This window comes from Geobacillus zalihae NBRC 101842 (assembly GCF_001544135.1).
Classification (GTDB): Bacteria; Bacillota; Bacilli; order Bacillales; family Anoxybacillaceae; genus Geobacillus; species Geobacillus zalihae.
The window spans coordinates 55,813-112,736 of sequence record NZ_BCPV01000001.1 but is presented as its reverse complement, the minus strand read 5'-3'; the positions used below and the strand labels follow the sequence as shown (position 1 = coordinate 112,736).

At 53.0% G+C, this 56,924-nt stretch carries 55 protein-coding genes and 5 pseudogenes (2 of these 60 only partly in view); 42 read left to right on the top strand and 18 right to left on the bottom strand.

The annotated features are described in order from the left end of the window. The 5 genes from GZ1_RS00585 to spo0A form a co-directional block, all read left to right on the top strand. Positions 1–695, top strand: partial view of a TlyA family RNA methyltransferase gene (locus GZ1_RS00585; RefSeq protein ID WP_020278545.1) — the 3' portion only. It extends 154 nt beyond the left edge of the window; 695 of the gene's 849 nt are visible here — the last part of the coding sequence; the start codon falls outside the window, past its left edge; its stop codon occupies positions 693–695. A 56-nt stretch (positions 696–751) separates the two neighbouring features. Next, a complete protein-coding gene (gene ahrC, locus GZ1_RS00580; protein WP_011231872.1) occupies positions 752–1,201 on the top strand; it encodes a transcriptional regulator AhrC/ArgR in 450 nt (149 codons plus the stop codon). A 126-nt stretch (positions 1,202–1,327) separates the two neighbouring features. After that, positions 1,328–3,049, top strand: a complete 1,722-nt coding sequence (gene recN, locus GZ1_RS00575) for a DNA repair protein RecN (RefSeq protein ID WP_060787682.1) — start codon at positions 1,328–1,330, stop codon at positions 3,047–3,049. 273 nt (positions 3,050–3,322) lie between these two features. After that, entirely contained in the window at positions 3,323–4,618 is a 1,296-nt protein-coding gene (gene spoIVB / locus GZ1_RS00570; protein WP_060787681.1) for a SpoIVB peptidase, read from the top strand. A gap of 384 nt (positions 4,619–5,002) precedes the next feature. Continuing rightward, positions 5,003–5,821, top strand: a complete 819-nt coding sequence (gene spo0A, locus GZ1_RS00565) for a sporulation transcription factor Spo0A (protein WP_025038882.1) — start codon at positions 5,003–5,005, stop codon at positions 5,819–5,821. Positions 5,822–5,972: 151 nt separating this feature from the next. On the opposite strand, the gene GZ1_RS17860 is transcribed toward spo0A, so the two are convergent. After that, positions 5,973–6,125, bottom strand: a complete 153-nt coding sequence (locus tag GZ1_RS17860) for a YycC family protein (protein WP_011231868.1) — start codon at positions 6,123–6,125, stop codon at positions 5,973–5,975. Between the two features lie 108 nt (positions 6,126–6,233). On the opposite strand from GZ1_RS17860, the gene GZ1_RS00560 reads away from it, so the two are divergent. Next, a complete protein-coding gene (locus tag GZ1_RS00560; RefSeq protein ID WP_020754118.1) occupies positions 6,234–6,962 on the top strand; it encodes a glycerophosphodiester phosphodiesterase in 729 nt (242 codons plus the stop codon). Between the two features lie 75 nt (positions 6,963–7,037). On the opposite strand, the gene GZ1_RS00555 is transcribed toward GZ1_RS00560, so the two are convergent. Then, a complete protein-coding gene (locus GZ1_RS00555; RefSeq protein WP_015375366.1) occupies positions 7,038–7,286 on the bottom strand; it encodes a DUF2627 domain-containing protein in 249 nt (82 codons plus the stop codon). A 139-nt stretch (positions 7,287–7,425) separates the two neighbouring features. Here GZ1_RS00555 and GZ1_RS00550 point away from each other — a divergent pair, with 139 nt between their 5' ends. The 12 genes from GZ1_RS00550 (at position 7,426) to GZ1_RS00495 (ending at position 21,542) form a co-directional block, all read left to right on the top strand. After that, complete coding sequence (locus GZ1_RS00550) at positions 7,426–9,489, top strand: sigma-54 interaction domain-containing protein (RefSeq protein ID WP_060787748.1); 2,064 nt, start codon at positions 7,426–7,428, stop codon at positions 9,487–9,489. Between the two features lie 137 nt (positions 9,490–9,626). Further along, entirely contained in the window at positions 9,627–10,529 is a 903-nt protein-coding gene (gene yqiS / locus GZ1_RS00545; protein WP_255211259.1) for a phosphate butyryltransferase, read from the top strand. 24 nt (positions 10,530–10,553) lie between these two features. After that, the gene (locus tag GZ1_RS00540) at positions 10,554–11,657 is read left to right on the top strand and encodes a leucine dehydrogenase (protein ID WP_011231863.1); all 1,104 of its coding nucleotides are present in this window, start codon (positions 10,554–10,556) and stop codon (positions 11,655–11,657) included. A 55-nt stretch (positions 11,658–11,712) separates the two neighbouring features. Continuing rightward, on the top strand, positions 11,713–12,825 hold the full coding sequence (gene buk, locus GZ1_RS00535) for a butyrate kinase (RefSeq protein ID WP_060787680.1): 1,113 nt from the start codon (positions 11,713–11,715) through the stop codon (positions 12,823–12,825). Positions 12,826–12,855: 30 nt separating this feature from the next. After that, the gene (gene lpdA, locus GZ1_RS00530; RefSeq protein WP_060787679.1) at positions 12,856–14,277 is read left to right on the top strand and encodes a dihydrolipoyl dehydrogenase; all 1,422 of its coding nucleotides are present in this window, start codon (positions 12,856–12,858) and stop codon (positions 14,275–14,277) included. 69 nt (positions 14,278–14,346) lie between these two features. Then, positions 14,347–15,342: a thiamine pyrophosphate-dependent dehydrogenase E1 component subunit alpha gene (locus tag GZ1_RS00525; RefSeq protein WP_015375359.1), complete on the top strand. Its 996-nt coding sequence runs from the start codon at positions 14,347–14,349 to the stop codon at positions 15,340–15,342. Positions 15,343–15,355: 13 nt separating this feature from the next. Further along, a complete protein-coding gene (locus tag GZ1_RS00520; protein WP_060787678.1) occupies positions 15,356–16,339 on the top strand; it encodes an alpha-ketoacid dehydrogenase subunit beta in 984 nt (327 codons plus the stop codon). A 37-nt stretch (positions 16,340–16,376) separates the two neighbouring features. Continuing rightward, positions 16,377–17,714, top strand: coding sequence for a dihydrolipoamide acetyltransferase family protein (locus GZ1_RS00515; RefSeq protein ID WP_060787677.1), 1,338 nt, complete (start codon positions 16,377–16,379; stop codon positions 17,712–17,714). A 119-nt stretch (positions 17,715–17,833) separates the two neighbouring features. After that, entirely contained in the window at positions 17,834–18,811 is a 978-nt protein-coding gene (locus GZ1_RS00510) for a YncE family protein (RefSeq protein ID WP_033004865.1), read from the top strand. Next, the gene (locus GZ1_RS00505; protein WP_033004863.1) at positions 18,808–19,482 is read left to right on the top strand and encodes a response regulator transcription factor; all 675 of its coding nucleotides are present in this window, start codon (positions 18,808–18,810) and stop codon (positions 19,480–19,482) included. Before GZ1_RS00510 ends, GZ1_RS00505 begins: the two co-directional genes overlap by 4 nt. 2 nt (positions 19,483–19,484) lie before the next feature. Next, on the top strand, positions 19,485–20,891 hold the full coding sequence (locus tag GZ1_RS00500; RefSeq protein WP_015375355.1) for a sensor histidine kinase: 1,407 nt from the start codon (positions 19,485–19,487) through the stop codon (positions 20,889–20,891). A gap of 66 nt (positions 20,892–20,957) precedes the next feature. Then, positions 20,958–21,542 (top strand): Uma2 family endonuclease, encoded by a 585-nt coding sequence (locus tag GZ1_RS00495; protein ID WP_015375354.1) that lies wholly within the window; start codon positions 20,958–20,960, stop codon positions 21,540–21,542. A 94-nt stretch (positions 21,543–21,636) separates the two neighbouring features. Here the strand turns inward: GZ1_RS00495 and GZ1_RS19480 are convergent. Continuing rightward, positions 21,637–21,771: pseudogene (locus GZ1_RS19480) on the bottom strand (type II toxin-antitoxin system HicB family antitoxin); the annotation flags it as partial. Positions 21,772–21,957: 186 nt separating this feature from the next. Here GZ1_RS19480 and GZ1_RS00485 point away from each other — a divergent pair. From GZ1_RS00485 to GZ1_RS00450, 9 genes and pseudogenes are all read left to right on the top strand, one after another. Continuing rightward, a complete protein-coding gene (locus tag GZ1_RS00485) occupies positions 21,958–24,006 on the top strand; it encodes a methylmalonyl-CoA mutase family protein (RefSeq protein WP_060787676.1) in 2,049 nt (682 codons plus the stop codon). Further along, complete coding sequence (gene scpA / locus GZ1_RS00480; RefSeq protein ID WP_060787675.1) at positions 23,990–26,185, top strand: methylmalonyl-CoA mutase; 2,196 nt, start codon at positions 23,990–23,992, stop codon at positions 26,183–26,185. The genes GZ1_RS00485 and scpA overlap by 17 nt, the downstream gene beginning before the upstream one ends. Then, positions 26,182–27,330, top strand: coding sequence for a methylmalonyl Co-A mutase-associated GTPase MeaB (meaB, locus tag GZ1_RS00475; protein ID WP_060787674.1), 1,149 nt, complete (start codon positions 26,182–26,184; stop codon positions 27,328–27,330). The genes scpA and meaB overlap by 4 nt, the downstream gene beginning before the upstream one ends. 32 nt (positions 27,331–27,362) lie before the next feature. Further along, positions 27,363–27,800 (top strand): BrxA/BrxB family bacilliredoxin, encoded by a 438-nt coding sequence (locus GZ1_RS00470; protein ID WP_020756259.1) that lies wholly within the window; start codon positions 27,363–27,365, stop codon positions 27,798–27,800. 41 nt (positions 27,801–27,841) lie between these two features. Further along, positions 27,842–28,183 carry a hypothetical protein gene (locus tag GZ1_RS19475; protein ID WP_255211258.1) on the top strand — a complete coding sequence of 114 codons (342 nt, stop codon included), beginning with the start codon at positions 27,842–27,844 and terminating at the stop codon, positions 28,181–28,183. Positions 28,184–28,209: 26 nt separating this feature from the next. Continuing rightward, positions 28,210–28,638 carry a HipA domain-containing protein gene (locus GZ1_RS00465; protein ID WP_020756257.1) on the top strand — a complete coding sequence of 143 codons (429 nt, stop codon included), beginning with the start codon at positions 28,210–28,212 and terminating at the stop codon, positions 28,636–28,638. 167 nt (positions 28,639–28,805) lie between these two features. Beyond that, the gene (locus GZ1_RS00460) at positions 28,806–29,102 is read left to right on the top strand and encodes a HipA domain-containing protein (RefSeq protein ID WP_223810927.1); all 297 of its coding nucleotides are present in this window, start codon (positions 28,806–28,808) and stop codon (positions 29,100–29,102) included. Between the two features lie 3 nt (positions 29,103–29,105). Next, entirely contained in the window at positions 29,106–29,852 is a 747-nt protein-coding gene (locus GZ1_RS00455; RefSeq protein WP_020756988.1) for an HIRAN domain-containing protein, read from the top strand. A gap of 107 nt (positions 29,853–29,959) precedes the next feature. Next, a pseudogene (locus tag GZ1_RS00450) lies at positions 29,960–30,256 on the top strand (nucleotidyltransferase family protein). Positions 30,257–30,381: 125 nt separating this feature from the next. On the opposite strand, the gene GZ1_RS00445 reads toward GZ1_RS00450, so the two are convergent. From GZ1_RS00445 to GZ1_RS00405, 10 genes and pseudogenes are all read right to left on the bottom strand, one after another. After that, positions 30,382–31,014, bottom strand: a complete 633-nt coding sequence (locus tag GZ1_RS00445; protein WP_060787673.1) for a hypothetical protein — start codon at positions 31,012–31,014, stop codon at positions 30,382–30,384. Further along, positions 31,007–31,873, bottom strand: a complete 867-nt coding sequence (locus tag GZ1_RS00440; RefSeq protein ID WP_060787672.1) for an ATP-binding cassette domain-containing protein — start codon at positions 31,871–31,873, stop codon at positions 31,007–31,009. Before GZ1_RS00440 ends, GZ1_RS00445 begins: the two co-directional genes overlap by 8 nt. Continuing rightward, positions 31,857–33,879: pseudogene (locus GZ1_RS00435) on the bottom strand (ABC transporter permease). The gene GZ1_RS00440 and the pseudogene GZ1_RS00435 overlap by 17 nt, the downstream one beginning before the upstream one ends. A 109-nt stretch (positions 33,880–33,988) precedes the next feature. Continuing rightward, positions 33,989–34,153, bottom strand: a complete 165-nt coding sequence (locus GZ1_RS19120) for a hypothetical protein (RefSeq protein WP_020756655.1) — start codon at positions 34,151–34,153, stop codon at positions 33,989–33,991. 74 nt (positions 34,154–34,227) lie between these two features. After that, complete coding sequence (locus tag GZ1_RS00430) at positions 34,228–34,887, bottom strand: hypothetical protein (RefSeq protein ID WP_020756656.1); 660 nt, start codon at positions 34,885–34,887, stop codon at positions 34,228–34,230. Further along, positions 34,884–35,753 carry an ABC transporter ATP-binding protein gene (locus GZ1_RS00425; protein ID WP_033006668.1) on the bottom strand — a complete coding sequence of 290 codons (870 nt, stop codon included), beginning with the start codon at positions 35,751–35,753 and terminating at the stop codon, positions 34,884–34,886. Before GZ1_RS00425 ends, GZ1_RS00430 begins: the two co-directional genes overlap by 4 nt. Further along, positions 35,750–37,801 (bottom strand): LTA synthase family protein, encoded by a 2,052-nt coding sequence (locus tag GZ1_RS00420; RefSeq protein WP_020756658.1) that lies wholly within the window; start codon positions 37,799–37,801, stop codon positions 35,750–35,752. The genes GZ1_RS00425 and GZ1_RS00420 overlap by 4 nt, the downstream gene beginning before the upstream one ends. Before the next feature lie 121 nt (positions 37,802–37,922). Then, positions 37,923–38,321, bottom strand: a complete 399-nt coding sequence (locus tag GZ1_RS00415; RefSeq protein WP_020756660.1) for a hypothetical protein — start codon at positions 38,319–38,321, stop codon at positions 37,923–37,925. Next, complete coding sequence (locus tag GZ1_RS00410) at positions 38,308–38,934, bottom strand: P-loop NTPase family protein (RefSeq protein ID WP_020756661.1); 627 nt, start codon at positions 38,932–38,934, stop codon at positions 38,308–38,310. The genes GZ1_RS00415 and GZ1_RS00410 overlap by 14 nt, the downstream gene beginning before the upstream one ends. After that, positions 38,931–40,798: pseudogene (locus GZ1_RS00405) on the bottom strand (hypothetical protein). Before GZ1_RS00405 ends, GZ1_RS00410 begins: the two are co-directional and overlap by 4 nt. 192 nt (positions 40,799–40,990) lie before the next feature. Here GZ1_RS00405 and GZ1_RS00400 point away from each other — a divergent pair. The 8 genes and pseudogenes from GZ1_RS00400 to GZ1_RS00360 all read left to right on the top strand — a co-directional run bounded on the left by GZ1_RS00400 (position 40,991) and on the right by GZ1_RS00360 (position 46,648). Further along, positions 40,991–41,083 (top strand): hypothetical protein, encoded by a 93-nt coding sequence (locus GZ1_RS00400; protein WP_021322083.1) that lies wholly within the window; start codon positions 40,991–40,993, stop codon positions 41,081–41,083. A gap of 218 nt (positions 41,084–41,301) precedes the next feature. After that, a pseudogene (locus GZ1_RS19465) lies at positions 41,302–42,957 on the top strand (IS1634 family transposase). A 470-nt stretch (positions 42,958–43,427) separates the two neighbouring features. Beyond that, positions 43,428–43,835, top strand: coding sequence for an AbrB/MazE/SpoVT family DNA-binding domain-containing protein (locus GZ1_RS00385; RefSeq protein ID WP_020756390.1), 408 nt, complete (start codon positions 43,428–43,430; stop codon positions 43,833–43,835). After that, positions 43,822–44,163: a type II toxin-antitoxin system RelE/ParE family toxin gene (locus tag GZ1_RS00380; RefSeq protein ID WP_050572321.1), complete on the top strand. Its 342-nt coding sequence runs from the start codon at positions 43,822–43,824 to the stop codon at positions 44,161–44,163. The genes GZ1_RS00385 and GZ1_RS00380 overlap by 14 nt, the downstream gene beginning before the upstream one ends. Positions 44,164–44,205: 42 nt before the next feature. Then, positions 44,206–44,661, top strand: a complete 456-nt coding sequence (locus GZ1_RS00375) for an HI0074 family nucleotidyltransferase substrate-binding subunit (RefSeq protein WP_033006466.1) — start codon at positions 44,206–44,208, stop codon at positions 44,659–44,661. Beyond that, positions 44,642–44,929, top strand: a complete 288-nt coding sequence (locus tag GZ1_RS00370; protein WP_081212525.1) for a nucleotidyltransferase family protein — start codon at positions 44,642–44,644, stop codon at positions 44,927–44,929. Before GZ1_RS00375 ends, GZ1_RS00370 begins: the two co-directional genes overlap by 20 nt. A 169-nt stretch (positions 44,930–45,098) precedes the next feature. Further along, on the top strand, positions 45,099–46,073 hold the full coding sequence (locus tag GZ1_RS00365) for an aromatic acid exporter family protein (RefSeq protein ID WP_060787669.1): 975 nt from the start codon (positions 45,099–45,101) through the stop codon (positions 46,071–46,073). Positions 46,074–46,141: 68 nt separating this feature from the next. Continuing rightward, positions 46,142–46,648, top strand: a complete 507-nt coding sequence (locus GZ1_RS00360) for a L,D-transpeptidase (RefSeq protein WP_033005760.1) — start codon at positions 46,142–46,144, stop codon at positions 46,646–46,648. A 47-nt stretch (positions 46,649–46,695) separates the two neighbouring features. On the opposite strand, the gene prli42 is transcribed toward GZ1_RS00360, so the two are convergent. Beyond that, entirely contained in the window at positions 46,696–46,788 is a 93-nt protein-coding gene (prli42, locus tag GZ1_RS18785) for a stressosome-associated protein Prli42 (protein WP_020755294.1), read from the bottom strand. Positions 46,789–46,996: 208 nt separating this feature from the next. Between prli42 and mce the strand changes: the two genes are divergently transcribed. The 7 genes from mce (at position 46,997) to gnd (ending at position 52,794) form a co-directional block, all read left to right on the top strand. Then, positions 46,997–47,419: a methylmalonyl-CoA epimerase gene (gene mce, locus GZ1_RS00355; RefSeq protein ID WP_033005773.1), complete on the top strand. Its 423-nt coding sequence runs from the start codon at positions 46,997–46,999 to the stop codon at positions 47,417–47,419. Continuing rightward, positions 47,416–48,966, top strand: a complete 1,551-nt coding sequence (locus GZ1_RS00350; RefSeq protein WP_011231831.1) for an acyl-CoA carboxylase subunit beta — start codon at positions 47,416–47,418, stop codon at positions 48,964–48,966. The genes mce and GZ1_RS00350 overlap by 4 nt, the downstream gene beginning before the upstream one ends. Before the next feature lie 58 nt (positions 48,967–49,024). Next, entirely contained in the window at positions 49,025–49,195 is a 171-nt protein-coding gene (locus GZ1_RS18780) for a hypothetical protein (RefSeq protein ID WP_157074349.1), read from the top strand. Positions 49,196–49,226: 31 nt separating this feature from the next. Continuing rightward, complete coding sequence (locus tag GZ1_RS00345; protein WP_033005758.1) at positions 49,227–50,351, top strand: tripeptidase T; 1,125 nt, start codon at positions 49,227–49,229, stop codon at positions 50,349–50,351. A gap of 108 nt (positions 50,352–50,459) precedes the next feature. After that, positions 50,460–50,954 (top strand): chemotaxis protein CheW, encoded by a 495-nt coding sequence (locus GZ1_RS00340; protein ID WP_011231828.1) that lies wholly within the window; start codon positions 50,460–50,462, stop codon positions 50,952–50,954. A gap of 82 nt (positions 50,955–51,036) precedes the next feature. Continuing rightward, on the top strand, positions 51,037–51,228 hold the full coding sequence (locus GZ1_RS00335) for a hypothetical protein (RefSeq protein WP_020755290.1): 192 nt from the start codon (positions 51,037–51,039) through the stop codon (positions 51,226–51,228). A 156-nt stretch (positions 51,229–51,384) separates the two neighbouring features. Continuing rightward, positions 51,385–52,794, top strand: coding sequence for an NADP-dependent phosphogluconate dehydrogenase (gene gnd, locus GZ1_RS00330; RefSeq protein ID WP_020755289.1), 1,410 nt, complete (start codon positions 51,385–51,387; stop codon positions 52,792–52,794). A 164-nt stretch (positions 52,795–52,958) separates the two neighbouring features. Here gnd and GZ1_RS00325 read toward each other — a convergent pair whose 3' ends face one another. The 4 genes from GZ1_RS00325 to GZ1_RS00310 form a co-directional block, all read right to left on the bottom strand. Further along, positions 52,959–54,884 carry an FtsX-like permease family protein gene (locus tag GZ1_RS00325; protein WP_020755288.1) on the bottom strand — a complete coding sequence of 642 codons (1,926 nt, stop codon included), beginning with the start codon at positions 54,882–54,884 and terminating at the stop codon, positions 52,959–52,961. Further along, positions 54,881–55,636: an ABC transporter ATP-binding protein gene (locus GZ1_RS00320; RefSeq protein WP_015375338.1), complete on the bottom strand. Its 756-nt coding sequence runs from the start codon at positions 55,634–55,636 to the stop codon at positions 54,881–54,883. The genes GZ1_RS00325 and GZ1_RS00320 overlap by 4 nt, the downstream gene beginning before the upstream one ends. 93 nt (positions 55,637–55,729) lie before the next feature. Next, entirely contained in the window at positions 55,730–56,734 is a 1,005-nt protein-coding gene (locus tag GZ1_RS00315) for a sensor histidine kinase (protein ID WP_060787668.1), read from the bottom strand. Beyond that, on the bottom strand, positions 56,734–56,924 hold the 3' end of the coding sequence (locus tag GZ1_RS00310) for a response regulator transcription factor (protein WP_013144816.1). 496 nt of this gene lie beyond the right edge of the window; only the last 191 of its 687 coding nucleotides appear in the window; its start codon lies beyond the right edge, outside the window; its stop codon occupies positions 56,734–56,736. The genes GZ1_RS00315 and GZ1_RS00310 overlap by 1 nt, the downstream gene beginning before the upstream one ends.

Below are 56,924 nucleotides of genomic sequence, written 5' to 3'. Positions count from 1 at the left end.
CGCTTGAGGTGAAAGGCAACCCGCTTCCGTACGTCAGCCGCGGTGGGTTGAAACTGGAAAAAGCGTTGCGCGAGTTTCATATTCGCGTGGAAAATAAAATTGTTCTTGACATCGGCGCGTCGACCGGCGGTTTCACCGACTGCGCCTTGCAGCATGGGGCGAAGCTGACGTATGCCGTCGATGTCGGCTACAACCAGCTTGCTTGGAAGCTGCGTCAAGACGAGCGCGTCGTTGTAATGGAGCGGACGAACTTCCGCTACGTGACGCCGGATCAGTTTACGAAAGGGCTGCCGGAAGTAGCTGTCATCGATGTCTCGTTTATTTCGCTGCGGCTCATTTTGCCGGTCGTCAAGACGGTCATGGTGCCGGGCGGCGATGTGATTGCGCTCGTCAAGCCGCAGTTTGAAGCCGGCAGGGAAAAGGTCGGCAAAAAGGGGATTGTTCGCGACCCGAACATTCACGAGGAAGTGCTCGAATCGATCATTCAATTCGCCTGTGCGGAAGGGTTCGATGTTCTTCATTTAACGTATTCACCGATTACCGGCGGCGACGGCAATATTGAATTTTTGCTTCATGCTGCCTATCCTGGAGGAAACCGGGAGGGAGAAAACCGACTGCCAGCATCCGTCGCCGACGTGGTGAGCGAGGCGCATGCCCGATTGCGGGCGGGGAGCGTGGAGCCAAGCGGCAAATAGCGTCGGCGGGACGGACAATCTGCTCTGCACTTTGAAAAGCGGGGAGGTGGCGCAATGTGAACAAAGGGCAAAGGCATATTAAAATTCGCGAAATCATTATGAACCATGACATTGAAACGCAAGACGAGCTTGTCGACCGGCTGAGAGAAGCTGGCTTTAACGTCACCCAAGCGACCGTCTCGCGCGACATTAAAGAAATGCAGCTCGTCAAAGTGCCGATGGCCAACGGCCGCTACAAGTACAGCCTTCCGTCCGACCAGCGCTTCAATCCGCTGCAAAAGCTGAAGCGGGCGCTTGTTGATGTGTTTGTGAAGCTTGACGGAACGGGCAACTTGCTTGTGTTGCGGACGCTGCCGGGCAACGCCCATGCCGTCGGCGTCTTGCTCGACAATTTGGATTGGAACGAAATCGTCGGTACGATTTGCGGCGACGATACGTGCCTGATCATCTGCCGTACTCCGAAAGATGCGGAAAAAGTGTCCGACCAGCTGTTGTCCATGCTCTAGGCGAGGACCGGCCCAGCTCCCGTTCTGCGTTCAAGGACGGAACGACAGGGCGGTCCTCGTTTGCAAATCCGAACATACGTGCTATAATCAAAAGTGGAATTAATCGGACAGGCAAGGAGTGGTGAAATGCTCGCCGAGCTGTCGATTAAAAATTTCGCCATTATCGAGTCGCTCTCGTTGTCGTTCGACAAAGGGCTGACGGTGTTAACCGGCGAAACGGGAGCCGGCAAATCGATCATCATCGACGCGATTCATTTGTTGATCGGCGGACGCGGCTCCGCTGAATTTGTCCGCTTTGGGGCGGAAAAGGCGGAAATCGAAGGGCTGTTTTTGCTTGATGATGACCGCCATCCATGCTGGCAAAAATGCGCAGACGTTGGCATCGACGCCAGCGACGGCATGATCGTGTTGCGCCGCGATATTTTCGCCAACGGCAAAAGCGTCTGCCGCATTAACGGCAAGCTCGTCACGACGGCGGTGCTGCGCGACATCGGGGCGACGCTTGTGGATATTCACGGCCAGCATGAACATCAAGAACTGATGGATCCGTCCCGCCATCTGCCGCTTTTAGACGAGTTCGGCGGCCTAGAGGCAGCAGAGGCGCTTGCTCGCTACCGCGCCGTCTACGAGCGGTATGAGGAGCTCGGAAAAAAATTGAAAAAGCTGAGCGAAAATGAACAGCAAATGGCGCACCGGCTTGATTTGCTGACGTTTCAGCTGCGTGAAATCGAGCAGGCGGCGCTTGAGCCGGGCGAGGACGAGCGGCTGATGGAGGAAAAAGTTCGCATCGTCAATTTTCAAAAAATTTATACCGCGCTGCAGAAAAGTTATGAGGCCCTCTCCGGAGAGGGACGCGGACTTGATTCGATCGGGGAGGCGATGCGCCATCTCGATGACGTCGCAGGCATGGATGCAGCGCTCAAAGATGCGCATGAAACGACGTCGAACTGCTACTATTTGCTCGAGGAAGTCATGTACAAGCTGCGCGATCAAATTGAGGAGATGGAATACGACCCAGAGCGGCTCGATGCCATTGAAAGCCGTCTCGCGGAAATCGGGCAGCTCAAACGAAAATACGGGGCGACGATCGCCGATATTTTGCACTATGCCGAGACGATCGCCGAGGAAATCGAGACAATCGAAAATCGCGAAACGCATGTGCATGAGCTTAAGCAGCAGCTCGCTCTGGTGACGGACGAGTTGCTCACGGAGGCGAAAAACGTCACCGCTGTTCGGCAAACATATGCCCGGCGCCTGATTGAGCGCATTCATCAAGAACTGAAAGACTTGTACATGGACAAAACGAAATTTGACATCGTATTTGCCAAGCGCGAAGGATCGCTTGACGCTCCCTTGGTCGACGGCGTGCCGGTTAGGTTCCAAGAAGACGGCATCGATGTCGTCGAGTTTTACATTTCGACGAACGTCGGCGAGCCGTTAAAACCGCTCGTCAAAGTCGCTTCCGGCGGCGAGCTGTCGCGCATTATGCTGGCGTTGAAAACGATTTTTTCCAAACATCAAGGAGTGACGTCGATTGTTTTTGATGAGGTCGACACCGGTGTCAGCGGACGCGTCGCCCAGGCAATGGCGGAAAAAATTTACCGCATCGCCAGCCAGTCGCAAGTGCTTTGCATTTCCCATCTGCCGCAAGTCGCTGCGATGGCGGACACGCACTTGTTGATCGCCAAAGAGACGGATGGGGAACGGACGAAAACAGTCGTGAGGAAGCTCAATGAGGAGGAGAAAGTGAAAGAAATCGGGCGGATGATTTCCGGCGTCGAGATGACGGAATTGACGAAACGGCATGCCAAAGAGCTGTTGGAACTGGCGGCGAAAATGAAACATTGATTCCTGTTTCCCCTGTTCGTCGAGGGGAGGCGCATCCCTCTCAAAGCGGGCCGATTCCGCCTGCCTGTTCTGCCTTGGCGCCCGCTTTCCTTAAGAGAACTACGGTGTTTCATAAAGATAAGCAAAAAGCCGCGCGGCTGTCCGGATGCAAGTCCATCCAATTCCGGGCAGCTTTTTTATCGACAGGGCGATTATATTTTCCCCGGTTCAGGCAAAATTAAAACTGTAACCGTTTTTGCATGGTGTAGGCGGGAGCGAGGAGAGTGGACGACATTGAATAAAGAAACGGCGCGAAAAATCGCAGGAGTGCTTCTCCTTGGTATATTGACGGCCATCGCCTTTTCCAAACCGATGAAGGAATATTGGCAAATTCCGAAGCAGCTTGTCCTGTTTGAAGGCGATGCGGTTGAATTTCCTGCCGCTTCCCTTCCCGTGCAAGCGGCCGTCAATGACCGAAACGCTCCCGAAACGCTCAATATTGAGCGAAAAAACGGTTCTCTGTCTGTAAAGGCGAAACGCCGCGGACATGAAACGATGATGTTGCAGGTTGCCGGAATGCCGATCAAGCAAGTGGATGTCAACGTGCTGCCGACGCTCAAAGTCATTCCCGGCGGACAATCGATCGGCGTCAAGCTCAATACCGTCGGCGTTCTTGTCGTCGGTTACCACCTTGTCGAAACCGAAAACGGGAAAAAATCGCCGGGAGAGGCAGCCGGCATTCAAGTCGGCGACATCATTATCGGCATTAACGGCCAAAAAATCGAAAACATGAGCGACCTCTCCCCTTTCATCGAGGAGGCCGGCAAAACGGGAAAACCGCTTCATCTAAAAATTCTGCGCGATCAGCACTCCATGACGGTGAAGCTCGTTCCGCTGAGAGACAGGCATGACGATGTGTACCGCATCGGCCTGTACATTCGCGATTCGGCCGCCGGCATCGGGACGATGACATTTTACGACCCCAAATCAAAAACATATGGCGCACTTGGCCATGTCATCTCTGACATGGATACGAAAAAGCCGATTGTCGTGCAAAACGGGCAAATTATGCGCTCGACCGTCACATCGATCGAAAAAGGGACGAGCGGCAATCCAGGTGAAAAATTAGCCCGCTTTTCCGACGGCGAAGAAGTGATCGGCACGATCACCACCAACAGCCCGTTTGGCATTTTTGGCAAGCTTACAAAGCCACTGCCGAACGGTCCGTTCACAAAACCGATCCCGGTTGCCTTGGCGAACCAAGTGAAAGAAGGACCGGCAAAAATATTGACAGTGGTGGAAAACGACAAAGTCGAGCAGTTTGACGTGGAAATTGTCAGCACCATTCCGCAGAAATTTCCGGCGACCAAAGGCCTCGTGATTCGCGTCACGGACCCGCGCTTGTTAAAGAAAACAGGGGGCATCGTCCAAGGGATGAGCGGCAGTCCGATCATTCAGGATGGAAAACTTGTCGGCGCAGTGACGCACGTTTTCGTGAACGATCCGACATCCGGCTATGGCGTCCACATTGAGTGGATGCTGCAAGAGGCAGGCATCGATCTATACGGCAAACAAAAGAAAGCGAGCTGACAAAGTCGGCTCGCTTTTTCCCGGCAGCCAACATTCGATTCTTGCGTATATTTGGTGAAATGACGAGTGATGATTTGGTCACCATTCATCTCTTCCTGATCATCCCAAGGCCAATGTTTCGAAATGCTGTGAGCGGCTTGATTGATCCCGCCATATTGGTTAGGCTGCCACTAAAAATTTTTCAAAAAAGGCGGCAAAAATTTTGCCGGTTTGGCATAGATATTTGGTGAAACATCCGTTAAAATGAAATTTGTAAAGATTTTTCGACAAACGCATCGCTGGTGAAAACGGATATTGTCTAATGAGCTCGTTTTTTGTTATAATTTTTATTTTTTGAAAAATAAAAGGATTTTTTGCTGCTGTTGTCGAATGTACGTTAACGGAATGTTACATAGCAAGAAAAAGTGGGGGAGGACGATCGTTTTGAGCATTAAGGTGTGCATTGCCGATGATAACCGCGAATTGGTGACATTGCTTGACGAATATATCTCGAGTCAGCCGGACATGGAAGTGATTGGCACGGCGTATAACGGCCAAGATTGCCTTCATATGCTCGAGGAAAAGCGGCCGGATATTTTGCTTCTGGACATCATTATGCCGCACTTGGATGGGTTGGCTGTGCTTGAGAAAGTCCGCGCAGGTTGTGAGCATCAGCCGAGCGTCATTATGCTGACGGCGTTCGGCCAGGAGGATGTCACGAAAAAGGCAGTGGAACTCGGCGCTTCCTACTTCATTTTAAAACCGTTCGACATGGAGAATTTGGTCCATCACATTCGGCAGATTCATGGCAAAACGGCGCCGATGGTCAGAAAAACCGGCTCTGCCTACCAGGCGCGCGACAACAAACCGAAAAATTTGGATGCGAGCATTACGAGCATCATCCATGAAATCGGCGTCCCGGCGCATATTAAAGGCTATCTGTACTTGCGCGAAGCGATCGCGATGGTGTACCACGACATCGAACTGCTCGGCTCCATCACGAAAGTGCTCTATCCGGACATCGCGAAAAAATACAACACGACCGCCAGCCGCGTCGAGCGCGCCATTCGCCATGCGATCGAAGTCGCTTGGAGCCGCGGCAACCTCGAATCGATTTCCTCGCTGTTTGGCTATACGGTGAGCGTCTCGAAGGCAAAGCCGACAAACTCGGAATTCATCGCCATGGTGGCCGATAAGCTCCGGCTTGAGCATAAGGCATCGTAACGGAAAACGAATGATAGCCAAAGCAGCAAGACGCTCCGCAATCGGGGGCGTCTTTTTTGCCGTTTGGCGGCTTGCTGGAACGAAAAAAGGGGGAACGTGGCTTGCGCCGGTGTGGTGTACAGAGGCGGCTTTACCGCCAAGGGCCAGACGGTTAAGACGGGTCGTTTTCTTTTTCTTTTTTCTCCAATTCCAGCAGCTTGTTCACCAAAATGTGCGGCGGCATATGCATGATCTGCTCGATCGGCACGCCGAGCGCTTTGGCCAGCTTTTGCGCTGTTTCCAGCGAAATTTTCAACGGCTGCATCATCTCACCTCGTTTGTTCATAGTATTACTTTTAGTATAACGAACGACCGCCGGTTTCGGCCAGCTCGTTGGCTGAACGGCGAATAAAGGCGAAAGGAAGAAGGCAGAATGACATTGATTTTTGCCCACCGCGGGGCGGCGGGGACGCACCCGGAAAATACGATGGCGGCGTTTATCGAGGCGGAAAAAGCGGGAGCGGACGGCATTGAATTGGATGTGCAGCTCACAAAAGACGGCGAAGTGGTCGTCATTCATGACGAAACGGTCGACCGGACGACGGACGGCAGCGGCTGGGTGAAAGACATCACGTACCGTGAACTGCGCCGATTGAACGCGGCGGCGAAATGGAGCGGCAAGCACGGCCATTGTCCGATTCCGCATCTTGAGGAAGTGCTTGCTTGGCTGTCATCAACACGGATGGCGGTCAACATCGAGCTGAAAAATAGCCTCATTGCCTACGAAACGCTTGAGCAAAAAACGATCTCCCTCGTGCGCCGCTATGGGCTTGAGAAGCGGACGATTTTGTCGTCATTCAACCATAATAGCATGCGCCTTTGCCGAACGCTTGCACCGGAAATCGAGACGGCGCTTTTGTACATCGAGCCGCTGTATGACCCATGGACGTATGTGCGCGCCATGAACGCCGACGGGGTGCATCCGCACTATCGGACGGTGACGGCGGAATTTGCCGCCGAAGCGCGGCGGCGCGGGGTGGCGGTCCGCCCGTTTACGGTAAATAAGCGAAATGTGATGAAAACGATGTTTGCTTATGGCGTTGACGCTGTCTTCACCGACTACCCCCACCAAGCGAAGCAATGGAAAGAGAAAACGCCTTAACGAGAGACGTTAAGGCATTTTTTGTTTGTCTTGAAATGGATGGTTTCCCAGTGTAATAGGCATCAACGTTCCGGGTCAAGGCGTTTTTCGTTTTCGTTGAAAACGCGCCTGCACTTTGTTGCGCTTCCGGTCGCGGTGCAGCAAAAAACCGCCGAGAAACGCCAGCCCGGCGGCAAACAGCGCGAGCCCGGCGAGAAATTGCAACCATAAGACGGCAAACGGAGGCTGTATGATGCCAAACAACGCATCGCGCATCCATTTGATGCCAAGCGCAGCCGAAAGCCCCGGGATGACTAAAATCAACAGCGCAATCATTCGCCCCATCGCGATCGCGTTCCTTTCCGAAAAGAGTGGCCTTATCGACTATCATAGCGGTTATTGGGCGTTTGTCAAGGAAAGAGCAAATCAAGTATGATAAAAGTGTCTGCAAAAATTGGCATACTATAAAGTGTGGTGGACGGACATGAAAAAAGTGATGCTTATTGGCGCTGACTCGCGTGGGACATCGTTGTTGAAGCTGCTCCATGGGGCATCAGGGTTTGAAGTCGTGGCAGTCGTGGATGTAGATGAACACGCTCCGGGGTTGCAGCTGGCGCGCCGATGGGGGATTGCCGCCGCCAGCGACTGGCGTCCATGGATGGCCAAACCGCTTGATTTGATCATTGAAACGACGGGCAGGGCGGATGTTTTGGAAGAAATCCGCCGACGGGCACCCGAGGGGGCGAATATTGTTCCGAGCGCGGTCGCGCGGATGATGGCCGAGCTCGTTGCAGAAAAAGAAGCGCTCATCGCTGAGCTGAAAAGTGAAGCAGCTCGGCGCGCGCTCATCTTTCATTCGTCCCATGATGGCATGATTGTTGTAGATGAATATGCTTACATTACCGATATGAATCAAAGCGCGGCGGAGCTCCTTGGAGTGGACAAAGACGAAGTGATTGGCAAACCTATTTTGGATGTTTTGCCGTCAAGCGGCTTGCCACGCGTGCTCGAAACGAGGCAGACCGAATTTCATCAGGAAGTGGAACTGGCCAATGGAAAAAAATTGATCACCACCCGCATCCCGATCATCGATGACAATGGCAAACTGTTTGGGGCGCTCGCTGTGTTTAAAGACATTACCGAGCTGGTTGCTTTGGCGGAAGAAATCACCGACTTAAAAGAAGTCCGCATGATGCTTGAAGCGATCATCCACTCGTCGGAAGAGGCAATTTCTGTCGTCGATGAAAATGGGAACGGCATTTTGATCAACCCGGCGTATACACGGCTTACCGGCCTGACAGAGGAAGACGTCATCGGCAAACCGGCGACGGCCGACATCGCGGAAGGGGAAAGCATGCACATGCAAGTATTGAAAACGCGCCGCCCGGTGCGCGGAGCGCGCATGAAAGTCGGCCCGAAAAACCGGGATGTCATCGTCAATGTCGCGCCGATTATTGTTGATGGCGTATTGAAAGGGAGTGTCGGCGTCATTCATGATGTGTCAGAAATTCAGCGGCTGACGACTGAGCTCAATCGGGCGCGGCAAATCATCCGCACGCTCGAGGCGAAATATTCGTTTGCGGATATTGTCGGTGAGTCAGAGGAGATGAAGGTGGCGATCGAGCAGGCGAAGCTGGCGGCGAAAACACCGGCGACGATTTTGCTGCGGGGGGAATCAGGGACGGGCAAGGAGCTGTTCGCCCACGCCATTCACAACGCGAGCGACCGAAAGTATAACAAGTTTATCCGCGTCAATTGCGCGGCCATTCCGGAAACATTATTAGAAAGCGAACTGTTTGGCTATGAGGAAGGAGCGTTTTCCGGTGCGCGGCGCGGCGGCAAGAGAGGGTTGTTTGAAGAAGCAAACAACGGCAGCATTTTTCTTGACGAAATCGGCGAGCTGTCGGCCAGCACGCAGGCGAAGCTGCTCCGCGTTTTGCAGGAGCGGGAAATCGTTCGCGTCGGCGGGACGAAGCCAATCCCGATCAACGTCCGCGTCATCGCCGCCACGAACGTCAACCTTGAAAAAGCGATTGCCGAAGGTGCATTTCGCGAAGACTTATACTATCGGCTCAATCGGATGCCGATTTATATTCCGCCGCTGCGCGCTCGCAAGGAAGATATTCCAGCGCTTTGCCGGCATTTGATCCAAAAACTGAACCAAGATTATGGGCGCAACGTCGAAGGTGTCACGGATGAAGCGATGGCGAAGCTTCTTGCCTATGATTGGCCGGGAAATGTCCGCGAGCTCGAAAACGTGCTCGGGCGGGCGATGATTTTTATGAAATTTCATGAGGTGATGATCGATGCCACGCATTTGCCGCCGCTCGCTTCGCCTTCGTCAGTGCCGGCTCATCGAGTGGAAACGGAAGAGGAGATTCGGCCGCTTGAGGAAATGGTGAGCCGATACGAAGCGAGCTTGATTGAGCAGGCGCTTCGCCGCCATCGCGGCAATAAAACAGCGGCGGCCCGGGCGCTTGGCATTTCGGTGCGCAATTTATATTACAAGCTGGAGAAATACGGGCTTGACAAAAATATCATGCAATAATTTGCGCGGAGTGAAGAATATTGCACATATCTGTTTGCGAAGGTAGTGTGTTTTAAAGCGCTTTCAGTCATTTTTGGTTGGCACAGTTTTTGCATAAAAAGACTGTGCCGCACGATTTGCAGAAAAGGTTGGTGCAGATGATGAAGCTTGAATCGTTAGTGCAAGAAGCAAGACAATGCCAGGACCGGACGGTGGCCGTGGCGGCGGCGGAAGATGAAGAAGTGATTGAAGCGGTGGCGATGGCGCTCGAACACCGTCTCGGACGCTTTGTGCTTTATGGCGATCGGGAGCGGCTCGGACGGCTGTTGAAGGAAAAAGGATGCGCCCGCTTTTCCGACGTCGATGTCGTTCATGCGAATTCGATCGGGCAAGCCGCAGAGCTTGCCGTGCGCGCCGTTCATTTGAATGAAGCAGATGCCTTAATGAAAGGGCACGTACCGACGGCAACCTTGCTGAAAGCCGTCTTGAACAAAGAATACGGGCTGCGCACAGGAAAGGTGTTGTCCCATGTCGCTGTTTTTGAGGTGCCGGAGTTTGACCGATTTGTCATCGTCACCGACGCGGCGATGAACATCGCTCCGGATTTGGAGCAAAAGGTGCAAATTGTCAACAACGCCGTCAGCATCGCGCGTTCCATCGGCATCGAGCGCCCAAAAGTCGCGGCGCTGGCGGCGGTGGAGACGGTCAATCCGGCTATGCCGGCGACCGTCGATGCAGCGGCGCTCGCGATGATGCAAAAGCGGGGGCAAATCGAACATTGCCTGCTTGACGGACCGCTTGCGTTGGACAACGCGGTGTCGCTGGCGGCGGCGAAGCATAAGCGGATTGAAAGCGAAGTGGCTGGACAGGCTGATATTTTGCTTGTGCCGGACATTGAATCCGGCAACATGCTGTATAAGTCGCTCGTCTATTTTGCGAACGCACGCGTCGGCGCCGTCATCGCTGGGGCGAAGGCGCCGATCGTCTTGACGTCGCGCGCCGACTCGGCGGAAAGCAAACTGTATTCGTTGGCGCTTGCTATTTGTTCGGCAGCAAAATGAAATAGATGAAGGAGGCCATCAGTGATGGAACTGTTTCAATATATGGAAAAATATGATTATGAGCAAGTGTTGTTTTGCCAAGACAAAGAATCCGGATTGAAGGCGATCATTGTCATTCATGACACGACGCTCGGCCCGGCGCTCGGCGGGACGCGCATGTGGATGTACAATTCGGAAGAAGAGGCGCTTGAAGACGCCCTGCGCCTCGCCCGCGGCATGACGTACAAAAACGCGGCCGCCGGCCTTAATTTAGGCGGGGGCAAGACGGTCATCATCGGCGATCCGCGCAAAGATAAAAACGAGGCGATGTTCCGCGCGTTCGGCCGGTTCATTCAAGGGCTGAACGGCCGCTACATCACGGCGGAAGACGTCGGCACGACCGTTGCCGATATGGACATCATCTATCAGGAAACGGACTATGTCACCGGGATTTCGCCGGAATTCGGCTCATCCGGCAACCCGTCGCCGGCCACGGCTTACGGCGTATATCGCGGGATGAAAGCGGCGGCGAAGGAAGCGTTTGGAAGCGATTCGCTTGAAGGAAAAGTTGTCGCCGTCCAAGGGGTTGGCAATGTCGCCTACCATTTATGCCGCCATTTGCACGAAGAAGGAGCGAAACTCATCGTTACCGACATCAACAAGGAAGCGGTGGCGCGCGCGGTCGAGGAATTTGGGGCGAAAGCGGTCGACCCGAACGACATTTACGGCGTGGAGTGCGACATTTTTGCTCCATGCGCGCTCGGCGGAATCATCAACGACCAAACGATTCCGCAGCTGAAAGCGAAAGTGATCGCCGGCTCGGCGAACAACCAGCTGAAAGAGCCGCGCCATGGCGACATGATCCATGAAATGGGCATCGTCTATGCACCAGATTATGTGATCAACGCCGGCGGCGTCATCAACGTCGCCGATGAGCTGTACGGCTACAACCGTGAACGGGCGATGAAAAAAATCGAGCAAATTTATGACAACATCGAAAAAGTGTTTGCCATCGCCAAGCGTGACAACATTCCAACGTATGTGGCCGCTGACCGGATGGCCGAAGAACGAATTGAAACGATGCGCAAAGCGCGAAGCCAATTTTTGCAAAACGGCCATCATATTTTAAGCCGCCGCCGCGCCCGCTAATAGCGGCGCGGGGCGGCCTTCCGCCCCGCCGGCGGATGATGGAGGGACAGCAACGATGGAAGAGCAGAAGTTTCGCATTTTAACGATCAATCCAGGCTCGACTTCAACGAAGATCGGCGTCTTTGAAAACGAACGGCCATTGCTCGAAAAAACGATCCGCCACGAGGCGGACGTGCTTCGGCAATATAAAACGATCGTGGACCAGTATGAGTTTCGCAAGCAAACGATTTTGCAAGCACTGGATGAAGAAGGGATCAATTTATCGAAGTTGAGCGCCGTCTGCGGCCGCGGCGGGCTTCTCCGTCCAATCGAAGGCGGCACGTATCGCGTCAATGAGGCGATGCTTGAAGATTTGCGGCGCGGATATTCCGGCCAGCACGCGTCCAACCTCGGCGGTATTTTGGCGCATGAGATCGCCTCGGCCTTAAACATCCCGGCGTTTATCGTCGACCCGGTCGTCGTCGATGAACTTGATCCAATCGCCCGGATCAGCGGATTTCCGCTCATTGAGCGGCGCAGCATTTTCCACGCCTTAAACCAAAAAGCGGTCGCGCGCCGCGTCGCCAAGCAGCTCGGCAAACGGTATGACGAACTGAACTTGATCGTCGCCCATATGGGCGGCGGCATTACGGTCGGCGCCCACAAGCAAGGAAGGGTCGTCGATGTCAACAACGGGCTTGATGGCGAAGGCCCGTTCAGCCCGGAGCGCGCCGGGACGGTGCCAGCGGGCGATTTGGTTGCTTTATGCTTCTCTGGTGAATATTACCGCGAAGAGATCATGAACATGCTCGTCGGCGGCGGCGGCCTTGTCGGTTATCTTGGCACGAATGATGCGGTGAAAGTCGAGAACATGATCGAAGCCGGCGATGAAAAGGCCAAGCTCGTGTATGAGGCGATGGCGTACCAAGTGGCGAAAGAAATCGGTGCGGCAAGCGCCGTGCTTTCCGGCAAAGTTGACGCCATCATTTTGACCGGCGGACTGGCGTATGGCAAATCGTTTGTCGAACAGATCACTCGCCGCGTGCAATGGATCGCCGATGTCATCGTCCATCCGGGCGAAAACGAACTGCAGGCGCTCGCGGAAGGCGCGCTTCGCGTCCTGCGCGGCGAAGAAGAGGAAAAAGTGTATCCAGGCGAGGCCGTTTCGCCGATTCCAGCCCGGCGCTGATGCGGCAATGGACAGAAAGGAGAAGGCAAGATGGCAAAAGAATACGATGTCGTCATTCTCGGCGGAGGAACGGGTGGCTATGTGGCCGCCATTCGCGCCTCGCAGCTCGGGTTGAAAACGGCCGTTGTGGAAAAAGGGAAGCTCGGCGGCACGTGCCTGCACGCTGGCTGCATTCCGTCCAAAGCGCTGCTTCGCAGTGCCGAAGTGTACGCACAAACGAAAAATGGCGAGGCGTTTGGCGTCATCGCCGACGGCGTGCGCCTTGATTTTGCCAAAGTGCAGGCGCGCAAAGCGGCGATTGTTGAGCAGCTCCATAAAGGAGTGCAGCATTTGATGAAAAAAGGGAAAATCGATGTGTACGCCGGCACCGGCCGCCTGCTCGGCCCGTCGATCTTTTCCCCGCTGCCGGGGACGGTGTCGGTCGAAATGAACGACGGCAGCGAAAACGAAATGCTCGTCCCGAAATTCGTCGTCATCGCCACCGGTTCGCGCCCGCGCACGCTGCCGGGGCTCGAGCCGGACGGCGAATTCGTGATGACGTCCGATGAGGCGCTGCAAATGGAGACGCTCCCCTCGTCCATCTTGATCGTCGGCGGCGGTGTGATCGGCATGGAATGGGCGTCCATGCTTAATGATTTCGGCGTTGACGTGACGGTGCTCGAATATGCCGATCGCATTTTGCCGACAGAAGATGAAGACGTGTCAAAAGAAATGGAAAAACTGCTTCGCCGCCGCGGTGTCAACATCGTCACGGGAGCGCGGGTGCTCGCGGAAACGCTCGAGAAAGGAAACGGCGTCACGATCCAAGCGGAGCATCAAGGCGAGCGGAAAACGTTTACGGCCGACAAGATGCTTGTTTCCGTCGGGCGGCAGGCGAACATTGAAGGGATTGGCCTTGAGAACACCGACATCGTCATTGAAAAGGGATATATTCAAACGAACGAGTTCGGCCAAACGAAAGAATCGCACATTTACGCGATCGGCGATGTCATCGGCGGCCTGCAGCTTGCCCATGTCGCCGCCCATGAAGGGATTGTCGCCATTGAGCATTTGGCCGGGCACAACCCAGCGCCGATTGACTATACGATGGTGCCCCGCTGCATTTACACCCGTCCGGAAGCGGCGGCGGTTGGCTTAACCGAACAAGAGGCGAAAGCGAAAGGCTATGATGTCAAGGTCGGCAAATTTCCGTTTAAAGCCATTGGCAAGGCGCTTGTGTTCGGTGAGGCGGAAGGGTTTGTGAAGCTCATCGCCGACCGGAACACGGACGATCTGCTTGGCGTCCATATGGTCGGGCCGCACGTAACCGATTTGATTTCCGAAGCCGGTCTCGCCCGCGTGCTTGATGCGGCTCCTTGGGAAATCGCCCATGCGATCCACCCGCATCCGACGCTGTCAGAGGCCATGGCGGAAGCGGCGCTGGCGGTCGATGGCAAAGCGATTCATTTTTAACCGATTTCGCCGTATGCGCGCGGCGCGTGATCATTGGTTGACTATGTGAATCTAAGGGAGGTTGTTGCGATGGCGCAAAACCGTCATCAGGCGCTTGGATTAAGCGATGACACGGTGTTGGAAATGTATGAAACAATGCTTCTCGCCCGCAAGCTCGATGAACGGATGTGGCTGCTAAACCGCGCGGGGAAAATTCCGTTCGTCATCTCATGCCAAGGGCAGGAGGCGGCGCAAGTCGGCGCGGCGTTTGCCCTCGACCGGACGAAAGACTATGTCTTGCCGTATTACCGCGATGTGGGCGTTGTCCTGACGTTTGGCATGACGCCGAGAGAATTGATGTTGGCGGCGTTTGCCAAGGCGGAAGACCCGAACTCGGGTGGCCGGCAAATGCCTGGCCATTTCGGGCAAAAGAAAAATCGGATCGTCACCGGTTCATCGCCTGTGACGACGCAAGTGCCGCACGCGGTCGGCTTTGCGCTGGCGGCGAAAATGGAAAAGAAAGATTTCGTCGCCTTCGTCACCTTTGGCGAAGGGTCGTCGAACCAAGGCGATTTCCACGAAGGGGCAAACTTTGCCGGCGTTCATAAACTCCCAGTCATCTTTATGTGCGAAAACAACAAGTACGCCATTTCCGTGCCCATTTCGAAACAACTCGCGTGCGAAAAGGTGTCGGACCGCGCCATCGGCTATGGCATGCCGGGCTATACGGTCGACGGCACCGATCCGCTTGAAGTGTACCGAGTCGTGAAAGAAGCGGCCGACCGCGCCCGCCGCGGCGAAGGGCCGACGCTCATCGAGGCGGTGACATACCGGCTGACGTCGCACTCGTCGGACGACGACCACCGCGTCTACCGGACGGAAGAAGAGCTCGCCGAAGCGCGCGCCAAAGACCCGATCGTGTCGTTTGCCAACTATTTGAAAGAAACCGGCGTTTTGACCGATGAACAAGATGAAGAAATTCAAGCGCGCGTCATGAAAGAAGTGAACGAAGCGACCGACTATGCGGAGAAGGCTCCGTACGCCGAGCCGGAGCATGCGCTTCGCTACGTGTATGCCGAGGAGTAAGGGGGAATCGACGATGCCTGTTATTTCCTATATTGATGCCGTCACGATGGCGATTCGCGAAGAAATGGAACGAGACCCGCGCGTGTTTGTGTTAGGAGAAGACGTCGGCCGAAAAGGCGGAGTGTTCAAAGCGACGCAAGGATTGTACGAGCAGTTCGGCGAAGAGCGCGTCATCGACACGCCGCTTTCCGAGTCGGCGATCGTCGGCGTCGGCATCGGCGCGGCGATGTACGGCCTGCGCCCGATTGCCGAAATTCAGTTTGCCGATTTTATCATGCCGGCGGTCAACCAAATCATTTCGGAAGCGGCGCGCATCCGCTACCGCTCGAACAACGACTGGAACTGCCCGATCGTCATCCGTGCCCCGTACGGCGGCGGCGTTCACGGTGCTCTGTACCATTCTCAATCGGTGGAAGCGATTTTCGCCAACCAGCCTGGGTTAAAAATCGTCATGCCGTCGACGCCATACGATGTGAAAGGGCTGCTGAAAGCGGCGATTCGCGACGAAGACCCAGTGCTCTTTTACGAGCATAAACGCGCCTACCGCCTCATTAAAGGGGAAGTGCCGGAGGACGACTACGTGCTTCCGATCGGCAAGGCGGACGTCAAGCGTGAAGGCGATGACATCACCGTCATCACGTATGGGCTGTGCGTCCATTTTGCCTTGCAGGCGGCCGAGCGCGTCGCCCAAGACGGCATTTCCGTTCACCTGTTGGATTTGCGCACCGTCTATCCGCTTGACAAAGAAGCGATCATCGAAGCGGCGAGCAAAACAGGAAAAGTGCTGCTCATTACGGAAGACAACAAAGAAGGCAGCGTCATGAGCGAAGTCGCCGCCATTATCGCCGAGCATTGTTTGTTTGATCTCGATGCGCCGATTATGCGCCTCGCCGGCCCGGACGTTCCGGCCATGCCGTATGCGCCGACGATGGAAAAATTCTTTATGATCAATCCAGAAAAAGTCGAAAAAGCGATGCGCGAATTAGCGGCGTTTTGAGGCGAAGACATTGCAGCCAAGATAGGAGGGTATCGATGTGGCCATCGAACAATTGACGATGCCTCAGCTTGGGGAAAGCGTCACGGAAGGCACGATCAGCAAATGGCTCGTTTCCCCGGGCGACAAAGTGAACAAATACGACCCGATCGCTGAAGTCATCACCGATAAAGTGAGCGCGGAAATTCCGTCGTCGTTTGCCGGCGTCATTCGCGAGCTGATCGCCAAAGAAGGGGAGACGCTCCCAGTCGGCGCGCCGATTTGCACGATCGAAGTCGAAGGCGCTGCACCGGCTCCGGAAGCGAAGCCGGCGGATGAAGCGCCGAAAGCAGAAGACAACGCGGAACCAGCCGCTCCGAAACAGACCGGCCGGGCAAACAACGGCCGCTATTCGCCGGCCGTGCTCCGCCTTGCCCAAGAACATGGCATTGACCTTGAACAAGTGAAAGGCACCGGCCTTGGCGGGCGGGTGACGCGCAAAGATTTGCTGAAGCTCATTGAGTCTGGACAAATTCCGAAAGCGGGAGCGGCACCGGCGGCGGAACAAGCGGCGCCAAAAGCGGAACCGAGAGCGGAACAGACGGCCCCGGCCGCCGCGGCGGCTCAACCGTCTGCCGCGCCAACTGCGCCGCAAGCAGCGCCGGTCAAACTAGCGGCCCCGAACGTCGAAGCCGGAGCGGGCGACATCGAAATTCCGGTCACCCCGGTGCGCAGAGCGATCGCCGCGAACATGCTCCGCAGCAAACACGAAGCGCCGCACGCGTGGACGATGGTCGAAGTCGACGTCACCGACCTGGTCGCCTACCGCGATGCGATCAAAGACGAGTTCAAGCGGCGTGAAGGCTTCAATTTGACGTATTTCGCCTTCTTCGTCAAGGCGGTCGCCCAAGCGCTGAAAGAATTTCCACAGCTGAACTCGACGTGGGCGGGCGATAAGATCATTCAGCGCAAAGACATCAACATCTCGATCGCCGTCGCGACCGATGACGCCTTGTTCGTGCCCGTCATCAAGCACGCCGATGAGAAAACGATCAAAGGCATCGCCCGCGAAATCGCCGAACTGGCGGCGAAAACGCGCGCCGGCAAACTGCGCCCGGAAGACATGCAGGGCGGCACGTTCACCGTCAACAACACCGGCGCGTTCGGCTCGGTGCAGTCGATGGGCATTATCAACTACCCGCAAGCGGCCATTTTGCAAGTGGAAACGATCGTCAAACGCCCGGTCGTGAAAGACGGCATGATCGCCATCCGCGACATGGTCAACTTATGCTTGTCGCTTGACCACCGCGTCTTGGACGGCCTCATTTGTGGACGCTTCCTCGCCCGCGTCAAAGCGATTTTGGAAAACATGAACAAAGACAACACGCCGATTTATTAACGATTCCCCCATCGCCATCGGTTGGCGGTGGGGGTTTTTGTGTGGCGCGATTTCAAACTTCTTTCACAAATGTGAGGTATAATGAGGGCGGAAACAAACGTGCGAAGGAGAAAAACAAGATGAAACGAGCGAGCGTGTGGATGCTGTTGTGCTGGTTCTTTCTGCTAAGCGGCTGCGTCCATCCGTCGTTTCCCCCGGTGGCCGATTCGCTTTCCGTCGTCATCAGCCTCGATGTCAAAGCGGGAACGGTCACCTTTTTGAACGCGAAAAATGGCAGCAAAATCGCCCGTTGGAACATCAATGAACCGTTTCAAGGCGGGGCGTTGAGCCCAGACGGCCGGACGCTTCTTTTGTACGGACGGGAGCTTGACGGCGTATATCGGTATGATTTGGCGACGGGAAAGCCGCTTTCAGAGTGGAAAACGGGAAGCGGCATCGTCAGCGCGGCCCCGTCCCCGGATGGCCGTACGTGGTTTTTCGGCGACAGCGAACATCACGCGGTGCGCGTTGTGAGCCGGGGCGGAAAAGAGATCGCCCGCCTTTTGGTCGGACGCTCCCCGATGACGCTGCTTGTCAATCGCCAAGGAACGGAGATGTATGCCATCGACTTTCAAGACGGCCGCGCTTTTGTCATTGATCCGAGGCGCCTTCGTGTCATTCGCTCATTTTCGGTGCCGAAGATGGCGTTAGGTGGATTGATGCGCGAGCAGCAAGGGGAATTGTGGGTCGGCGGACATGGAAGCGGAAGCAAGGTGGAGACCAATATCCATGTCTATTCACTTCGAGACGGCCGCTTGTTGCGGACGGTTGCTGCGCCGGTCATGCCGGTCGATTTCGTCGAAACGGGCCGCGGCGTGTTTGTGCTAAGCCACGGTTCGAACACGGTCTATCAATTTTCGCCAAGCGGGAAGCGGCTCGGCTCCATCTCTGTCGGCGCCAATCCATTTGCGATGGAAGCGGCGTTGGGCCGTTTGTATATCGCGAGCTATGACAGCGATGAAATTATCGTGGTCGATGAGGCGACGTTGCGTCCGCTTGTCCGTTGGAAAACAGGGGATGGCCCGCTGCAGCTATTCATTCGGGAGGGACGAACATGAGCGAACGAACCGTTTTAATCGTCGATGATGAAGAAGAAATGCGCCTGCTCGTTGGCATGTATTTGGAAAACGCCGGCTTTCGCTGCCTCGAAGCAGGGGACGGGGAAGAAGCGCTGGTGCTGCTTTCGCAACATCCGGTTGATGCCGTGCTGTTGGACGTCATGATGCCAAAACAGGACGGATTCGCCGTCTGCGCCCGCATCCGCGAGCAGTCGGACGTGCCGATTTTGTTTTTGACCGCGCTTGGCGAAGAATGGGACAAAGTGAAAGGATTGAAGCTGGGAGGCGACGATTACATCGTCAAACCGTTCAGCCCGGGAGAGCTCATCGCCCGCCTTGAGGCGGTGCTGCGCCGGGTGCAGCGCGTCCGCGAGCACGACGGACGGCTGCAATTTGGCGACCTTGCCATCGACGAAAAAGGCCGAACCGTGACCGTTGGCGGCAAACCGGTGAAATTGACGTTGAAAGAGTTTGAGCTGCTGCTGTTTTTGGCGAAGCACCGCGGTCAGGTGTTCAGCCGCGACAACTTGCTCGTCAAAGTGTGGGGATATGATTATACAGGAAACGCCCGCACGGTCGATACGCATGTGAAAACGCTGCGCATGAAGCTGAAAGACGCCGCTCGCCATATCCAAACCGTCTGGGGCATCGGCTACAAGTTTGAGGGATGAACATGAAACGGCTTCGGTTAGGACAAAAACTATGGCTGTCGATCGGCGCCGCGGTCGTGGTGACGCTGGCGTTTTCTTTTGGTCTTCTCAATTATTTTTACCGGACGGTGTACATGAAAGAAGTTGAGCGAACGTTGATCGCGGAAGGGACGAGCCTCGCCCGCGACTATCGCGGCGGGGCGGTGACGGAGGCATATCGCCGTCAAATCGAATGGTATGACGAAAAATCAACGGCCACGATCTTGTTGATTGACAACCCGCGCGAACTGAGCGCCTGCTTTCCGTTTCCGGTCCACTATGACGCGTTAGTCAGCGGCCGCGACCGGGAAACATTGTTAGCCGGGAAGCCTGTTGTCAAAACGGGATACGAAAAGCGGTTCGGCCGCCGCGTGATGGCGGTCGTCGTTCCGCTTTTGGACGGCAAGCGGCTTGAAGGAGCGATTTACTTGTATTTGCCGTTAGCCGACGTTCAGGAAGCAACGAAGCGGGCGGCCGCCGCGTTTTGGCCGTTGGCCGCCATATTCGCCGCCGCGCTTTTGGTTGTCGGCCGACGGATGGTGCGGCAGATGACCGAGCCGCTGCAGGCGATGGAACAAGCGGCAGAACGCATGGCGGAAGGACGCTACGAAGCGGACATCCCCGTGCGGAGCGATGATGAAATCGGCCGCCTGGCGGAGGCGTTCAACCAAATGGCGGACGCCATTGCCAAAGAAGACGAGCGGAAGCGCGAGTTTTTAGCGAACGTCTCGCATGAGCTGCGCACGCCGCTCAGCTATATGAAAGGATACAGCGAAGCGCTCCTTGCTGGCCTCGCGAAAACGAAGGAAGAAGAAAAGGCGTACCTTCGCCTCATCCACCGCGAAACGGAGCGGATGGAGCGGCTGGTGCGCGATCTTCTTGACCTGGCGCGCCTTGAAGGGCAAAGCGTGCCGCTCGAGCGCGAGCCGGTGGCGTTCGCCCAAGTGATCGAAGATGTCATCGCCACGTACGAACCGATCGCCGCGCAAAAGCGGATCGAGCTGGCGTGCGAGTTGGACTATGACATCATCGTCAACGGCGACGCCGACCGGCTCGAACAAGTCGTGCGCAACTTGCTTGACAACGCCATCCGCTACACCCCAGAAGGCGGTGTGGTGACGGTGCGGCTTTCCCGCTTGTCGGAAGCGGAAGGCGAGCTTGTCGTCCAAGATACGGGCAAAGGCATTCCAAAAGACCAGCTCCCGTTTCTCGGCCAGCGCTTTTTCCGCGTCGATCGCGCCCGCACTCGCAAAGAAGGCGGCACCGGCTTGGGGCTTGCCATCGTCAAACAAATCGTCTCTCTTCATGATGGCTCGATTCGGTTCGACAGCGACCTTGGACGCGGGATGACCGTATTCGTCCGCCTGCCGCTCGTTCGGGAAGAGGAATAAACATCGTTCAAGACACAGGAATGGATGGTGTATAATCAATATAAAATTAGGAGGCAGGTGGAGGATATGGGTTCACCAGAAAAGGAACAGGCCCCTATGACGTACAAAGAGTATGCGACATGGCCGGAAGGAAAACGGTGCGAGGTGTTGGATGGGAACATCATCAGCATGGCGCCGTCGCCGACACCGGAACATCAATCCGTTTCGCTCCAACTTTCCATTGAATTCGGGATGCATCTTCGTGGGAAGGATTGCCGCGTGTTGGCCGCCCCGATCGATGTGTATCTTTTCGAAGATCATCGAAAGGGATGGATGGATGAAAACGTCCGAAACTGGGTATGCCCCGATCTTGTCGTCATCTGCGACCAAAACAAAATTCAAAAAAACCGCATTGTCGGGGCTCCGGATTTGGTCGTCGAGATCTTGTCCCCCGCCACGGCCAAAATCGACCGGATGGACAAACGGATCGCGTACGAGCGGGCCGGGGTGAAGGAATATTGGATCGTTGACCCGGCGAATCAAGTGGTGGAAGTGTATTTGCGCGGAAAAACAGGAAGATTGGAACTTCATGGAGTGTACAACCGGGATGACGCCGTTTTGGTTCATGTATTGAAGGATTTCGTGATCGATTTGCGAAACATTTTCCAATGAATAAATGGCAGTTGAGATTTTCGCTAAGCGGCGATTTGGAGGGGGACGAGGGAGCATCGTCCAAGAGAGCATGCAACAACGCCCTCTTCCTTTCATGTTTTTTCAGGGCTTCTTGGAGGATTTGTGAATCGTTGAGATGGTGTTGTTTCGCCAAGTCATCGAGCCATTTCGGGATCGTTCATGTTTTTTTGACCGCTTTGTTTTCCATTTCATGGCGAAATGGTGGCATCAGCAAGTTGTTTGCCTTTTTGTTCATTGCCCAAACGCGGCCGATGTACTACAATAAACATAGAAACCGTTTTTTCCCACACGAGGCGTCATCAGCGCTTCGTTCTGAGCAGACGGGTTCGAGAGGGAAAGGTGCGGCTTGAAAAGAAAGCGGTTTCTTATGTCTGGAAGGCAAAGGGGGATCGGAATGAGCGATGTCGCAAAGATGAAGGAAGCGGCGTTTCCGGCTCCGAGGGTGGAGGAGTGGGAGCGGGAAGCGGAAAAGTCGCTGAAAGGCAAGCCGCTCGAGCGGCTTGTATCGATGACGTACGAAAACATTGCGGTCAAACCGCTCTATACGCGCCGCGATGTGGAGGCGCTCGGCCCGCTTGAGCAGTACCCGGGCTTTGGCCGCTATGTGCGCGGGGCGCGGCCGGAAGGGTATCGGGGCGAGCCGTGGAAGGTGAGCCAGGAGATTTCGGCAGCGAGCCCGTCCGACTGGAACGAGGCAGTGAAGCACGACTTGGAGCGGGGGCAGACGGAAATCCATCTTGCCCTTGGTCGGCTGCCGTTTGCCGTCGAGTCGGTTGATGATGTGGCGGCGATGTTTGATGGCGTGCCGCTCGATCGCTATTCGCTCCGTGTGGACGCCGGGGCGCGGTCGCTTTCGTTTTTGGCGCTGCTTGTCGCTTATTTCAAGGAACGGGGAGTGCCGCTATCGAGCGTACGGGGCGCGATCGGCATGGATCCGCTCGGAGCGTGGGCGGAACAGGGGACGCTCCCGTGTTCGCTTTTGCGGCTGTATGATGAAATGGCGGAAGCAACGAAGTGGACGAAGGAACAGATGCCTGCCGTCCGCACGATTTTGGTGCGCGGCGAGCCGTACCATAACGGCGGGGCGAACGCCGTGCAGGAGCTGGCGTTTGCGCTGGCGGCGGCGGTCGAGTACATCCGCGCCGGGCTGGATCGGGGGCTGACGGTGGATGACATCGCGACACGGATGCAAGCGTCGTTTGCGGTTGGGGCGGACTTTTTTATGGAAATCGCGAAACTGCGGGCGGCGCGGCGCTTGTTTGCTCAAGTGATGGAGGCGTTTGGCGGCGGTGAATCAGCAAGGCGGATCGAGCTGCATGTGCGCACGTCGCCCTTTACGAAAACGGTGTACGACCCGTATGTGAACATGCTCCGAGCGGCGGCGGAAGCGTTTGCGGCCGTTGTCGGTGGCGCCGATGGCGTGCACGTGTCGCCGTTTGACGAGGCGATCGGACTCGCCGATGAGTTTTCTCGGCGCATCGCCCGCAACACGCAGCTCATTTTGCTCGAAGAGGCGCATGTGGCGAACGTCATCGATCCGGCAGGCGGCTCGTATTATGTGGAAACGTTGACCGCCAAGCTCGCCGAAGAAGCGTGGAAGCTGTTCCAGCGTGTGGAGGAAAAAGGCGGCATGGCGAAGGCGCTCGAAGACGGCTTCGTGCAGACGGAAGTGGAAGCGGTCGCCAAGCGGCGGCTGGATCGTGTCAAGACGCGGAAGGAAAGAATCGTTGGCACGAACGTGTACGCCAATTTGGAGGAAACGCCGGTCGAAAAACCGAAGCAAGACGCAGCGAACGTGGCGCCGCCGCTGGATGAAAAGCGGGTGGCCGAGATTCGCAGCGCGCTTGTCGGCGGAAAGTGGATGGAAGCGGCGATTCGTGCGGCCCGCCATCGAGCAACCGCTCGGGAGATCGCAGCGGCGCTTGCTGACGGAAACGCGTCCATCCGCATTGCGCCGATTCACGCATGGCGCTTGGCCGAGCCGTTTGAGCAGCTGCGGAAGGCAGCCGAGGAGTATGCCGAACGCACGGGAAGCCGGCTTTCCGTTCACTTGATCAATATCGGGCCGCTTGTCCGCCATCAGGCGCGCGCCGATTTCATCGCCGGGCTGTTTGCGGCCGGCGGGGTGGCGGCTGAGCGGAGCGATGGCTTTGCCTCGGTCGCGGAAGCGGTCGAATGGGTGCAAAGCACGAGCGGGACGCATTATATCGTGTGCGGCGCCGATGACGATTACCCGGCGTTCGTTCCAGCGTTGGCTCGGGCGTTTAAGCAAGCCAAGCCGAACGCGAAGCTGTATGTCGCCGGAAAGCCGCCGGAAGAGCTTGAGAGAACGTACGCGGACGCGGGCGTGGACGGATCGATTCATCTCGGTTCGAACGCGTACGATGTGATCGTGGCGTTTCTAACGGAAAGAGGGGTGGCGTTGGATGGCGAAGTACGTTGATTTTGCCAACATGACGCTTTCCGCCATAGCGGCCGATGTGGATGAGAAACAGTGGAGAGACGCGGTGGAGCGGCGCGTGCAAGCGTCGATCGATGAGCTGTTGTTTCAGACGAACGAACACATTGCGGTGAAGCCGCTTTATACAAAGGAAGACATCGATGGGCTTGATTTTCTTGATTCTATGCCCGGCTTGCCGCCGTACTTGCGCGGGCCGTACCCGACGATGTACGTCGTGCGGCCGTGGACGATCCGCCAATACGCCGGCTTTTCGACCGCCGAGGAGAGCAACGCCTTTTATCGGCGCAACTTGGCGATGGGGCAAAAAGGGTTGTCGGTCGCCTTTGACCTGGCCACCCATCGCGGCTATGACTCCGACCATCCGCGCGTCGTCGGCGACGTCGGCAAAGCGGGGGTGGCCATCGACTCGGTGCTCGATATGAAAATTTTGTTTGACGGCATCCCGCTCGACCAAATGTCAGTGTCGATGACGATGAACGGGGCGGTGCTCCCGATTATGGCGTTTTACATCGTCACCGCCGAAGAGCAGGGAGTGACGCAAGACAAGCTGTCCGGCACGATCCAAAACGATATTTTGAAAGAATATATGGTGCGCAACACGTACATTTATCCACCGGAGATGTCGATGCGCATCATCGCCGACATTTTCGCCTATACGGCCAAATACATGCCGAAGTTCAACAGCATCAGCATTTCCGGCTACCATATGCAAGAAGCCGGGGCGCCGGCCGATTTGGAGCTGGCGTACACGCTCGCTGACGGGCTTGAGTACGTGCGCACCGGCTTGAAAGCCGGCATTGACATCGACTCGTTCGCGCCGAGGCTGTCGTTTTTCTGGGCGATCGGCATGAACTACTTTATGGAAGTGGCGAAACTGCGGGCGGCGCGCCTCATGTGGGCGAAAATGATGAAAACGTTCAATCCGAAAAATCCGAAATCACTCGCTCTCAGGACGCATTCGCAAACGTCGGGTTGGAGCTTGACTGAGCAAGATCCGTTCAACAACGTCGTGCGCACGCTCATCGAGGCGCACGCGGCGGCGATGGGGCATACGCAGTCGCTCCATACGAACGCCTTGGATGAAGCGATCGCCTTGCCAACCGACTTCTCGGCGCGCATCGCCCGCAATACGCAGCTGTACTTGCAGGAAGAAACGGGCATTTGTCGGACGATCGACCCGTGGGCCGGTTCGTATTACGTCGAGACGTTGACGAACGAGTTGATGAAGCGGGCGTGGGCGCATATCGAAGAAATCGAAAGCTTAGGCGGGATGGCGAAAGCCATTGAAACCGGCATCCCGAAAATGCGCATCGAAGAAGCGGCGGCCCGCCGCCAAGCGCGCATCGATTCAGGAGCGGAAACGATCATCGGCGTCAATAAATACCGCCCGGAAAAAGAAGAGCCGATCGACATTTTGGAAGTCGACAACACCGCCGTGCGCCAGCGGCAAATCGAGCGGCTGAACGAGCTAAAGGCGACGCGCGACAACGAGCAGGTCGAAGCGGCGCTTGACGCCATCACGAAAGCGGCGGAAACGGGCGAGGGGAACTTGCTCGAGCTTGCTGTCCAAGCGGCGCGCGTCCGGGCGACGCTCGGGGAAATTTCGTATGCGATCGAAAAAGTGGCGAGCCGTCATCGCGCCGCCATCCGCTCGATCAGCGGCGTTTACAGCTCGGAATACAAAAACGAAGCGCAGCTGGAACGGGTGAAGCGACGGGTTGAGCAGTTCGCCGAACTCGAAGGACGCCGCCCGCGCATCTTGATCGCGAAAATGGGGCAGGACGGCCATGACCGCGGGGCGAAAGTCATCGCCACGGCGTTTGCCGATTTAGGATTTGACGTCGACATCGGCCCGCTCTTCCAGACGCCGGAAGAAACGGCGCGCCAGGCGGTCGAAAACGACGTGCACGCTGTCGGCATCAGCTCGCTCGCCGGCGGGCATAAAACGCTCGTGCCGCAGCTTGTGGCGGAGCTTGAAAAACTCGGCCGCGGCGACATTCTCGTTTTTGTCGGCGGCGTCATCCCGCCGCAAGACTACGCGTTTTTGTATGAGCACGGCGCCGCCGCCATCTTCGGGCCGGGAACCGTGATTCCGGAGTCAGCGGAAAAGGTGTTGGAGGAAATTTACGCCCGGCTTGGCTATGAGGAAGTGAACCCATGAGCGGGGAAGAGAAACGGCGGGAACAGGAAAGCGGCCAGAGCGCAGCTTCGGACGGGCAGCCGCGGCGCCCGGAATGGGCGGACGACAATGGCTTGTCGTCGTACGTGCAAGCCGAGCGCCCGCCGGCGCCAAAGCGGGTCGTGAGACGGAAAGAGCGGTCGGTCGAAGAGTACGTCCAAGGGGTGCTCGCCGGCGACCGCACCATTTTGGCGCAGGCGATTACGCTTGTCGAAAGCAATGCGTCTAGGCATATGGATCTTGCCCAGCAAGTGCTCAATGAACTGCTTCCGCACGTCGGCCGCTCGATTCGCATCGGCGTCACCGGCGTGCCGGGGGCGGGAAAAAGCACGTTCATTGAAGCGTTTGGCACGTTTTTATGCGAGCAAGGGCACCGTGTCGCGGTGTTAGCCGTCGACCCGACAAGCTCATTGACCGGCGGCAGCATCCTTGGCGACAAAACGCGGATGGAGGCGCTTGCCCGCCATCCGCACGCCTTCATCCGTCCATCTCCATCCGGTGGGGCGCTTGGCGGCGTGCATCGGAAAACGCGCGAGACGATGATGCTGTGCGAAGCGGCCGGCTATGACATCATCCTCGTCGAGACGGTCGGCGTCGGGCAAAGCGAGTTTGTCGTCCGCGGGATGGTTGACTTTTTCCTGCTGCTCGCCTTAACCGGCGCCGGCGATGAGCTGCAAGGCATGAAGCGCGGCATCATGGAGCTGGTCGACGCCATCGTCATCAACAAGGCGGACGGCGATAATAAAGAAAAAGCGCGGATGGCGCAAAACGAATACAACCAGTTTCTCCATTACCTCCGCCCGGCCACGCCCGGCTGGGAGACGAAAGCATACACATGCTCGGCGCTGTTGGGCGAAGGGATCGCCGACATGTGGCGCGTCATTCAAACGTTTGTCGAAACGACAAAGCGATCCGGCGTCTTTTTTGACCGCCGCCGCCAGCAGCAAAAAGACTGGATGCACGCCATGATCAAAGAATATATCGAAACGCGCTTTTTCGCCGACCCGATCGTGAAAGAAAAGCTCCCGATGCTCGAGAACAGCGTCATTTCCGGCGCCAAGCCGGTCACCGCCGCCGTCCGCGAGCTGATTGAAGCATACGAACGGAGCCTCGGCGGCGAAGTATGATATGATAAAGGCAAACCGAAGGAGGTGTTGAGATGTTCCAATTTCAATTTCCGCTCTATCACGACATCGTCGAACAAGCGCGGCGTGAAGCGGTCGAAGCCGGATTTGAAGAGCTGCGCACGCCGGAAGACGTCGATGCGGCATTCCGCCGTCCGGGCACCACGCTTGTCCTCATCAACTCCGTATGCGGCTGCGCCGGCGGCATCGCCCGTCCCGCAGCGGCCCATGCCGTTCACTACGACAAGCGCCCGGACCATTTGGTGACCGTCTTTGCCGGCCAAGACAAAGAAGCAACCGCCCGCGCGCGCGAATATTTTGTCGGCGAGCCGCCATCCTCGCCGTCGTTCGCCTTGTTAAAAGACGGGAAATTGTGCGCCATGCTGCACCGACACGACATCGAAGGGCACGAACCGGTCGCTGTCGTGCAAAAGCTGCAGGCGCTGTTCGATGAATATTGTGAGGAAGTGTGAAAGGAGAACCCGAAGTTCGAAAAGGGACTTCGGGTTTTTGCATGACCATTATTGTTTGTGATAATATAAAAAGAGATCGGAGACAGGCAAACAGCAGTGCATATGATCATCATTTTAGCAGGCTTCTCTTGCGATCAACTTTTTCTCTTGTTTCTATCAAAAACCAAAAACTAAAAAAAGGATCATCTTTTATGGAGTTATATGATGTTAGTCATTGGAAAAAAGATGAGGAGCGGCAAGCTTCTGGGACAAGAGAGAAGTTTTGGTTAATTAATCCAGATAATAAACGTCGGTATCTATTTAAAGGCTCTTCACCACAACATGTACTTGACAAGCAATACGGTTTCCTGCCCAAAGATGTGCAAAAATCACTGATTTGTTGATTTTCCCTCACAAGCGTAAATAGAGTATGTTCAGAAAAAATCAAGTACAACTTTTGGTGAAGAGCCTATTTAAAATTCCTAAGGAAAATACTGGGGAAGCGTGGGCAGAGGTTGTTGCATCCAAAATCGGCCAACATATAGGGTTAGATATGATGAAGGCCGATTTAGCTGTTTACGATGGAACAATAGGTATTTTATCTGAAAATTTCGTCTTATATAATGAGGAATTTTATGAAGGTGGCGATTTGTTCTTTACAATTGAAGAGAGTTTTGATCGCCGCAATTTAAAACATTATCATTTTCTGAATGTAATAAAAGTGTTGTCTGGATTTCATCTTGAAAAAGAATTTGTCCAAATCCCTGTATTTGACGCGCTAATCGCCAATCAAGATCGTCACTGTGATAACTGGGGGATTATTGTTCACCACACTAGCTGCAAGCTTGCACCTATATAAGTTGAAACTTTGTTTTACATCCAGTAGAGCGCCCGCCGCATTCTACCAAACTGACTTGTATGAAGGAAAACAGAATCGAGCAATCGGAAAATCTTTATTACAACTTATATATATATGATAACGGGGCGTCGCTAAGATACCAATTGAAGGAAGAACGTATTCTAAAAATGTTTCAAGATCAGAGAATGTTCGAAGCTTTTACAAATCGGAGTTTTTCTTTAATCGGACTTCCTCATAAGAAGAAGCCTAAATATAAAGAATTACTAAGTTTCATTTATGAATTGTATCCAAAAGAAATGAAGAAGGAAATTGATCGTATCAGTCAAATAAATGAGCAACAAGTCACAACTGTTTTAGATGGTGTTTCAGAAAATGTCATGAGTAAAATTTACAAAGAATGGGTATTAAAATTATTACAGTATCGAAAAGAATGGCTCGTAAATTGGTATATGGAGGTGAAATAAGCGATGCGCCCTTTTGTGCTTTGGTTAATTTGGCAAAATGAATGTACTCGGCAGCGATATCATATTGGAAACTTATTACACGATGGGGATAAGTATGTATTTTATTATGAACGCAGCAGGAAGAGAAGAGGACTGTTCGAAGCACTAGAAAACGGTTATCAACCTCATTTGTCGTTTCCGGATATAGGAAAAAAATACGTTTCTAACAGATTGTTCGGGCCTTTTGAGCGGCGTTTGCCTGACCGGCGCCGTCCGGATTTTTTAGAAATTTTGCGGACATACGGCTTGCCGCGCGATTGTACAGATATGGATATGTTGCGAGCGACTGGTGGTAAACTTGCGACAGATTCTTATGAATTTGTAGCGCCAATTTATGTATGGGGAAATCATTTCGATTTTGATTTTTATGTCGCCGGTTGGAGGTATTATGAGGGAGATCAAGTGGTTCAACATCTTAAAGTGGGAGATGAGGTGCATTTTCGGTTAGAGCCGGAGAATAGGCAAGATTCTAAAGCAGTAGAAGTGTTAACAGATGAAGGGTGTAAGCTAGGGTATATTCCTGCTTTCTATAGCGAGTTTATGTTTAACCTTATTCAAAACAACGGGCGTTATATGGCGAGAATTGAATCAATTCATGTTGAGGCTTTTCCTCAGCGCAAAGTAAATATAAGTGTCTACGGCGAGTTCCTTCCGTCTTATCAGACGCAAGATCTCGATATGTTGCATCAAATATCGTTAGAAGTGATTTAGTCTGTTCACTGTTTTCTGAAGTGAGCATGTTTGATTTCAGATGAATGAATATGTCCACGAAATCGAAGCGCTGCTGCAAAACATCAAAGAAGAAGTGATCGACCGTGATGTATGGAATGAGCCCGACCGTGTTTGAACGGCTGATGGCGTATTTCGCGGGCGAAGAAGATATACAAAAAGTCGTTTTGTTCGGCTCGCGGGCGCGCGGCATGGCCCGCTACAACTCGGACATTGACTTGTGCATTGACTAGACCGGAAAACAGAAGTGGAAAATCAAAGAGGATCTTGACGAGATTGTCGGCATTTACTCATGTGATGTGCTCTTTTTCGACGCGCTGAACGAAGCGATCCGGCGCGAAATCGAGCGCGACGGGAAGACGATTGATGACAAAGCCCGCTCATAAACTATTTTTGTTTAGGATGGTCTGTCCCGTATCGGGGAGATGAGGTGGGGGCTGTACGGGTGTGTCCAACGAACGGAGACCACACCAGCAAGCCCCCACATTCCTCTGTTGGGTTCCGCCCTCGTTTACCAAAACTCCCGTCCAATCAAAACGGCGGCGATCACAATGCCCGCCCCCAGCCACATCATGGGGAGAAGGAGGGACAGCGAATCGGCCGGCGCTTGAAACAAAAACAGATGCGGCCACGGCATGAACGTCCCTTGCGTCGCGACTTCCATAAAGGTATAGACCGCGATGACGGACAAGGCGACATCCAGGCTGCCAAAGACGCCTAACAAGGCAAGCCCAATCAACTGGTAAAACAAAAACAACAGAAACAGGTGCCCCAACACGGGAGCGGTGAGAAACATCGTTCCTTGAATCCCTATGACCGCCGCGACAAGAAGAGCGATGCATCCCCCATGCAAAACGGCATAGCGGACCAAGTCGAAGACGACCGCTTTCCGGTAATGCCATACCAACGCGTCTTTCGCCCCTTCGTCGTACAAATGGCGGTACAAAAAGACGAGATGCCATCCGGCGATCGGCACGGCAATGCCTTGGATGACGGTGTACGGCAAAAACGGTTCGTCGGAGCGGGCGGACAAGACCGCCATCAACCCGACGCACAGCCCATACACGAGAAACGGAAACCAGTACAATCGGCCGAGCAAGCGGCGGTCAAAAGAAAAATGATGGGCGATCGTTTTTTTATCCATGCGCTTCCGCTTCTTTCAACAACGCCAAATATCCGTCCATCAGCCGCGGGGCGACAGGCCGGCCGATGGGTTGTTCGGACAAGACGCGCACGACGACGTGGGAAGGCTCTTCGCTCATTTGAACGACTTCGTTGGCGGCCATAACCGAGTCAAGCTCCTCCAATGGCACGTCCAACTCATACGTATAAGGGGCGGCTTTTTGCTTGAGCTCATCGGGACTGCCTTCAAACAGCACCACGCCGCGGTCCAACACCCCGATTTTCGTGCACAAAAATTCAATGTCCTCGACAAGGTGCGAAGAGATGACGATCGTATGATCGTGCCCCAGCCGCTTCAACAAATTGCGAAACTGCACGCGCTCGCGGATGTCAAGCCCGGCCGTCGGCTCATCAAACAGGAGGATGGACGGCTCCCGAAGCAGCAGCATGGCAATGCCCACCCGCCGCCGCATGCCGCCGGACAGCTCGCGCATTTTTTTGTTGAGGTGCGAAGACAAGTTGACTTGTTCGATGACCTTCTCGATTTTGGAGCGGCAGGCGGCGGGATGTTCCCCTTGCAAGACGGCGAGATGCTCAAGCACTTCATACATCGTCAGCTCCGGATACATCATAAACTCTTGCGGCAAATAGCCGATCTCGTTCACCCGCTTCACCCTCGTGCCCGTGCTGATCGGCTCGTCTCCGAGCGACACCCGTCCGGCATTGAACTCCAACAGCCCGGCCACAATGCGCATCAACGTCGTCTTGCCGGCCCCGTTTGGCCCCAGCAAGCCGTACACGCCGGAGAGGGTGAGGGAGACATCGGATAAAATCGGCTTCTTTTTCACGATTTTCGTCAATCCTTCAATGACGACCGTCAACGCCGTTCACCTCCTGCATCATCGCAAAGACGCGGTCCCATGTCAGGGCGTCGTCCATGTTCTTATACCACGTCCGCAAAAATTGCTGTTTTTGGTCGACATCCAGCGGCTGAAACGCCTCATAAATCGATTCAATCTGTTTCTGCACGGATCTCGGCTGCGACTCGAACCACTCGCTTTTGGAGCTCCAGTCGATCACCGAAAGGCCTTGTTTTTGCATCAGCCAGCGGGTGGCCAGCGAAATCCACTCGTTGTACATGATCCGCGATCCTTTCGGCGGTACGGAAAGACGGAGCATTTTTTCATAATAATCTCGTTCCATATGATAGGTGCCAATCGAAAAAAAAATTCGTGTTATAGACAAGATGGTCATGGGCCATAAACGAGGATAGCCCCGAGCTGGAGAACACAATCCTGTTTGGCAGCGATGAGACCGCCGTGGATGCGATTTGTTGGACATGATGAAACGTTTTTTCCAACTGGCGGATGACCGTCGGCGCCCGTTCCGCCATGTGCGGCCAGTCAGCCGGGTAGGTGATCTCATATCCTTGATCGACGAGTTGATGCCCTTGCCCTTTGATCAAGGTGACCGCCTGCGCTTTCCCTCGGTAAACCGTCCCCCGCTTTGGCACATTGCAAAACAGCACATCGCCGTCCACGTTCAAGGTAAAGGTGTACGTTTCATTCGGAACGAATTGATCGGTGAACGCCCCATCCCAAGCTCTCGTTCCCGCCACCCGATATTCATAAGCCTGATACATGTGCGAAGCTCTCCTTTTCGGATACCACGCCCGGTCCGCCAGCAGGACGATGCGGCCGTTCGTGTACGGAATGAGCGCCGTGTCGACGATCTCATAGGAAAAGGTGAGCGTCGAGGCGCGTTTCGGCAGCCGCACGGTCACGAGATCGCCGTTTCTCGTAAACGTGATGGGCTGATGGTCCGCTTCGATCGAGTGGAGCGGATACAAATGGTATAGTTGAAACGTGGGCCGGTTCGTGTCCAACTGGGACAAGGCCACGCGCACGACCGCGCGCGATCCATGCAAGGAAATGTCATACGACTGGATGCGGTAGCGCAAATCGGCCTTGATGGTTTGCGGCATTCGACGGTACTCCTCGAGTTCGGTCGTCTGATCGGCCCGGGTGAACGCCTTGGTGTTCGTTTGCAAGGAGCTGTAGGCGGTCAAGACGATGAGAACGGGAAAGACAAGCAGCGCTTTAAGAATCGTATGCCGCTCCTTTCTCGTCTGCGCAAAGCGGATCGACGACAGCAAGGCCAGGCCGAGAAGGACGAGAAGCCACGTGGCTAGTTTCCATTCCCCGCCGCGGTCGACCTCAAACCCGATGTAGGAATCATACGCTTGTTGAATCGCGTGTTTTCCGATAAACAGCAGCGACGCCCAGTCGCGGGCATGAACGGTTTGGGACAGATCGATGAACAGCTCGGTCGTCATCGGGCCGGTCAGGATCCACACAAGCAACATAGCGAAAAAACTGACCTTTTTCGTTTCCAACAGCAGCGCGATGATGACGCCGTACAGGACGGTGAGCACGAGCGGTCCGAACTGGTAGACGACGAGAAACCGAAGCAACGACCCATACAGATCCGAAGGCTCCACCCCAACGAAGAGATACACGAGTGAAAAAACGCCGTAGCTCATCATCAGCATGATCCCTTGGCACAGCGCATGAACCGCCAGCAAGGCGCTCATTTTCTCCAGCAGAATCCGGTAGCCGTCGGCGAACCATGACGAAACGCCGTAACGAAGCTCGTTGGAGTAGAGAAAGTAGAACCATACGATGTAAAAGAGCGAAACGATTTGGACAAGCATGAACACTTCAGAAGGCAAATCTCCAGAGTATTCCATGCCTGCATTCATATCGTCTGAAAAGAATAAAAAGAACCTGACAAGCAGCAAAACAAAAAATAGGATGCTGGCGCCAACATATAACTTGCTTTTCAACAATCGTTTCCAATAAAAAACAAACAGCCATTTCCATCTCATCACCGATCAACCGCTTTCTTTCTGAAAAGTTGACAAAAGAAAAATGCGGTCAGGGATCGCACCATTCTTTTTAGGCGTATCCCTGACTCCCTCATCATCCGGATTCGGGTTATTTGACGGTAATGGTCACATATCCTCTTGAGCTAACCGTTTGACCAACAATTTGCCCATAATATTTATCGCCGTCTTTTTGTGTAAAATTGCGCGTTTCTTCTTGACCGGGATTGAGCCAGTTGGTGGAAGCGACGACGCTGTCGGGCCACCAATTGATCAATTTGTAAGCATAGCCTTTCGTTCGGATGGTAAGCCGTTATTTGCCGCCAAACGTCAATGATCCCCTGTCTGCTTTTATTGAGGTTTCCGATCTCCTTTGCTGATCCAGACAATGGTGATGAATGCTGCTAGAAAGATGGACAGCGTTAACATGATGAATTTGTTGATGAGCATCGGTTCCCAAACCGGCGGCTCGAACAAAAAGATATGCGGCCAGGGCATGAACGTTCCTAATGTGGCCACTTCAAGCACCGTATAAATAAAAATGACTGTCAGTGCGATATTGGTGTTTTTTGTAAGAACAAGGGAGGCAGTGCTGAAAAATAGGTAAAAGAACGTCAATAGAATGAAATGAATGAGATTCAAAAAAGACAAAGAAGAGACTCCATATTTCCACATGAATGCCCCGCTTAGCACGACAACCCCCAACAAATGGATGAAAGAATAACGTACAATATCGATCCAAACCCATTGCCTATAGTAAGGGACAAGCGTCTCTTGCGCTCCGTCTTCATACAGTTCGCCGAACCGATAGATGAGGCACCAGCCGGAAAACGGGATGAACAGCCCTTGGATGATAATCACATTGTCGTAAATACTTGGCGATTTGCGGGGAACAAACAAAATAAGCAACAGCGATAGGATGAACATCGCTGGTGGGATAAAAAAGGCTCCGCCCATTGTCTTGCGGTCAAACACGAATGCGGTTCGCATCCATTCGATGTAAGCTTTCATCTTGGTTCCCCTCTCCTGACAACAGCCAAATAGCCGTCGATCAAGCGCGGCGCCACCCGTCTTCCCCCTGTTCCCCCGTTTTTGGAGAATACTCGCGCGTGAATGCCATCCTCTTCTTCGAGAAGCTGAACCACTTCTCGCGTTGCGATCAAGTCATCCAATTCTTCGGGGTGTATGCAATATTCCCATACGCAGCCTTTTGCGCGGGACTTCAGCTCAGACGGCGTGCCTTCAAACAACACTTGCCCTTGTTTTAAAACCCCAATTTTGGTGCACAAAAACTCAATGTCTTCCACAATGTGCGAAGAAATGACAATCGTATGCTCGGAACCAAGCTGTTTGAGCAGATGGCGAAAGCGGATTCGCTCTTCAATATCCAAGCCGGCCGTCGGCTCGTCAAACAGCAAGATGGACGGCTTTCGCGTCAATAAATGAGCAATTCCCACCCGTCGCCGCATGCCGCCGGACAGCTCGGACATCTTTTTTGTCTCATGGCCGTTCAAGTTCACTTTTTGAATCGCTTCAGCAATAGCTGCGTGCCGTTCGCGTTTGTCCATCATTCCTTGCAATAAAGCGAGATGGTCAAGCGCTTCTTCGACCGTAATGTTTGGATAAACCATGAAATCTTGCGGCAAATAACCGATCCGTTCATGAGCTTTCACATATTTTCCTTTGGTGCAGCTTCGTTCGTCGATCGCCACCTGCCCTTCATCCATGGGTGTCAAGCCGGCCAATATTTTCATCAATGTCGTCTTACCGGCTCCGTTCGGTCCGACTAACCCGTAAATCCCCTCTATGCAGAGCGATACGTTCGATAAAATGAGTTGTTTTTTGATTCGTTTCGTGACGCTGGATACATGGATCATGTTTGTGCCTCCTGAACCATGCGGATGAGTTGTATCACTTTCTCCCAGCTGCCATCTGCTCCTTCTCTCATTTGTTTGTACCATAAAGCCAAAAATGTTTGTTTTTTCTCATCGGATAAGCGTTCATACTCCCCAGACAGCTGCCTCAGCACTTCCTCTGTTTTCACGTCAGGAGAGTCGATTGACAAAGTCAAATCAAACGTCAAATCTCCTCCGGAATAGGGAAGGGCTAATTGTTGTTGGAACCATCTGGCCAGCAACGCTTGAAACACTTCTTTTTGCATCGATGAATGTACTCCCCTCCAAAGAAGTCCTTCTGTTATGATTTCCGGCAAATACATCAATGTTCCTTCTTGGGAGCGAAGGGAATATGGCGTATCAATTTGAAGAAGCAAATGATCGCTGCTATATACGCTCCGTTGTTCACCATGGGGAGCGAGCAACACGATGTTCGTCGGCAACTTTGCCTCTTTTAAATCGAACATCTGCACGATGTCATGGTGGATGCGCCGTACATGACGTTCGAAAACCGGCCAATCCCGCTCAAGATTCGGCCAATCGGCGGGGTGCACGATCTGCCACGGCCCGATTTTTTCCTTCACAAACATTCCCGCTACGGCTGTAATGCCGCCGGACACAACTCCTTCGTACGTTCCGTCGCTTCGACGCGGCAAATTCGTATAAAACGGCGCCGTTCCGTGAAACGACAACGTATAGCGGATCGGATGGCTCGGTTGCATCGATACAGGCACCGGACTGGAATGAACATTCACAAAGGCAAACGGCGCATGTTCGGCTTTTGTCGGCACCCAGCTGAAATCGCTCGGCAAAAACAAATAGTGCGGTGAAATCGGAATTTGCGCGGAATCGTTCATTTGATACTCAAATGTCCATTCGTCGGTCAAGCGATTGGGTGAACGTTTGACCGTGATGACATCCCCCTGTTGAATAAACGGCAGCTGTTTTCCGGTTTGATCGGTGATTCGCTTCAGAGAAAAATGATGATAAAGCACGAACGACAGCGTGTCGCCCCGAATTTGCCGCAAGGTCACTTTCACTTTCGCATGGACACCGTTTTTGGCCTCCAGCTGAATGTCGTACCGTTCAATCGAATAGTGCAATGTGCTTGGTTGGATGGTTGGATTGTGAGTTTGGTAGTAAACGTTTTCTTTAGCCAAATCAGCGTAGCTGAACACCAGTTTGTTTCCGGTGAAAAGATGCGGAAACAACCAAGCATCCCCCGCTAAAAGCAAAACGACACCTGTAATAATGGCCGCTTTCTCCTTTGTCGTGCGGGCCGTTTTCCAAAGAATGGCCCATACCGCCATCATCGACGTTAGAATCCAAAACAATAGTTTCATGTACGTCGGAAGGCTGACATTGTATCCAACGACGTCACGAAATACATCGTCCATATTCAACGGACCGATGTAGAACAAACTACGGATGTCAGAAAAGGGGATGCGATGGAAATAACGAGAAAACAATTGTGTATTCATCGGGCTGATGGCCAGCCAAATGACCATCATCCAGGCAAAGCTTAATCGATTTTTCCCAAACAATAGAGCAGTGAAAATACCAAGAAAAAAGGCAAATACGAACGGCAAGAGCCAATACACCGCAATGTACGACGCCGTTTCCGTATACAACGAAGAAAAGGGAAGACCCCATGTGCGGTAAAACTGCCATACAAGTACAACTTGCAGACCGGTGAAGAATGAAAGAAACAGCAAGTGATTCACGAACAAGGCGGCGATTTTCAACGCCGTGATGCGCAGTGAGCCGGCAAACAAAAGATTGGCGCCAAATCGATATTCATCAGAGAACAACTTATAAAAAAACACCATAAACAGTAGCATGGCTGCTTGGACGATTAACGTCATTTCCCCGACAAAGTTTCCATAATCCGTCTTGCCAAAGGAATCATGCTGGCGAATGAGAAAGCGCATCATCAGCATGATGAACCAAAATGTGTAGGTTCCCATATAGAGAATGCTTTTTCCCATCTGTTTGGCGTAAAACCACGATAGGCTAGTAAACAACGTCATAAGGGGTCACTCCATTTTTTCAGCATGATCGCATCCATCAACGATAAAAGGAAGCAAGCGAACGCCGGTGTGATGGAGCCGTGTTGACATTCGCTTGCTTGTTGCAATGAAGCGTGTCAATTTAATTCACGGTCACTTTTGCTTCGCCATAAATAGATGTCGCGTTGGCTTGTGTGTATGCTTCAGCATAGTAGAAAGACCCGTTTTCAGCTGTAAAAGATTTTTTTACTGTTTGTGATGGATAGGCTATTGCCGAAGCAACTGTTGAATCAGGCCACCAGCTGATTTGTTTTTTGGCATACCCTTGTACATAAAATGCTGGACCTGATGAAGAGACGGCCAATGTTCCAGAAGCCCCAGTAGCTTTCACTGGTGTTCCTGTGGCAGAACTAGCCCCCGGTGAAATATGCGCAATGGAAGTGCCGGCGGCATAAACAGATCCAGCAATGCTGAGAACCAACACTAAAATGAATAGTGGTAGCCCCTTAGCTTTCGTTTTACGTGCCTTATTGACAACCATCCTTCTCACCTCCTTTCAAGGGTAGTAATTTGGTAGAATCAAGTTGATAAATGGGTTTAGGAAGCATTGTGAATATTTTTTCTATTCGATTTGTAAAGATGAGATAATGTGCATTCGAAAAATCATCTTTTAAGAAATAATAAAACTGTTCTAAGTCTTCGAAGTCAAAGTGTTTCGTCGGCTGATCGAAAATGAAAACGGTGCGATTTAGCGACTGTCCAAGAGAAACAAGATAAATCAGCCGTTGAAACATCGTCAATGAATCGATGGATGCATGGGAAGGAAGGCGATATTTTTTCCATAGTGCCGATTGCTGAAAAGGACGATTCAGCCATATCGAAATATCTTGCAAACGATAGTTTCTCCACAGTTGGTGGTAGTTCTCAGGAATCACGAAAAATACGCTTTTATTCGTTTTTCCTCTTGCTTCCTGTTCATCGAAATGGATTTCCCCTTCATCGATAGGATGAAAGCCGGCAAGCGCTTTGGCGACAATATCTGTGCGAATGTGATTTTTGGCTAGAATGATGGATTGGGAAGGAAGATTGACGGAACAATGATGCAAAATCAGTTGGCGACGGTGCTTGAGGGTCACATTTTTCAATTCCATCATTTGTCTCCTTTCCCCCTTTCTTGCGCTAGTTGAATCAATATGTTTTCTTTTTCTTTTATGGATAGTGCCATGTAGTGCTCCCACGTTGTTGAGTCGATGGAGGATTTTTCCGCTATCCTGTTTCCATATCCGATAGATGGAATATGTAGTTTTTCCATTAAATATAAGCCGGCAAAGAGACTGATCTGTTCGTTTTCGAACAATCGGTATGGGATGAAAAACGCAGCCAACTCCTGAATATGTTTGGTTGCCGGGATGCCATTGACGTCCAAGAACGGATCAACATAAAACGTGTAGGTTCCGTCAGCCACCGTGCTGTCGTAGAGCGAAAGGTTTGTGGTGTTGATGCTTTTTGGGATGATTGAGACGCTCTTGACTTCTTTTGTGCAATAATCTGTATTTGCAAGATTCGGAAACAAGTGGCATAGCTCATTGCGGATGGAAACGAGTTGATGCTTCAATTCCATATAATTTCTTGTTGTGGTGAGAAATGGTTTATAAACAAGGAAACGAGTATGTTGCACTTGAATTTGTTTGTAAGGACCGTTGATCACGGAGAGACAAGGGAGATGGTCCCCATGCCAACGGTACTTTTCCTTTCCGACAATCATGTTGACTCGTGTGCATGTTTTCGTTTCTACATTGGAGTGAAGCGTTCCGGATGAGTTGATATCGTAAAGCGTTGAATCCATGGACTGCGGATACCAGTTGGCTTCAAATGGCAACAACGTGACGCCCGATGTCAACGGATAAAAGGTTGAGCCGAACGTATGTCGATAATAGATCGTCATGGATGGGGCACCGTTGGTCTGCACCTGAACAACGTTTCCTTGTTGTTGAAAGGGCAAACGCTTCCCTCCGCCTTGGATGTGATCGATTTGAAATTGCTCGTTGATCGAAAAACGAACGGTGCGTTCGTTCGGATGCAGAGAGAGTGTGGCTTTGATCGGATACGTGGATTTCGGATTCACCTCGATCTCCTTGATTTTCCAATATCCATGCAACGGGATGTTCTTGGGCTGAGCCTGATGTTTAATTTGTTGATAGAGTTTGGCGTCGTTTGCCAACAGAATGTCATCCAACTGGAATTTTGATTGTGCATGTTGAAGGAAAAATGTTACGAAAATAACGAGAGTCACACAGCCGCAAGCCCCGCGAAGGATCGCCGCATGCTTCGAAAAACGCCATAAACGGCGATGGAAGAAAGAATATACGCCAATTTGATCAGCACGCGTTCTTTTTGGAAGGTTAGGCTGAATAACGGGTCAATGTAAGGCCAACGATGGTTTCCCCACAAGGAGAAGGATGGATTGCGATATTCCAAAGAAAACAGCACGATGATCCACAAAACAAACACACCAACGAGCAACATCGCTTTTTTCGAAGAATGATAGGCGTAAACAGCGCCTGTGGACAATCCGATCATCCACGCCCATAGAAATGGGAGAAGAAAATGAATCAAATACAACGGAAACAGAAAAGTGAAAAGATCCCAACCCGCTGAATAGTTGATCACCACCGCACCGGCGATGATCCCGGCCAAGGCCAGTTGCCAAGCGAAAAAACAACCAAACGCGATCAAAGCTTGGCAGAAGACGATCGTTTGCGGGTTTGGCATGATGTCATTCATCGCGATCCAGTGAATCGGCGTCGAAGTGAACAACGATACATGCAAGCGGAAGCTGAAGAACAGCCAGACCGCCATTCCAATCGGAACCAAGTATTTCGTATATAAAATCCATTCCGCTGGATTAATCGTATGGGGATTGAGGCAAACAAAGATCAAAACCCCAGAAAATACGAATATGAAACTAGCTTCCGCTTTTAAGCGGGACGCCATTCTTGAAATGAACACCCATTTCATATGGAACGCCCTCTCTAATCATGAATTTGAAATGTTTGTAAAATTCAATGGCATTATAAAAAAAAAAAAAAAAGAAGATGTCAACCTTTTACATGGAAATTCACAGTATATTCACAAATAATAGGAAAATTGTATTGTCATGATGACGATTTTTGGCCAATTTTGCGTCTTTCGGTGTAGGGAGTGTTCATTGTGCGACGTGCTTTTTTCGACGCGCTGAACGAAGCGATCCGGCGCGAAATCGAGCGCGACGGGAAAACGATTTATGAGAAATCTCCGTCGTGAGCCTAGGCGGCCTGCCCCGCATGAGCGGGCGGCTGTTTTTTGTGTCCGGCGGCCTTAGGGCAAGCGCGCTGTCCGTTTTTCAGTTGCATCGAAAGCGCTGTTATCGGTACAATGGAACTCACATTTCGCACCCTCCCGACAAAAATCGGGAGGATTTTTTTTCGCCTTGCGTCGAATGAATCTTTGAAACACAAGGAAAGCGAAGGAGTTTTCACACCATGGGCATTCCAATCGATGCGGTCTATGAAGGTTCCTATTTGAATATAATAAGTGCCATATTCAAGAAGCTTGGCCTCCTCCAGTTGATTGACCGTCTCGTTCCGGTCGATCCTCAATGCCAAACCCGAACGAGCGATGCCGTTTAGGCCATCGTCTACAATCTTTGACGGCCGGCAAGCGCTCGTTCACTTGGAACGATGGGCGCATGAGATCGACTTGCCCAAGCTGATCCGTCTTGGACTTCACCCCTCTTGGTTCAATGACGACGCTTTGGCGCGCCATCTGGATCGCCTGTATGAGGCCGACATCCATCACGTCACGTCGGCTTGTCTCGTGCAGATCTACAAGAAGGAGACCTCCCTCTTTAGGTGTTTCATGCCGATACGACCGATAAGACGGTATATGGTGCGTACGAAACGAACTCGACCGAAGGCTTGCAAATCACCTATGGCTACAATCGGCATCATTATTGGCAAAAACAGATGGGATTCGGGTTGGTCGGCAATCAAGACGGCCTTCCGTTTTACGGAGATGTGCACGACGGCCATCTGCCCGATAAGACATGGAATCCTTCCGTGTTGGCACGGATGAAAGAATAGTTTGAACGCGCGGGAATCGAAGACGAATGGATTTACGTGGCCGATTCGGCCGCCATGACGCGCGGCACCTTGGCGCAAACGAAAGCCGCCAACGCCTTTTTGATCACGCGCGGCCCGGCTTCGCTTCGGATCGGCAAAACGGCGCTGGACCAAGCCGATGCCGAGGACACGCCGTGGAGCGATCCGTTCGTCTTGGCAGAGAAAAACGGCGCCGCGTATCGAGTGTGGGAAACCGCCTCGACGTATGAAGGCCATCCGGTTCGGCTGATCGTCGTTGAATCCAGCGCGCTGGACCAACGAAAAGGTAAGAAACTTGAAAACAAACGGAAAAAAGAAGCAGAGCTTCTTTCACAAGAACAAGCCCAATGGGAGAGCCGCCTGTTTTCCTGCCGGGAAGACGCCGAACAAGCGCTGGCGTCTCTCAAGGCTTCCCTTCGCCCTCGGTTCCATCGCGTCGAGGCGTCCGTTGACGAGGTCATTCGCCCGAAAAAACGGCGCGGACGGCCGAAAAAAGGGGCGGAACCGGAGGTGGAAACGCGGTTCGCCCTTCGCCTGAACGCGGCATTCGACCAAGAGGCGTGGGAGCGGGCGAGACGGAAAGCGTTCCGTTTTGTCTTGGTCACGACCGTTCCGGAGGAATGGAAGGGCCAACCGATGGACGCGAAAGAGATCTTGAAGCTGTATAAAGGCCACATCTCGGTGGAAATGAACTTTGCCTTTTTGAAAGACCTGTTCTTTACGGATGAAATCTATGTAAAAAAACCGGAACGGGTCGCGGTGCTGGGGTATTTGTTTTTGTTGGCGTTGGCCATTTATCGCGTCTTCCAGCGCCGGGTGCGCCAATTCATTACTCCGGAGCAGCCTCTAAAGGGCGCAAGAGGACGCAAACTGACCCGGCCGACGGGGCAAGCGATCTTTCAGTTGTTTCAGTATGTCAAAGTGGTGCTTCTCAAGCAGCCAGACGGGCAAATCCAACGTGCGTTAAGCCAACCGCTCACGTACGAGCAGCGAAGGATTCTGCAAGGGTTGGGGTTGGACGAGAGCATTTACGTCTAATGGGATAAAGAACGACCAGCGATGGTAAAAAAAGGATTGCCATCGCTCGTTGTGTTGGTTCAAAAGTTATTCTAAAAAAACAAATAAAAAATCCTTTCGTTCTACTTAGTAGGGGTGCGAAATGTGAGTTCCAATGTCAAATGAATCCTTGAAATACAAGGAAAGTGAAGGAATTTCCACACCATGGACGTTCGAATTCGTATCATTTATGAAAGTTCCTATTTGAAATAATAATCGCTATCTTTGAAAACCTTGGCCTCCATCAATTGAGCGTCGTTTTGTTCAGGAATTCTCCGCTTTGTTCCACTAGGATGTTAGTGTTTGCATCAATCTATTCCTCTTCCGCAAACATTGAACACTTCTCCTCCCTACGGTATGGGAAAATCATTGTGTTTGTTTCCCCACCATGCTATGATCATTAGTAAAGAAACCAAGAAATTTGGTTATTTTTTTGGAAGGAGGGGAATAATATGGTACCATCAGATTCGATGACAAAGGAGAAGGTATCGATGGACAATATCCCTAACCGTAAGAAAAACCTTGTGAAACGAATTGCCGTATCGAGCAAAAAACAAATTACGATCCCAAAGGATTTTTATGAGCAATTAGGAATTGGAAACGAGGTGTTAATTGAGTTAGCGGATAATAAGTTAATTATTCATCCTATTCATGAGGATCATTTTGACTTTTCCGATCTGATTTTAAAAGACTTGATCGAAGAAGGATATACAGGCGAAGAACTATACAAAGAATTTGTATACCGTAAATCGCAAATTGCCCCTGCATTCAACGCGATGATTTCTGAGGAAAGACCGAAGGCAAAAACGTATACCGCGGATACGTTAGAGGAGTTATTTGGTGAAGATGATGAACCATAATCGACTGCAATTGCTTCCGAAAGCAGAAAAAGCCATTAAAAAATTGACAAAAAAGGATGCAGCTCTGAAGCAGCGTTTGATCGAAGCCTTGCGGCAGATTCTTACCGATCCCGCCGAAGCAGGGGAAGCGAAAACTGGTGATTTGGCAGGAATTTACGGTTATGACATTTATCATCGAGGCATCAATTATGAGATTGCTTATTTGATCGACCAAGATGACAGCGGACATGTTGTGGTGGTGGTGGTTTTGGTGGGGACGCGTGAAAATTTTTACGAAGAGCTGAAGCGTTATATGAAGACGAATCAAGCGCCATTTTCGAAGCCATAGATGCAGATCCATTTAGGACAATGGGCAAAGGAGAACGATGGCATGGATGAACGAGAATCGATTGTATTATCGTACCAGCGCGCGTTTCGATTGTTGCTTCATTTGAAGAATGTCATTGCCGCGTCGAAGCAAGTGTCGGCAGAAGATGAACTGCTGAAGGAAGTATATCGTGATTCGATCGTGAAAAAGTATGAAATTTTGGAAGACCAGCTCTGGAAGCTGTTGTCGCGAATTTTCAAAGCGTCCGGTCTGGAATTGAACAACCCGCGGGCATGTTACCGCCAGGCGTTTAAGGAAGGGTGGATTCAGAATATTGATGTATGGAACGATATATTGCACTCGCGAAACGCTGCAGCCCATGTATATAACGAGGAAGACTATGAACAGATTAAAAACCGAATTGTATCACAATATGTCCATGAAATTGAAGCACTGCTCAAATACATCAAAAAAGAAGTGATCGATCGTGACCTATGGAATGAGCCCGACCGTGTTTGAACGGTTGATGGCGTATTTCGCGGGCGAAGAAGATATACAAAAAGTCATTTTGTTCGGCTCGCGGGCGCGCGGCATGGCCCGCTACAACTCGGACATCGACTTGTGCGTGGACTACACCGGCAAACAAAAGTGGAAAATCAAAGAGGATCTTGACGAGATTGTCGGCATTTACTCATGTGACGTGCTTTTTTTCGACGCGCTGAACGAAGCGATCCGGCGGGAAATCGAGCGCGACGGGAAGACGATTTATGAGAAATCTCCGTCGTGAGCCTAGGCGGCTTGCCCTGCATGAGCGGACAGCCGCCTTTTTTGTCCTTTTGCGCCTGTTGGGACAGATCGGCTTCGGAGCGGAGGCCAGGATTGTCCGTTTTTTCTTGCACCGAAAGCGCCGCCATCGGTACAATGAAGTCGGCAACCATTGGCAAAGGAGACTCGCGATGAAAATCGGCTATCGGACATTGAAAACGGCGGTGGGGGCGGCGCTGGCGATTGCCATCGCTCAGCTGATCGGCCTGCATAATTTCGCTTCCGCTGGCATTATCGTCATTTTATGCGTCCAAGTGACGAAAAAGCGGTCGCTTGAGACCGCCCGGGCTCGTTTTGCGGCGTGCGTTGTCGCGATCGGGTTTGCGGCGTTGTTTTTTACCGTCTTCGGCTATCATCCGTGGACGATCGGGCTGTTGCTTTTGTTGTTCATTCCGGTGACGGTTCGCTTGAAAATCAATGAAGGCATTGCGACAAGCTCGGTCATTATTTTGCATTTGTATGCGGCCGGGGACATCACGTGGGGATTGGTCGCCAATGAGATCTTGCTCGTGGCGGTTGGCATTGGTGTAGCGCTGCTGATGAACATGTATATGCCGAGCGCCGAGAAGCAGCTCAAAGAGTACCAGCGCATTGTCGAAGATTTGTTTCGCATTATTTTAAAAGAAATCGTCCGCTACTTGCGCACAAATGAGCTTGATTGGGATGGAAAAGAGCTGCCGCTTGCGGCGGAGACGCTCGACAAAGCGAAAAAACTCGCCATGCGCCACGCCGACAATCAATTATGGCGGAATGAGGATGAATATGTCCGCTACTTCCGCATGCGTGAGCGGCAGTTGGAAATCATTGAGCATATGCTTCCGCTTGTGACGTCACTTACCTACACGGTCGAACAGCGGATGATGATTGCGGATTTTATCGACGAATTAAGCGACGCCATTCATCCGGGGAATACGGCGGACCGCTTTTTGCGGCGCCTTGCCGAGATGCGCGAACAGTTTAAGGCGATGCCGCTGCCAACGACGCGCGAACAGTTTGAAGAGCGGGCGGCGTTGTTTCATTTGGTGCGCGAATTGGAGCGATATTTAATCATCAAAAGCGAATTCCATCCCGGAAACGAACGAAAACCGCAGCGGCTGAAGGCATGATGCAGGGCATATGTCCATCCGTTTTGGCGCACACTATAGCCAAACATTCAAGCAAAGGATGGACGGATATGCGGGTATGGTTGGCCATTTGTCTCGTGCTCACCGCCGTGTTGGGAGCGCCTTTCCAGACAGCGGCGGAGGCGAAGCCGCTTGTCATTGTGAACAAAGCGATCAATAAGCTCGCGCTCGTCCGCGACGGCCGCATCGAAGCCGTTTATCCGGTGGCGACCGGGGTCAATGCCGATTTGACGCCGGAGGGGATGTTTACGGTGACGGTGAAGGCGAAACACCCGTATTATCGGAAAAAGAACATTCCAGGCGGGGCGCCGAACAATCCGCTCGGCGCAAGGTGGATCGGCTTTAACGCGCGCGGGACGGACGGGCGCATCTACGGCATTCACGGCACGAACAACCCGGCGTCGATCGGCCGGTATGTGTCGCAAGGTTGTGTGCGCATGCACAACCGCGATGTCGAGCATTTGTATGAACGGGTGCCGATTGGCGCCAACGTGCTCATTCTCCGCAGCAACGAATCGTTTTACGCCATTGCTAAGCGGTATGGTGCGGTGCGCTAAAAAACGCAAGCTCCTCAGCGGGAAGCTTGCGTTTTTTATGCCTGCGGTTAAAACCACATGCTGATGCCGGCGAGGAGCGTCGTCAGCAGCATGCAAATGAGCATTACATACACGATGAATTTTTGCGTTTTCCGCGACAACGGTCCGTCCTCCTTCCGTCCGCTGTTCTACGTTTATTGTACCGGCAAGCAGCGGAGCGGACAAGGAAAAATGCCCGATGCGAAGCGAACCGATCCAAAGCTCGACCGTGGCGCGTACAAAGAAAAACAAAAAAAGCAGGATTTTTTGTCGAAACGGCGAATGATAAAATGTTGGCCTCATCATTTTGCGGCAAAGGGGATGCAGACGATGGAAGTGAAAAAAGTCGACCATATCGGCATTGCCGTCCGTTCGATTGAGAAAGCGCTTCCGTTTTATACGGATGTGCTCGGCCTGCCGTTTCTTGGCATCGAGGAAGTCGAGTCGGAACAGGTGAAAGTGGCGTTTTTGCAGGCGGGAGAGGCGAAAATTGAACTTCTTGAGCCGCTGTCGCCAGAGAGCGCGGTGGCGACATTTATCGAGAAGCGCGGCGAAGGGATTCATCATGTGGCGCTTGGGGTGGAAGACATCACCGAGCGCATCCGCGAGCTGAAGGAGCACGGCATCCGTATGATTCAAGATGCGCCGAAACGCGGCGCCGGCGGGGCATGGGTCGCGTTCATGCACCCGAAATCGACCGGCGGCGTGTTGTATGAGCTTTGTGAACGGACGAAAACGGAGGGACACCAATGAGCGACATGTACGACAAAATCAACGAACTGTATGACCGCCGACGTGAGATTGAACTGGGCGGGGGCGATGAGAAAATTGAACAGCAGCACGCGAAAGGGAAGCTGACGGCGCGAGAGCGGATTGATTTGCTTTTGGACGAAGGGACGTTTGTCGAGCTCAATCCGTTCATCGAGCACCGCTGCACCGATTTTGGCCTCGGGGAAAAGAAGGGGCCGGGTGACGGGGTGGTGACCGGCTACGGGAAGATCAACGGCCGCACCGTGTTTGTGTTTTCGCAAGATTTCACCGTCTTCGGCGGGGCGCTTGGGGAAATGCACGCGAAAAAAATTGCGAACATCATGGATTTAGCGGCGAAAACCGGGGCGCCGGTCATCGGTTTGAACGATTCGGGCGGCGCCCGCATTCAAGAAGGGGTCTTGTCGCTTGACGGGTACGGACACATTTTTTACCGCAACGCCATTTATTCCGGCGTCATCCCGCAAATTTCCGTCATTATGGGGCCGTGCGCCGGCGGGGCCGTCTATTCGCCGGCCATCACCGATTTTGTGTTCATGGTCGAAAAAACGAGCCAAATGTTCATCACCGGTCCGAAAGTGATTGAAGCGGTGACCGGGGAGAAAATCAGCGCTGAAGATTTAGGCGGCGCCCGCGTGCACAACACGATCAGCGGCAACGCCCACTTTGCGGCAGCGAATGAAGAGGAGGCGCTCGCTGAAGTGCGGCGGCTCTTGGGCTATTTGCCGTCCAACAACAACGAAAAGCCGCCGTTTGGCCCGATTCCGGATGGGGATGACTACCGCCCCGATTTGGCCGATGTCGTGCCGATTGACGCCGTCCGCCCGTACGATGTGCGCCACGTCATCGCCCAAGTCGTCGATGACGGGTCGTTTTTTGAGGTGCAAAAAGATTTCGCGAAAAACATCGTGATCGGCTTTGCCCGCATTAAAGGCGAAGTGGTCGGGCTTGTGTGCAACCAGCCGAAGTTTATGGCCGGCGGGCTGGACATCGACTCGTCCGATAAGGCGGCGCGGTTTATCCGCTTTTGCGATTCGTTCAACATCCCGATCATTACGTTTGAGGACGTCACCGGCTTTTTCCCAGGCGTCAAGCAGGAGCACGGCGGCATCATCCGCCATGGGGCGAAAATTTTGTACGCTTACTCGGAAGCGACCGTGCCGAAAATCACCGTCATTTTGCGGAAAGCGTACGGCGGCGCCTATGTCGCCTTAAACAGCAAATCGATCGGCGCCGATGTCGTTTATGCGTGGCCGAACGCCGAAGTGGCCGTCATGGGGCCGCAAGGGGCGGCGAACATCATTTTCGCGGGCGAAATTGAAAAAAGTCCGAACCCGGAAGAAACGAGGGCGCAAAAAATTGCCGAATACCGCGAGAAATTCGCCAATCCGTACGTCGCCGCGAAATACGGCATGATCGATGACGTCATTGACCCGCGCGACACGAGAATCAAGCTCATTCAGGCGCTCGAGATGCTTCGAAACAAGCACGAGGAGCGGCCGAAGAAAAAACATGGCAACATTCCGCTGTAAACGATGGAAGGCGTCCGGCAAGCAACGGGAGCCTTTTTCGCGGCAAACGATATTTTAGATGGAGGCGGCGTGGCCGTTTGCCGCAGCGGGAGCGGATGAAAGCTCGCTCGTTGAGAGGCGGTCAGGCAGCCCGTATCGGTACATCTCAAGCGCGTTCTTATACGTTTGCAGCGTTTTGATCGTTCCGGCGTCCGGTTTGGCTCTTGGCGGAACATTTCGGTATACTTAAGGTGGAGTACATAAGCAGGAGGAAAAAAGCGATGGTCAATGAACAGCGTCTTGTCGACGAATTTTTGGAACTTGTGCAAATCGATTCGGAAACGAAGCATGAAGGGGACATTGCGAAGGTGCTCAAACAAAAGTTTGAAGCGCTTGGCCTCGATGTGATCGAAGACGATGCGGCCGCGAAAACGGGGCATGGGGCAGGCAACTTGATTTGCACGCTCGCCGCGACGAAAGACGGGGTCGACCCGATTTACTTCACGTCGCATATGGATACGGTCGTGCCGGGCAAAGGGGTGAAACCGTCGATCCAAGACGGCTATGTCGTCACCGACGGGACGACGATTTTAGGGGCGGACGACAAGGCGGGCTTGGCGGCCATGTTGGAAGCGATTCGCGTGTTGAAAGAACAAAACATCCCGCATGGCGTAATCCAGTTTATCATCACCGTCGGCGAAGAGTCGGGGCTTGTCGGGGCGAAGGCGCTTGACCCGTCGCTCATTCAAGCGAAATACGGCTATGCCTTGGACAGCGACGGCAAAGTCGGCAACATCGTCGTCGCCGCCCCGACGCAGGCGAAGCTGAAAGTCGTTGTGCACGGCAAAACTGCCCATGCCGGCGTGGCGCCGGAAAAAGGAGTGTCTGCCATTACGATTGCGGCGAAGGCGATCGCAAAAATGCCGCTCGGCCGCATCGACGAGGAGACGACGGCGAACATCGGCCGCTTTGAAGGCGGCACGCAAACGAACATCGTCTGCGACCGCGTTGATATTTTAGCGGAAGCCCGTTCCCTCGTTCCGGAAAAAATGGAAGCGCAAGTGGCGAAAATGAAAGAGGCGTTTGAAACGGTTGCCGCGGAAATGGGGGGGCGCGCCGATGTCGAAGTGGAAGTGATGTACCCGGGCTTTAAGTTCAGCGACGGCGACCATGTCGTCGAGGTCGCCAAACGGGCGGCGGCGAACATCGGACGGCCGTGCAAGCTGGAGAAAAGCGGCGGCGGCAGCGATGCCAACATCATCGCCGGCTTCGGCATTCCGACGGTCAACCTCGCAGTCGGCTACGAAGAAATCCATACGACGAATGAGCGGATGCCGATTGAAGAGCTGGTGAAGCTGACAGAGATGGTTGTCGCCATTGTCGAGGAAGTCGCCAATGCCGAATGAGCATCCCGAGGCTGGATGCTCTTTTTTCTTGAACCTTTCGGTAAACATTCGGCCGGAATGAGCCGATAAAAAAAGCAGAGTGCGAATCACGAAAGAGGTGGCGGAGGAATGGACAAATACGTGGTGTTTCGCGTCGAGCGGGAACAGTACGCCGTCTCGATCGCGTATGTCGTCTCGATTGAGAAAATGACGGCGCCGACGGCCGTGCCGCATATGCCGGATTGTATGGCGGGCGTCGCGCGCATCCGCGGCGAGCTCGCGCCGGTGCTCGATATGCGAAAGCTTCTATATGGGAAAGCGATCGAGGAAACCGAGCAGACGCGTCTTGTCGTCGCCGCGGTCGACGGGTTGTCGGTGGCGTTTATCGTTGACGAAGCAAAGGAAATTGTCGATATTGAACCGGAAGCCATCAAACCGCTGCAGCTCGTATCCGCGGAGCGCACGCCGTATGTCGTCGGGATCGCGACGCTGCCGGAGCGGTTGCTCACGGTGCTGGATCCGCGCGTCTTGTTTGCCCATTTGGAAGAAGCGGACGCGATTCGCGAGCAAGTGGCCGCCGCCCAGGCCGCGGCCCAGGTCATCCAAGAGGAAGAGACGGTATAGGTGTTTGCCTATACCGTTTTTTCTTCCGCGCATATCCTAATCATGGAAATGAACTTCAACTCATGAAGAGGAGGCGCATTCCATGGTTCGACCGTTTGGCCCGTATCCGGGCGGCTTTTATCCGCCGTACTTTGGCGGCTACGGCCACTATCCGTATGGCTACTATCCTTATTGGCACGGGGGCTACGGCGGCTATCACCACTTTCCATACGGGATGCATGATGGCCACTATCCGTTTTCCCCATACGGCTTCCCGCACTATGGAGGCTACTAAGCATGAGGGGCGTTACGCCCCTTTTCGCATGGACAGGTCAAGCAAAGTCCGTCGTGCCGCCCCGTTCCTAAATCGGTTTAGAAAAACTTGCAGGCAAGCGCAAACGTATGGTATGTTGTTTGATGAACAAACCAAAACGGAAAGGGACGTTGGACAATGGCGAAACAGCAAATCGGCGTCATCGGACTGGCGGTCATGGGGAAAAACTTGGCGCTCAACATCGAAAGCAAAGGCTATTCGGTGGCGGTGTACAACCGTTCGCGCGAAAAAACGGACGAGTTTTTGCAAGAAGCGAAAGGAAAAAACATTGTCGGTACATACAGCATCGAAGAATTCGTCAACGCCTTGGAAAAACCGCGGAAAATTTTGCTGATGGTCAAAGCCGGAGCGCCGACGGACGCGACGATCGAACAGCTGAAGCCGCATTTGGAAAAAGGCGATATTGTAATTGACGGCGGCAATACGTATTTTAAAGATACGCAGCGCCGCAACAAAGAACTCGCCGAACTTGGCATCCACTTTATTGGCACGGGCGTCTCGGGCGGCGAGGAAGGGGCGCTGAAAGGCCCGTCGATCATGCCAGGGGGCCAAAAAGAAGCGCATGAGCTCGTGCGCCCGATTTTTGAAGCCATCGCCGCCAAAGTCGACGGCGAACCGTGCACGACGTACATCGGTCCGGACGGCGCCGGGCATTATGTCAAAATGGTGCACAACGGCATCGAATACGGCGACATGCAGCTGATCGCTGAAGCGTACTTCTTGCTCAAACATGTGCTCGGCATGGATGCTGCAGAGCTGCACGAAGTGTTCGCCGACTGGAACAAAGGCGAGCTGAACAGCTACTTAATCGAGATCACGGCCGACATTTTCACGAAAATCGATGAAGAAACAGGCAAGCCGCTTGTTGATGTCATTTTGGACAAAGCCGGGCAAAAAGGGACGGGCAAATGGACGAGCCAAAACGCCCTCGATTTGGGCGTGCCGCTGCCGATCATCACGGAATCGGTGTTCGCCCGTTTCCTCTCGGCGATGAAAGACGAGCGCGTGAAAGCAAGCAAAGTGCTGGCAGGCCCAGCGGTGAAGCCGTTTGAAGGCGACCGCGGCCACTTCATCGAAGCCGTGCGCCGCGCGCTTTATATGAGCAAAATTTGCTCGTACGCCCAAGGATTTGCGCAAATGAAGGCGGCTTCTGAGGAATACAACTGGAACTTGCGCTATGGCGACATCGCCATGATCTTCCGCGGCGGCTGCATCATCCGCGCGCAATTTTTGCAAAAAATTAAAGAGGCGTACGACCGCGATCCGGCGCTTTCGAACTTGCTCTTGGATCCGTATTTCAAAGACATTGTCGAACGCTACCAAGACGCGCTCCGTGAAATCGTCGCCACCGCGGCGATGCGCGGCATTCCAGTGCCAGGATTCGCAAGCGCCCTCGCCTATTACGACAGCTACCGCACCGCGGTGCTCCCAGCCAACTTAATCCAAGCGCAGCGCGACTACTTCGGCGCCCACACGTACGAACGCGTTGACAAAGAAGGCATTTTCCATACGGAATGGTTGAAATAAGAAAAAAGCCCTTAGAGTCATTCACCACTCTAAGGGCTTTTCGTGTTCGATAAAGCTAAAATTCGTTCCGTCAACTGGAACTGCATCTTCAGAATGGGATGACCACTGATCGAGTGGGCGAACGTTGGAACGGTTTTGGTTCTTCCCTCACTCGCTGCATCGTTTTAAAGCGCCTCGCGAATTAGCTTTTTGTAATAACGAACGGACAACACGCCAAACAGCGAATAGCAGACCGTGTAAATCGCCATCACCGTCAACATCGGCGTCCACAGTTCGGTGCCGAAAAAGAACCAGCCGGAACGGACAGCGAAATAGCTATGGGACAATCCCAGCAGCAACGGAATGCCAAAGTATAACAGCTGTTTCCGCCGAATGCCCCCGAGCAAGTCTTTTTCGGTGAATCCCAGTTTGCGCAAAATGGTGTAATTCGGCCGCTCTTCTTCGCCGGCGCCCATTTGCTTGAAGTAAAGAATGCAGCCGGATGTGACCAAAAAGGCGAGTCCTAAAAAGGTGACGACAAACAAGATCAATCCGAACGTCTGCTTTTGGTGGCGGCTCATCATCAGGCGCGAATCGGTGATGGAGGAAAACTCCATGCGTTGAAACAACTGATCAGCCCGTTCAATATTTGTTTCGTCAGTCAGATGAATTCCGATATGCACCTTTTTCTTTTGTGGATCGGTTTCTTTTTGCAAACGATCAAACATCGTTTGGTCGACGATGACAGTCGGCATGCCGTACGTGAAATGATAGTTGACGTAATAGTCTTTTTTCATCCCAAGGTAATGAAGCGGGACCATGCGGCCGTTTTCTTCTAAGCGAATCGTTCCCGTTTCTTTAAACGGCAAGAATTGACGGAGCATGTCCTGATATCCCGTCAGCAGTGCTTCATTAGGCTTGACATCGATGCGGCCTGTACTTGTGTCGCTGATCACCGATAGCGGCGCGGCGGACGGCTGAAACTGGAGCCGGCTTTGATCAGCGATGTCCAAAATCATCGAAATATCAGTCGGTGCTTCGATGACATCGATAATCGTTTCCCGATAGCGAATATCATGAGATCGCAGCGCCGCCGTAAAACGGGCGGCATCCTTTTTGTCCGTAAACGCGAAATCGGCGGCGACGTTGTTTTTGGCTGATTGCTCGGCTGAATAATAGGAAATATAGCTTAGTGAGATCAACCCGATCGCGATGGCCGACACGGTCGTGATGATCGTAAGCAGCAACGCGTTCGATTTCATGCGAAACATGAGCGACGATACCGATAGCACGTCGTTGATCGACAAATAGCCACCTTTTTGTTTTCGCCATAGGTGGAACAGAAAGCTGATCGTTCCTTTGAAAAATAAATAGGTGCCGATGATGACAGCGCCTAAAATGAACGCCATGGCCATGAATAATCCTTGAACGCTCTTCCAGTCGCTGCTAAACAATTTCGTCGATATACCATAGCCGCTGCCGATGAGGATGATCCCCACCATCCCCACGACCATGTTCCATACGGATACGTGTTTTGCTTCGGTTGTGGATGTAGTGCGGAACAAGGATAAAATCGTCTGTTTTTTGAGAAACAAGCGGTTCATCCCCATCATGAGGACATCAATCACGCTGAACACAATCAACGTTTGCACCAATGCTCGGCCAGAAAAGGAAAGAGATGCCGCTAGCGGAATATCGATGATTTTAAACAAAATCATCATCAACAGCTTGGAAGCGGCAAATCCCACCAATATGCCGATGATCAGTGTGCCGTAATAAAGAATGACGTTTTCGGCCGCCAGCATAAAAAAGATGTTTCGTTTCGTCATGCCGATCAACTGCAAAAGAGCGATCTCATGGCTCCGACGCTTGATAAACAGGGCGTTGGCGTACAAAAGAAAGACGGCGACAATCACGATAAGAAGCACCGCGCCTGTACGGACGGCCGCCGCGCCTTTCACTCCCCCTTTGATGGCATCAAGCGATGGATCGTACTGCAATGTCACGAACGCGAAATACAAGGCGGAAGCAAACATCAAGGCAAACACGTACAAATAATAATGTTGGATGTTTTGTTTCAAGTTGCGGAACAGGAGTTGCTTCATGCTCATGGCCGAACACCGCCCAGCACGCCTTGCGTTTGCATAATGGCTTGGAAAAATTGCTGCCGCGTTTCCGTTCCTTTATACAGTTGCGTATACAATTGTCCGTCTTTGATAAAAACGACACGGCCTGAGAAACTGGCGGCGACCGGATCGTGGGTGACCATGATGATTGTCGTCTTCCGTTTTTTATTAAGTTGTTGCAGCTTGTGCAATAAATCGGAAGCCGATTTTGAATCGAGTGCGCCCGTCGGCTCATCGGCAAAAATGATGCTCGGTTCATGGATGAACGCCCGCGCCGCCGCAGCGCGCTGTTTTTGCCCACCAGAAATTTCGCTCGGATAGTGGTTTTGGATGTCAGTAATGCCAAGTTCAGCCGCCAATTCTGCAAATTTCTTTTCCGCTTCTCGCTTGGGCGTTTTCGTAATCGATAAAGGCAAAAGGACGTTCTCCTTCACCGTCAGCGTGTCAAGCAAATGATACTCTTGAAAGATGAATCCGACATGGCGTTTGCGAAATTCTGCCAGCTCTCGGTCTTTCATGGCGACGACGTTGTTTCCTTCGATGAAAATAGCGCCCTCGCTCACCCGGTCGATTGAGGAAAGAACGTTGAGGAGCGTCGTTTTCCCTGATCCGGAAGGCCCCATGATCGCGAGAAATTCCCCCTTCTCCACACGCAGATCGATGCCTTTGAGCACTTCTTGTAGGTTCTTTTTCGTTCCGTACGTTTTGTAGATGTTGGTTGCTTCCAATATGACCATCTCGTTTTCCCTCCTTCGTTTCTATCATAAGCAATGGGGTTGGTTTTTTCCTGCGTTTGGCCGAACAAAACGAAACCGCGTGTGACAAAATCGTCACATGCGGTGCGTGCGGATGATGTCATTTTCTTGCGGAAATATGATCGTAAATGTCGTTCCGCGTCCGGGCGTGGATTCGACATGAAAGTCAAGAAGAAGCGGTTTGGCGGCTTTTTTCGCCAAATACAGCCCCATCCCCGTCGCCGCTTCATTTTGGTGTTCGGTGGTGGAGGTGAATCCTTTCTCGAAAATGCGCGGCAAGTCCTTTGGATCAATGCCCAAGCCGAAATCTTGAATTTGCAAGCGGGCATGGCCGTTTTTCATAAAGCTTTTCACGACAATGTCAGATGACTCGCTGTATTTCACCGCATTCGTGATGATTTGCCGGATGATAAAAGAAAGCCATTTGGCATCGCTTAGGACGGAGCGGACGTCCAATTGAAGGTCAAAGCCGATGCCTTTTTGCATACACCACGATTGCAGCGGTTTAATCTCATTGATGAGAAGCGGCTCAAGCTCGACTTGTTCGATATATAAGTCGTTTTCCATGTGTGGAAGCCGTCGTTGATGAAGTTGCTGATCAAGAAGCAGATGAATGCGCAGCCACTCGTACAAGAGTTGCGCTTTCGTGTTTTCGTCCCCGACCCGTTCGATGATGAGCCGCATGGCCGTCAGCGGCGTTTTCATTTCGTGAATCCATGACAACAGTTCATCTTTCTCTTGTTCCAACGTGGCGAGGTGTTCTTTCAGCTCCTGTTTCCATTGGTCCGTTTGGCTGGCGAGGACGCGTTCGACGATCTTCTCCAGTGGGCTTGCCGCCCGCAGGGCAGAGACAGGATCGAGGCCGCGCTCCCACTCTTGCAAACGTTGATAAAATGCCGTTTCTTTTTTCCAACGGATGATGACAAAGACAACAAAGATGATAGTCGTTAAAAAGACGATGTAAAGGATGGAGGAGAGCGGAATCGTCGGATCCAGATAAGCGACAAACAGGATGAACAGCTCCAGAAAGAGAAAGAGGGCCATCCAGCTTTTTCGTTCCCACAAATAGTCTTTGATCATCAGTGGCTCCCTTCTTCCGTAGCCATATAGCCTTGCCCAACTTTCGTTTCAATGAAGCGGCCCAAACCGAGTTCGTCGAGTTTTTTCCGCAGGCGGTTGACGTTGACGGTCAGCGTGTTGTCGCTGACAAACCGTTCGTCTTCCCATAGCCGTTTGATCAGCTCCGTCCGAGCAACGATCTGGTTTTTCT

What these genes read in the sequence shown, in the direction of transcription:
- GZ1_RS00445 (WP_060787673.1), bottom strand. Translation starts at nt 31,014, where the DNA reads ATGGATAAAAAAACGATCGCCCATCATTTTTCTTTTGACCGCCGCTTG.
- GZ1_RS00470 (WP_020756259.1), top strand. Translation starts at nt 27,363, where the DNA reads ATGTTCCAATTTCAATTTCCGCTCTATCACGACATCGTCGAACAAGCG.
- GZ1_RS00465 (WP_020756257.1), top strand. Translation starts at nt 28,210, where the DNA reads ATGTTCAGAAAAAATCAAGTACAACTTTTGGTGAAGAGCCTATTTAAA.
- GZ1_RS00335 (WP_020755290.1), top strand. Translation starts at nt 51,037, where the DNA reads ATGGTTCGACCGTTTGGCCCGTATCCGGGCGGCTTTTATCCGCCGTAC.
- GZ1_RS00485 (WP_060787676.1), top strand. Translation starts at nt 21,958, where the DNA reads ATGAGCGATGTCGCAAAGATGAAGGAAGCGGCGTTTCCGGCTCCGAGG.
- yqiS (WP_255211259.1), top strand. Translation starts at nt 9,627, where the DNA reads ATGATGAAGCTTGAATCGTTAGTGCAAGAAGCAAGACAATGCCAGGAC.
- GZ1_RS00500 (WP_015375355.1), top strand. Translation starts at nt 19,485, where the DNA reads ATGAAACGGCTTCGGTTAGGACAAAAACTATGGCTGTCGATCGGCGCC.
- GZ1_RS00510 (WP_033004865.1), top strand. Translation starts at nt 17,834, where the DNA reads ATGAAACGAGCGAGCGTGTGGATGCTGTTGTGCTGGTTCTTTCTGCTA.
- GZ1_RS00555 (WP_015375366.1), bottom strand. Translation starts at nt 7,286, where the DNA reads ATGGGGCGAATGATTGCGCTGTTGATTTTAGTCATCCCGGGGCTTTCG.
- GZ1_RS00495 (WP_015375354.1), top strand. Translation starts at nt 20,958, where the DNA reads ATGGGTTCACCAGAAAAGGAACAGGCCCCTATGACGTACAAAGAGTAT.
- spo0A (WP_025038882.1), top strand. Translation starts at nt 5,003, where the DNA reads ATGTTACATAGCAAGAAAAAGTGGGGGAGGACGATCGTTTTGAGCATT.
- GZ1_RS00505 (WP_033004863.1), top strand. Translation starts at nt 18,808, where the DNA reads ATGAGCGAACGAACCGTTTTAATCGTCGATGATGAAGAAGAAATGCGC.
- GZ1_RS00345 (WP_033005758.1), top strand. Translation starts at nt 49,227, where the DNA reads ATGGTCAATGAACAGCGTCTTGTCGACGAATTTTTGGAACTTGTGCAA.
- scpA (WP_060787675.1), top strand. Translation starts at nt 23,990, where the DNA reads ATGGCGAAGTACGTTGATTTTGCCAACATGACGCTTTCCGCCATAGCG.
- GZ1_RS00520 (WP_060787678.1), top strand. Translation starts at nt 15,356, where the DNA reads ATGCCTGTTATTTCCTATATTGATGCCGTCACGATGGCGATTCGCGAA.
- GZ1_RS00340 (WP_011231828.1), top strand. Translation starts at nt 50,460, where the DNA reads ATGGACAAATACGTGGTGTTTCGCGTCGAGCGGGAACAGTACGCCGTC.
- GZ1_RS00455 (WP_020756988.1), top strand. Translation starts at nt 29,106, where the DNA reads ATGCGCCCTTTTGTGCTTTGGTTAATTTGGCAAAATGAATGTACTCGG.
- GZ1_RS00410 (WP_020756661.1), bottom strand. Translation starts at nt 38,934, where the DNA reads ATGATGGAATTGAAAAATGTGACCCTCAAGCACCGTCGCCAACTGATT.
- GZ1_RS00415 (WP_020756660.1), bottom strand. Translation starts at nt 38,321, where the DNA reads ATGGTTGTCAATAAGGCACGTAAAACGAAAGCTAAGGGGCTACCACTA.
- meaB (WP_060787674.1), top strand. Translation starts at nt 26,182, where the DNA reads ATGAGCGGGGAAGAGAAACGGCGGGAACAGGAAAGCGGCCAGAGCGCA.
- GZ1_RS00360 (WP_033005760.1), top strand. Translation starts at nt 46,142, where the DNA reads ATGCGGGTATGGTTGGCCATTTGTCTCGTGCTCACCGCCGTGTTGGGA.
- GZ1_RS18780 (WP_157074349.1), top strand. Translation starts at nt 49,025, where the DNA reads ATGGAGGCGGCGTGGCCGTTTGCCGCAGCGGGAGCGGATGAAAGCTCG.
- GZ1_RS00380 (WP_050572321.1), top strand. Translation starts at nt 43,822, where the DNA reads ATGATGAACCATAATCGACTGCAATTGCTTCCGAAAGCAGAAAAAGCC.
- GZ1_RS00350 (WP_011231831.1), top strand. Translation starts at nt 47,416, where the DNA reads ATGAGCGACATGTACGACAAAATCAACGAACTGTATGACCGCCGACGT.
- recN (WP_060787682.1), top strand. Translation starts at nt 1,328, where the DNA reads ATGCTCGCCGAGCTGTCGATTAAAAATTTCGCCATTATCGAGTCGCTC.
- GZ1_RS00425 (WP_033006668.1), bottom strand. Translation starts at nt 35,753, where the DNA reads ATGATCCATGTATCCAGCGTCACGAAACGAATCAAAAAACAACTCATT.
- GZ1_RS00320 (WP_015375338.1), bottom strand. Translation starts at nt 55,636, where the DNA reads ATGGTCATATTGGAAGCAACCAACATCTACAAAACGTACGGAACGAAA.
- GZ1_RS00325 (WP_020755288.1), bottom strand. Translation starts at nt 54,884, where the DNA reads ATGAGCATGAAGCAACTCCTGTTCCGCAACTTGAAACAAAACATCCAA.
- GZ1_RS00560 (WP_020754118.1), top strand. Translation starts at nt 6,234, where the DNA reads ATGACATTGATTTTTGCCCACCGCGGGGCGGCGGGGACGCACCCGGAA.
- buk (WP_060787680.1), top strand. Translation starts at nt 11,713, where the DNA reads ATGGAAGAGCAGAAGTTTCGCATTTTAACGATCAATCCAGGCTCGACT.
- GZ1_RS00375 (WP_033006466.1), top strand. Translation starts at nt 44,206, where the DNA reads ATGGATGAACGAGAATCGATTGTATTATCGTACCAGCGCGCGTTTCGA.
- GZ1_RS17860 (WP_011231868.1), bottom strand. Translation starts at nt 6,125, where the DNA reads ATGCAGCCGTTGAAAATTTCGCTGGAAACAGCGCAAAAGCTGGCCAAA.
- GZ1_RS00385 (WP_020756390.1), top strand. Translation starts at nt 43,428, where the DNA reads ATGGTACCATCAGATTCGATGACAAAGGAGAAGGTATCGATGGACAAT.
- GZ1_RS00460 (WP_223810927.1), top strand. Translation starts at nt 28,806, where the DNA reads ATGTTTCAAGATCAGAGAATGTTCGAAGCTTTTACAAATCGGAGTTTT.
- GZ1_RS00540 (WP_011231863.1), top strand. Translation starts at nt 10,554, where the DNA reads ATGGAACTGTTTCAATATATGGAAAAATATGATTATGAGCAAGTGTTG.
- GZ1_RS00550 (WP_060787748.1), top strand. Translation starts at nt 7,426, where the DNA reads ATGAAAAAAGTGATGCTTATTGGCGCTGACTCGCGTGGGACATCGTTG.
- GZ1_RS00370 (WP_081212525.1), top strand. Translation starts at nt 44,642, where the DNA reads ATGAGCCCGACCGTGTTTGAACGGTTGATGGCGTATTTCGCGGGCGAA.
- GZ1_RS00315 (WP_060787668.1), bottom strand. Translation starts at nt 56,734, where the DNA reads ATGATCAAAGACTATTTGTGGGAACGAAAAAGCTGGATGGCCCTCTTT.
- GZ1_RS00365 (WP_060787669.1), top strand. Translation starts at nt 45,099, where the DNA reads ATGAAAATCGGCTATCGGACATTGAAAACGGCGGTGGGGGCGGCGCTG.
- gnd (WP_020755289.1), top strand. Translation starts at nt 51,385, where the DNA reads ATGGCGAAACAGCAAATCGGCGTCATCGGACTGGCGGTCATGGGGAAA.
- GZ1_RS00420 (WP_020756658.1), bottom strand. Translation starts at nt 37,801, where the DNA reads ATGACGTTGTTTACTAGCCTATCGTGGTTTTACGCCAAACAGATGGGA.
- GZ1_RS00525 (WP_015375359.1), top strand. Translation starts at nt 14,347, where the DNA reads ATGGCGCAAAACCGTCATCAGGCGCTTGGATTAAGCGATGACACGGTG.
- GZ1_RS19475 (WP_255211258.1), top strand. Translation starts at nt 27,842, where the DNA reads ATGACCATTATTGTTTGTGATAATATAAAAAGAGATCGGAGACAGGCA.
- mce (WP_033005773.1), top strand. Translation starts at nt 46,997, where the DNA reads ATGGAAGTGAAAAAAGTCGACCATATCGGCATTGCCGTCCGTTCGATT.
- GZ1_RS00430 (WP_020756656.1), bottom strand. Translation starts at nt 34,887, where the DNA reads ATGAAAGCTTACATCGAATGGATGCGAACCGCATTCGTGTTTGACCGC.
- lpdA (WP_060787679.1), top strand. Translation starts at nt 12,856, where the DNA reads ATGGCAAAAGAATACGATGTCGTCATTCTCGGCGGAGGAACGGGTGGC.